Origin of the sequence: Pseudacidovorax intermedius, assembly GCF_003350475.1 — a bacterium.
GTDB classification, from domain to species: domain Bacteria; phylum Pseudomonadota; class Gammaproteobacteria; order Burkholderiales; family Burkholderiaceae_C; genus Xenophilus; species Xenophilus intermedius.
The window spans coordinates 111,455-166,176 of sequence record NZ_QQAV01000005.1; the positions used below are offsets into that span (position 1 = coordinate 111,455).

Sequence of the window (54,722 nt, forward strand, 5' to 3'; positions counted from 1 at the left end):
CCCACGCACACCACCAGCGAGACGACGATGGCCCAGGTACGGTACAGCGGCAGGAACATGAAGCCCAGGTCGATGCCGCCCAGCAGCTGCTCCGGGATGGCATAGGGCAGCCCCGACACGCCATAGGCCTGCCGGAACGCGCCCTCGATGCACAGCGCCAGCCCGAAGGTCAGCAGCAGGCCGTAGAGGTGATCCATCTTGTAGGTGCGCGCGATGATGGTCTTCTCCAGCACCACGGCGAGCACGGCCATGATGAGCGGCGCCAGCACCAGCGCGCCCCAGTAGCCGATGCCCAGGTAGTTCAGCAGCATCCAGGCGATGAAGGCGCCGGCCGTGTACTGCGCGCCGTGCGCGAAGTTGATGATGTTGAGCAACCCGAAGATGACGGCCAGCCCGATGGACAGCGTGGCGTAGAAGGCGCCGTTGATCAGCCCCAGCAGCAGCTGGCTCAGCAGCGCGGAAGACGGGATCCCGAAGATGTCGAACATGGTGTGATTTCCTGCTGCTGCGTCAGACGCCGAGCTGGCGCCGGATGCGCTCGGGCTGCGCCGCGGCTTCGGCGGCGCTCAGGTGGTCGACCACGACGCCGTGGTCCATGATGTAGAGGCGGTCCGCCACCGACGAGGCGAAGTGGAAGTTCTGCTCCACCAGCACGATGGTGAAGCCGCGCTGCTTGAGGGCACGGATGGCGGTGGCGATCTGCTTGACGATCACGGGCGCCAGACCCTCGGTGGGCTCGTCGAGCAGCAGCATGCGCGCGCCGGTGCGCAGGATGCGGCCGATGGCCAGCATCTGCTGTTCGCCGCCCGACAGATTGCCGCCGGTGCTGCCGGCGCGCTCCTTCAGGTTGGGGAAGAGCGCATGGATCTCGTCGACGCTCAGACCGCCAGGCGCGAGCACCGGCGGCAGCATCAGGTTCTCGGTCACCGTCAGGCTGCGGAACACGGCCCGTTCTTCCGGGCAGTAGGCCAGACCCAGGCGCGGGATGCGGTGGTCGGCCATCGCGATGGTCTCGGTGCCGTCGAACACGATGGAGCCGGTGCGCCGCTCGATCATGCCCATCAGGGCGCGCAGCGTGGTCGTCTTGCCGGCGCCGTTGCGCCCGAGGATGGTCACCAGTTCGCCCTGGCGCACTTCGAGGTTCACGCCCTGCAGGATGTGCGACTCGCCATACCAGGCGTGCAGGTTGCTGACCTGGAGCATCATGCGGCCTCCTGCACGGCTTCGACGCCCATGTAGGCGGTGATGACGCGCTCGTCGGTCGAGACGCGCTGGTAGTCGCCTTCGGCCAGGATGCTGCCGCGCGCCAGCACGGTGATCGTGTGACAGAGCTCCGAGACCACCGACAGGTTGTGCTCCACCATGAGCACGGTGCGATGGGCCGACACGCGCCGGATCAGGGCGGTGATGCGCGCGACGTCCTCCTGGCCCAGGCCGGCCATGGGTTCGTCGAGCAGCAGCATGCGCGGGTCCAGCGCCAGCGTCATGGCGATCTCCAGCGCGCGCTTGCGGCCATAGGGCAGTTGCGCGGCGCGGGTGCCGGCATCGGCCTCCAGCCCGACCTCGCCCAGCAGCCGCGCGGCCTCGCCGTCCAGATGGCCCATGGCGCGGGCCGGCCGCCAGAACTTCGGGCCCAGCCCGGTGCGCTGCAGCAGCGCGACGCGCACGTTCTGCAGGGCCGTGAGGCCCAGGAACACGGCCGAGATCTGGAAGGAGCGGACCATTCCCAGCCGCGCGACCGCCTCCTGCTGCAACCGGGTCACGTCGCGACCGAAATAGGCGATGCGGCCGGCATCGGGCTGCAGCACCTTGGTCAGCAGGTTGAAGCAGGTGGTCTTGCCGGCCCCGTTGGGACCGATCAGCGCGTGGATGGTGCCCTCGCGCACGGTCAGCGACACGTTGTCGACGGCCTTGAAGCCGCCGAAGCGCTTGGTGAGCCCCTCGCAGGCCAGGGCGATGCGTTCAGCCATGCGGGCTCCTCACATGCGGGCGAGCATGCCGCCGTCGATGGCCACCACCTGGCCGTTGATGAAGGCGCCGCTGCGGCCGGCAAAGGCCACGACCAGCGGTGCGATGTCCTCGGGCTCGGCCCAGCGGCCAGCCGGCACGGACTGCTCGATGAAGGACTGGAAGCCCTCGCGCGCCTGCAGCGCCGAGGTAAAGCGCGTCTTGACGAAGCCGGGGGCCAGCGCGTTGCAGGTGATGCCGCGGGGGCCGTATTCGACGGCGATGGCCCGCGTGAGGGCGGCCAGCGCGCCCTTGGCCGTGGCGTAGGCCGCGATGCCCGGCATGGTGGCCTGGCCCGCCACCGACGACATGTTGACCACCGTGCCGCGGCCGGCCGCCACCATGCCCGGCAGCACGGCGTGGCAGCAGTTGAAGGCGCCTTCCACATGCACCGCCTGGATCTGCTTCCACTCGTCGAGGGACATCTCGACCAGCGGCTTGCGGTTCTGGTTGCCGGCGTTGTTGACCAGGATGTCGGGGGCCCAGCCCGTCGTCTGCAGCTGCGCGACTTCGGCATGCACGGCATCGCTGTCGGTCACGCTGAAGACGGCACCGCGGGCCTCGATGCCGGTCGCCTGCAGCTGCGCGACGGCGGCAGCGCAGGCGTCGGCGGCCAGGTCGTTGACGACGACGCGGGCACCCGCGCCCCCCAGGCTGCGCGCAATGGCGAAGCCCAGGCCCGAGGCCGCGCCGGTCACCAGCGCGGTGCGGCCGGCAAGGCCGAAGGTCTCGGCCAGAAAGGCTGAATTCAAGCTTGTCTCCTTGTTCGATGGCGGCAGCCAGGTGCCGCACGTATGGCGTTGAGCCATGTGCTGAATCAATAAAAGTCTCGTTTCATGAGACTTGACACGATTTCTACTATACGAAAGAATTTTTCGGCCATCCAAGCTTTCGACCTCCGGGGAAACCCGGCCCATCCATCCAAGGAGACATCCGTCATGGCGCTAGAAACACCCGGCGAGGCCGGGGCCCATCTGCTCGGCCCGCTGGCCTCCCATTACCTCGATGTGGAGGCACTGCCGTGGAAGCCGACGCAGGTGCCCGGCATCGACATCAAGGTGCTCGTGCAGGACAAGGAGACGGGGCTGCTCACGGCCCTCTTCCGCTGGCAGCCGGGCACGGAGCTGCCCATGCACGAGCATGTGGAGATCGAGCAGAGCTACATCCTCGAAGGCTCCATCGTGGATGCCGAGGGCGAGGCGCGGGCCGGCGGCTATGTCTGGCGACCGCGCGGCAATCGCCACGTGGCTCGGTCGCCCCACGGCGCGCTGGTGCTCTCGTTCTTCCTCAAGCCCAACGTGTTCATCGACCAGTTCGCCGGCCAGAAGCTGGAATAGCGCGGACGACTGCCGCTTTGCATCCCATACCGACAACAGGAGACAACCCATGAAGAAGCATCCCACCCTCGCCTGCGCCGCCGCAGGCCTGCTGAGCCTGGCCGTGGCCGGCGCCGCCCATGCGCAGACGGTGTCCAACGACGTCGTCAAGATCGGCCTGCTGAACGACCAGTCGGGCCTGTTTGCCGACATGTCGGGCAAGATGTCCATCGAGGCTGTGAAGATGGCCATCGACGACTTCGGCGGCAAGGTGCTGGGCAAGCCGATCCAGATCGTGTCCGCGGACCACCAGAACAAGGTCGACATCGGCCTGGCCATCGCCCGCAAGTGGTACGAGCAGGAGGGCGTGGACATGATCCTGGACGTGCCCAACTCGGCCATCGCGCTGGGCGTGCAGGAGCTGACCAGGCAGATGAACCGCGTGGCCATCTTCACCAGCCCCGGCACCTCCGACCTCACCGGCAAGGCCTGCTCGCCCAACGGCGTGCACTGGACCTACGACACCTATGCCTATGCCTCCGGCGCGGCGTCGGGCGTGATGGCCGAGGGCGGCAAGAGCTGGTTCTTCATCACCTCCGACTATGCCTTCGGCCATGCCCTGGAGCGCGATGCCTCGGCCGTCGTCAAGGCGCAGGGCGGGCAGGTGCTCGGGGCCATCCGGCACCCCATCGGCAGCTCGGACTTCTCGTCCTATCTGGTGCAGGCCCAGGCCAGCAAGGCGCAGGTGATCGGCCTGGCCAACGGCAGCGCCGACACCATCAACACCATGAAGCAGGCACGCGAGTTCGGCATCGGCACCGGCAAGCAGCGCATCGCGGCGCTGTACATGGGCATCAACGACGTGCACAGCATGGGCCTGGCCATCGGCCAGGACATCAACCTGGTGGAGGCTTTCTACTGGGACCAGAGCCCCGAGAGCCGGCAGTGGTCCGAACGCTTCTACAAGGTCGCGGGCCGCATGCCTTCGGGCGTGCAGGCCAGCAACTATGCGGCCACGCTGCACTACCTCAAGGCCGTGCAGGCGGCCGGCACCGACGAGGCCGGCGCGGTCATGAAGAAGATGCACGAGATGAAGATCAACGACCTGATGACCAAGGACGGCACCATCCGCGAGGACGGCCGCGTGATGCGCGATCTGTACCTCTACAAGATCAAGAAGCCGTCCGAGTCCAAGCGCCCCTGGGACTACTACACGGTGGTGCGCACCATCCCCGCGCAGCAGGCCTTCAAGGCGCCGGACCCGGCCTGCCCGCTGGTCAAGAAGTGAGCCGAAACGCACTGCGGCCGGCCTGCGCGCGGGGCTGCCCGGAAGGGCCCGCGCGATAAACTGCCGCCGCACCTGGAGAGCCCCGTCCCCGATGTCCCACAGCGATCCTGACGAGTCCACCGACGCTGGCGGCGCCCGCGGCAACGGCACGCCCGATGGCAGCCTGGACAAGATGCTCAGCATCCTGAACCTCTTCACCGAGGACAACAGCGCCATCACCCAGGAGGACATCGTGGCGCACATCGGCTGCTCCCGCGCCACGGCCTATCGCTACCTGAAGTCGCTGTCCACCGCGGGCCTGATCAGCCCGGTGCACGGCGGCGCGTACGTGGTCGGCTCGCGCATCATCGAGCTCGATCGCCTGCTGCGCCTGCGCGACCCGATCCTGCTGGCCGCCCGGGACGTGATGGCCACGCTGGCCCGAGAGCAGAAGGTCAACGTCATGCTCTGCGCCTACTACGGCGACAAGGTGATGTGCGCCGACACCGAGTGGCCCGACACCAGCTACACCTCCAGCTACGAGCGCGGCAAGCCGATGCCGATGTTCCTGGGCGCGACGGCCAAGGCCATCCTGGCCCACCTCACGCCTTACCAGCAGCGCAACCTGATGCTGTGGCACCCGGCCGAGATCCGCGCCGCCGGCCTGGGCGACAACTGGGACGAGTTCCGCGCCAACATGCGCCGCGTGCGCAAGGAGGGCGTGGTCGTCTCGCACGGCGAGATCGACAAAGGTCTGATCGGCGTGGGTGCACCCATCTTCAGCGCCGAACAGAAGGTGCTGGGCAGCCTGGTGGCCATCGTGCCGGCCAAGGGCCGGGCGGCCAGCGCGACGGCACTCGAACGCCTGCGCGGTGCGGTGCAGCAGGCTGCGCAGGCCCTCACGGACAAGTTGCGCGCCGGGCAGCGCGATGCTCCGCCCGCGCGCGCCTCGCGGCCTCGGCGCATCGAGGGCTGACCGCGCGGCCCGCGGCGCGGGCCGGGCCGATCAACCCTTCTTGCCGGGTGCAGCGGCACTTTCGCGCTCGTGCTCGAAGATGCTGGCCGTGCGCCGGTAATGCTCCGCCAGCAATGCCCGCGCGTGTTCCAGCTCGCCCTGCATGACGGCGTCGAAGATGGCGCGGTGCTCGTCGTGCTCGTTGCGCCGCTTGTAGGCCACGCGGGCGGCGAGCTGGCGGAAGCGGTAAGCCTGGTCGTAGAGCTGCTCGCAGAAGCCCAGCAAAAGTGAGGAGCCGCAGCCCGCCAGCAGGGCGCGATGGAAGGCCCGGTGCTGGCGCTCCCACTCCGGGTTCTCGGCATACGCGTCGTCGGAGATCGACCGGGGCGTGCGCGACAGGCGATGGAAGGCCAGCACCAGCGGCTCCTCCCACTCCGGTCCGCGGCGGGCGAAGGCCTGGCCGATGGCCAGCGACTCCACCGCGACGCGGGTGTTCACGAGGTCTTCCAGCTGGGCCTGCGTGGCTTGGGCCACCGCGAAGCCACGCTGGTCGTTGTGCACCACCCATTCCTCGCTGGCCAGGCGGTTGAGTGCCTCCCGCAGCGGACTCGCGCCCACCTGGTAGCGCTCGCGCAGCTCGTGCATCAGCAGCTTGCGCCCGGGCTGCCAGTGGCCGGCCAGCAAATCGGCACGCAGGCGCTCATAGGTCTGGCGCGCCAGCGTGGGCGACGAGGCATCGGCGACGGCGGCCAGCCCTGGGACAATCCCTGGTTCCGTTTTTATCGACAAAACATCCTCTTGATAATTAATATCGTCAAACACCAGTCAGCAAGGGTTTGTCGAAATTATGTCCAGATATGCGCGCGTGACGCCACCAGGGCGCCCCACCCAATGGGCCGTGGAGCGCGGAGGCGAGTTGTGGGGCCTGGGTGACCAGGTGCCGGCCGGGGTGGACGACAGCGCCTGGCTCGACCTGACGGCCCACGGCCCGAGCGCCCGGCAGCTGGAGCAGGCCACACCGCTCGTGCCCGATGCTGTGCGCTGGGAGCTGCCCGTCGCCCGTCCCGGCAAGGTGATCTGCCTGGGCCTGAACTACGCCGCCCATGCCGCCGAGGGTGGCAATGCGGCGCCCGAGTACCCCAGCTTCTTCATGCGCGGCGCCAGCTCGCTGATCGCCCATGGCGCGCCGCTGGTGCGGCCCCGGGTGTCGGACAAGCTGGACTTCGAGGCCGAACTTGCGGTGGTGATCGGCCGCCGCGCGCGGCACTTGACCGAAGCGGATGCCCTGTCGGCCGTGGCGGGCTATGCCTGCTTCAACGACGGCACGCTGCGCGACTACCAGCGCCGCACGGCCCAATGGACCATCGGCAAGAACTTCGACGGCACCGGCGGCTTCGGCCCCTGGCTGGTGCCGGCGGCCGACCTGCCGCCCGGCGCTGCGGGCCTGAAGGTCGAGTCGCGCCTGAACGGCCGCGTGATGCAGAGCGACGACACCGGCCACATGATCGTCACGGTGGCCCGCGCGCTGGTGCTGCTGAGCGAGGTGCTCACGCTGGAGCCGGGCGATGTCATCGCCATGGGCACGCCGTCGGGTGTGGGCTATGCGCGCACGCCGCCGGTGTGGATGCAGCCGGGCGATCGCATCGAGATCGAGATCGAGGGCGTGGGCCTGCTGGCCAACCCCGTGGTGCAGGAGGAAGGCTGAGATGGACCCCGTCATCACCCGCCTGCCCGATGACTTCCGCTGGCCGGGCGGCCACCGGCTCGCGGTCATCTTCAACATTGCCTACGAGGCCTGGTCGGACGGCCAGGCGCCGGGCATCGGGCCGATGGGCAATGTGCTCAAGCCGGGCTTCTTCGACACCAATGCGCATTCCTGGGCCAGCTTCGGCCTGGTGCGCGGCATCCACCGCCTGCTGGGCATTGCGCAGAAGCACGGCGTGCGTACCAGCGTGATGGTCAACGGCGTCATCTGCGAGCGCGACCCGGCCACGGTGCGCAAGCTGGCCGAGCTGGGCCACGAGGTCATCAACCACTCGTGGGGCATGGACGTGATCCCGGTCTATTTCGACGAGGCCGGCGAGCGCGCCAACCTCGCCCGCAATCACGAGCTGCTCACGGCCACGGCCGGTGTGGCGCCCCTCGGCTGGATCAGCCCACGCGGCACCGGCAGCCCCATCAGCTCGCGCCTGCTGGCCGAGGCGGGCTACCTGCACCACGGCGACGTCAACGACGACGACCGGCCCTATGTGATGGACTTCGGCGGCAGGCGCATCGTGGGCATTCCGCTCACCATGGACGTGAACGACCTGCCCACCTGCATCCGCTACGGCCAGGGGCCGCGGCACATGCTGGAGACCTTCGAGGACACCTTCGCCGCCATGCGCGCCGAGCCGGTGCCGCTGATGCTGGACGTGACGGCCCACACGCACGTGATGGGCCGGCCCTCCGGCGCCTGGGTCTACGACGAGATCATGGCCCGCGTGAAGCAGGCCGGCGACGTGTGGATCTGCACCCGCGAGGAGATGGCGCGGCACGTGCTCGCTTCCGTCTGAGCCACCGGGCTGCCGGGCAGCCCACCGGTCCGAGCCGTCGCAGAAGCGGCCGGGCCATTTCCCAGGAGACAAAGACATGGCATCCAAGCTCTGGCGGCGCCTGCTGCCGGCCCTCGCCCTTGCGGCGCTGCCGCTGGCGGGCATGGCGCAAGACAAGTGGCCCGCGCGACCCGTGCGCTTCGTGGTCGCATTCGCGCCGGCCGGCCCGGCAGACATCATTGCCCGGCTGCTGGCGCATCGGCTGGCCCAGCCTCTCGGCCAGAGCGTGGTGGTCGAGAACAAGCCGGGTGCCGGCGGCAGCGTGGCTTCGGCCCTGGTCGCACGCGCCGAGCCGGACGGCTACACCCTGCTGATCAACACCAGCTCCTACGCCGTCAACCCGTCGATGCAGCGGCAGCTGGGCTTCGACCCCAAGGGCGACCTCACGCTCGCGGCATTGGTCGCGGCCAGCCCCAACCTGATCGTCACGGCGCCCAACCTCAAGGCCCGCACGCTGCAGGAGGTGGTGGCCGACGCCAAGGGCGGCAGCTACAACTACGGCACGGCCGGTGCCGGCACCACACCGCACCTCACCGCCGAGTACTTGTTCAAGGTGCTGGCCAAAGTGCCCGTGACGCATGTGCCCTACCAGGGTGCGGCGCCGGCGCTCAATGCCGCGATGAGCGGCCAGACGCAGCTGGCCAGCGTGGCGCTGCCGGCGGCGGTGGAGCTGGTCAAGTCCGGCCGCGTGCACGGGCTGGTGGTGACGGGCGCGCAGCGCTCGCCCGCCTTGCCCGATGTGCCGACCGTGGCGGAGTCGGGGTTTCCCGGCTTCGAGGACGTGACCTGGGTCGGCGTCTTCGCGCCGGCCAAGACGCCGCCGGCCGTGCTGCAGCGGATCAACGACGAGGTGGCGCGCCTGCAGAAGGACCCGGAGTTCCTGGCCCGCCTGGCTGCCACCGGCTTCGAGCCCATGGGCGGCAACCTGGAGGCCGTGCGCGGCTATTTGGATCGCGAGCTGGACAAGTGGTCGCGCGTGGTGCGCGAAACCGGCGCACTGCCGAACTGACGCTTCGACGCACGCGTCCGAGCTTCACAAGAGAGGAGACATCGCCATGATCCATCGCCGGCACTGCCTGGCCACGCTGGGTGCGCTCGCTGCGGCCCCGTTCACGCCTGCCTTCGCGCAGGGCGCCTATCCCAACCGGGCGATCAAGCTTCTGGTGCCTTTTTCGGCCGGCGGCAGCCCGGACCTGCTGGCCCGCGTCATCGGCACGCAGCTGGGCCAGCAACTGGGTCAGGGCGTCATCGTCGACAACCGCCTGGGGGCCAACGGCATCGTGGCGGCCGAAGCGGTGGCGCGTTCCGCGCCCGACGGCTACACGCTGCTGGTGACCACCGGTTCGCAGGCCATCAACCCGAGCATCTACAAGAGCCTGCCCTACGACACGCTGGCCGACTTCGCGCCGGTCACGCTCTTCACGATCGCGCCGGCGCTGACGCTGGTGGTGGCGCCCGACTCGCCGTACAAGAATTTCGGCCAGTTTCTGGAGGCGGCACGCAAGGCCGATGCCCAGATCACCTATGGCTCGCCCGGCACCGGCAACACCCTGCACCTGGCCGGCGAGCTGCTCAACGAGACCGCCGGCACCCGCATGCTGCATGTGCCCTACAAGGGCGCGGCACCGGCGCTCAATGCCGTGATGAGCAAGGAGGTGACGGCCTGCTTCCTCAGCACCGCCGCGGCCACGATGGCGGTGAAGGCCGGGCAGGTCCGGCCGCTGGCCGTCACCAGTGCCAAGCGCATCGCGGCCTTTCCGGACGTGCCCGCCATGGCCGAGAGCGGCGTCGCAGGCATGGACTACAACGGCGGCTGGGTCGGCCTGTTCGCGCCCGGCAAGACGCCCGAGGCCGTGGTACAGAAGCTGGCCGCCGAAGTGCAGCGCGCCATGCAGGTGCCGCAGGTCAAGGACAAGATGGTCGGCTGGGACAGCCCGCCGGCCACGCTGAGCACGCAGGAGTTCGCTGTCTTCTTCCGCCAGGAGATGGACAAGTTCGCCCGCATCGTCAAACAGGCCAACGTGCCGCTGCAGTAAGAAAAGGAGCCCGAGGAGGATGAGCGCCATGCCCAATCTGGAAACCCGCACCACCGTCGAGAACGGCCTGGTGTTCATGCGTGACGTGGCCGTGACCATGTCCGACGGCGTGACGCTGCGCGCCAACGTGTTCCGCCCCGAGGCGCCCGGCCGCTATCCCGTGGTGATGGCCATGGGCGCCTACGGCAAGGACGTGCACTTCGAAGACGCCTTCAACCCGCAGTGGCAGGTGCTCAAGCGCATCTACCCGGGCCTGGACACCGAGGGCAGCACCGGCCGCTACCTGCGCTGGGAAGTGGTGGACCCGGAACGCTGGGTGCCCGAAGGCTTCGTGGTCATCCAGGTCGACTCGCGCGGCACCGGCCGGTCTGAGGGCTACCTGGACCCTTTCGGCCCGGTGGAGACGCGCGACTTCTACGAATGGATCGAATGGGCCGGCACGCAGCCGTGGAGCAACGGCAAGGTGGGGCTCATCGGCGTGTCGTACCTGGCCATCAAGCAGTGGCAGGTCGCGGCTTTGCGGCCACCGCACCTGGCGGCCATCGTGCCGTGGGAGGGCTCCAGCGAGTTCTACCGCGACGGCGGCCACCACGGAGGCATTTTGAGCAACAGCTTCACCTTCGAATGGTGGCCGCGCCAGGTGCTGGCCAACCAGTACGGCAGTGGCAAGAGCACGCACCGCGACCGGCTCACGGGCGAACGCACCACCGGCCCCGCGCTGTCGGACGAACTGCTGGAAGGCAGCCGCGCCGACCATCCCAACGACCGCCTCTCGCACCCGCTGGACGACGCCTGGAACCGTGCCCGCGCGGCCAACCTGCCGGCCATCGAGGTGCCGCTGCTGTCCGCCGCCAACTGGGGCGGCCCGGGCATGCACCTGCGTGGCAACTTCGAAGGCTGGCTGCGTGCCGGGTCGCGGCAGAAGTGGCTCTTCGCGCACATCGGCACGCACTACGAAAGCTTCTACCTGCCGCACTACGTGGCCATCCAGCAGCGCTTCTTCAAGCACTTCCTGGCGGGCGAGGACAACGGCTGGGACCGCGAGCCGCCTGTGCAACTCGCCATCCGTCATGCCGATGGCACGGCCGAGATGCGAACGGAGCAGGAATGGCCGCTCGCGTGCACCGCCTGGACGCCCTTCCACCTGGACGCCGCCGACGGCTCGCTGGGCGACGTGCCGCCGCGCGGCGCCGGCCGGGCCAGTTTCGAAGCCATGGGCGAAGGCCTGAGCTTTTCGACCGCGCCCTTCGCGCAGGACACCGAGTTCACCGGCCCGGCCGTGCTGCGGCTGTGGGTCTCGTCCAGTACCACCGATGCCGACCTGTTCGTCGTACTGCGCGTCTTCGATCCGGACGGGCAGGAGATGAGCTACGTGGGCGCGCACGAGCGCGTGCCCATGGCCATGGGCTGGCTGCGTGCCTCGCACCGCAAGCTGGACCCGGCGCGCAGCCTGCCCTGGCGGCCCTGGCATGCCCATGACGAGGTGCAGAAGCTCGTGCCCGGCGAGGCCTATCCGGTGGAGGTGGAGATCTGGCCCACCTGCCTGGTCTTTCCCAAGGGCTGGCGTCTTGTGCTCACGGTACAGGGCCACGATTTCATCGTGACCCCGCCCGGTCGCATGCGCCATGACCATCCCGAGGACCGGCCTGTGGCGGAGTTCGGCGGCGTGACCACGGTCCTCACGGGTGGCGACCACGACAGCCGACTGCTGATGCCGCTGATTCCGGCGCGACGCTAGGGCCGCGAGGCTTTCAATCCCGTTGGCTGGCGCATTGGCCGTTCGGCTTGCGATAGCCGGGCCCGCCGCGCGAGCCGCAGCCCCCGCTGCCACCCCCGCCCCCAACCCCGCCTGCACCGCCCCTGTAGGTCGCGTGGCGGCTGCCGGACGAGTGACCCCCACGTCGGCCTCGCGCGTTGGCGTTGGCGCCCACACCCCCGAAGAGGGTGGCAATCAAAACTGCTCCCAGCAATCGGCGCTTCATGGCTTGCGTGTCCCTTCCTTGCCGGTGTGGGGATTGACGTTGCCTTTGGTGCTCCAGTTGTCCAGCTTGGTCTGGTTCGGATTGGTGGCATGGCTGGGCGCGACGTGGGTTCCGTCGTGCCGGGTGTAGCCGCTCACCGAATGGCTGCCCGAATGAAGGCCGCCGCCGCTGCTGTGCCCTCCGCCTCCGCCCTTGGCAGCCGCGGCGACACACAGCGACAAGGCTGCGGCCAGGATCATTGCTTTCCTCATGTGCCTGTCTCCTCTCGCGCCGGGTTCGGCGCAACGGGATGCTGCACTTAAGCATTTGGCAATACAAGTCAACATTCGGCCGTTTGGTCTAAGGGGTTTGCCGAGGCCGGGGTGAGGGACGGCGCGGCATGGCGCTTTGAACCCGCCGCGACCCGGGTGGAATCTCCAAGTGGAAAACATTTCCTCTTTGGATAGAGTGCACGCATGCATGCGTTCACGCCCTCCCCTTTTCTCTATGCCTGCCGTCTGGCGCTGTCGCTGGCGGCCGTCGCGACGCTGTCCCTCGGCACGGCCATGGCTCAGCCGGCAGCGGCCGCCGACCCCGACCGCACCGTTCTGCCAGAGCAGCGCGCGCGCCTCGCCTTCGTCTCGCCCACACAGCTCACGCCGCTGGGTGAGCGCCGTGCGGTCTTCACCGCGGTGCATGCGCTCAGCGGCCAGGAGCTGTGGATCACCGACGGCACGGCCGGCGGCACGCGCCTGCTCAAGGACATCCTTCCGGGCTTCCGCGGTGCCTATCCCTCCAGCCTGACGCCATACCGGGGCCGCATCTATTTCGCCGCGACCGACGGTGAGCACGGCGTGCAGCTTTGGCGCACCGATGGCACCGAGCGCGGCACGGTGGCGGTCACCCGACTGCCCGGCGCGCCCGGCAGCGATGGCGCCTTGCCGGCCGAGCTGACGGTCTTCAAGGACGCGCTCTATTTCGTCGCCAAGGAGCCGGACGGCGGCTTCCAGCTCTGGAAGACGCAGGGCACGGCCCAGAACACGGTGCGCGTCGCCGCCATCGCGCCGGGGTCACGGGCCCTGGTGCGGCAGCTCACCGTGGTGGGCGACCGGCTCTTCTTCACCGCCACCACGGCCGAGCATGGCCATGAACTCTGGGTGAGCGATGGCAGTGCCAAGGGCACCCGGCTTGTGAAGGATGTCAGAGCCGGGCCCGAGGACGGCGGCATCGCGCGCCTGACGGCCGTGGGGCGGCAGCTGTACTTCACCGCCAACGACGGCCAGCACGGCACCGAGTTGTGGACGAGCGATGGCACGGCGGAGGGCACGCGCCTGGTGAAGGACGTGCGGGCCGGCGACGCCGCGTCGCAACCGCGGCACCTGACGGCGATGAAGGGCGTGTTGTACTTCGCGGCCGACGACGGCCGCCATGGCATCGAGCTGTGGCGCAGCGACGGCACGACCGAAGGCACGCGCCTGGTCAAGGACATCCAGCACGGGCCGCGCGGCAGCCTGTCGAGCCCCATGGCCGTGATGAACGGGCGGCTCTACTTCGCGGCCACCGATGGGGAGTCCGGGGCCGAGCTGTGGAGCTCGGACGGCACGGAGGCTGGCACGCGGCGCGTGGCCGACATTGCCGCGGGCGCATCGAGCGCGACACCCTCGCGCTTCGAGGTGGCGGCGGGCCGGCTGTGGTTTTCGGCCGGCGATGCCATGCATGGCGTGGAGCCCTGGTCCACCGACGGCACGGCCGCCGGCACGCGCCGCATGGCCGACGTGGTGCCCGGCGCGGCGCATTCGATGCCGGTCGGCTTCACTGCAGTCGGCGATGCCGTCCTGTTCACCGCCGACGATGGCCACGGCAACGAGCGCCTGTGGCGCATCGACCGCGCCGGCCGGCTCAGCCTGCTGGGCGATCCGCTTCAGCAGCGGCTGCGCTGAGCACGCGGCTAACTGCCGCTGGACGCATAGCGGCGCAGGCCCAGGCGCCACACGCCGAACGCGAGCCCCAGAAAGACAAAGCCCGCCAGGGGCGAGACGGCGCCCACCCAGGCGGGCGCGCCCAGCGGATCGGCGCGGCCCAGGACCCACAGCGCCGGGTAGTAGGCCACGCAGGCCAGCGGCACGCCGAAGGTGAGCAGGCGCCTGAACCACCGCGCGTACAGCGCCATGGGGTACTGCCCCGCCTCCACGCCGCCGTAGGTGAACACGTTGGCGATCTCCAGGCTTTCCACCGTCCAGAAGGCGAGCGCGCCCTGCAGCACCAGGATGCCCAGGAACAGCGCCACGCCGCCCGCGACCGCGAACACGGCCACCGCGATGGCGGCCGGCGTCCAGTCGATGCCCGCCTGCACGCTGCCGAAGGCCAGCACCAGCCCGGCCTGCAGCAGACGGCCCAGTCGGCTCAGCCGCAGGTCGTGCCCCATCAGCTGCAATGCCACCGGCCGTGGCCGCAGCAACAGCCGGTCGAAGGCGCCGGTGCGCAGCAGCTCGGTGCCCAGCACGTCGAAACCGCGGCCCAGCATGTCGGCCAGCGCGAACATGGCGTGCACCAGTCCGTAGAACAGCGCCACCTCGCCGAGACGCCAGCCCTGAAGGCTGCCGAAGCGGTCGAACAGCGCCCAGATGGCGACGACCTCGATGCCCGTGGCCAGGAACTGGCCGGTGGTCAGCATCAGCGCCGATGCGGGATAGCGGGCCTGGCCCGCGATCGAAGCCGCGGCGAAGCGCAGGAACAGGCGGGCGTTGCCCATGGAACGGCTGCGTGCCATGGCCTCAGCCCCCCTGCACTTCCAGGCGCGCGAAGGCGGCCAGCAGTGCCCACCGACCGGCGGCCGCCAATGTCGCGATCCAGAAGACCTGCAGCAGCAGACCGCCAACCGCGTCCGCGCCCGTCCACTGCCCGAAGTAGATCCGCGCCGGGATGTCCAGCAGCCCCGCCAGCGGCTGCAGCAGCAGCCAGCGCTGCCAGCCGTCCGGCAGCAGCGCCAGCGGCACCAGGTTGCCCGACAGGAGGATCACCACGGGCAGCGCCAGCATGTTGATGCCGCGGGCATCGAGCGCCGCCACCGCGGCCACGTTCAGCAGCATGACCAGCGCGGCCGACAGCAGCAGCGCCAGCAACATCGACACGCCGAAGGCCACGCCGGCCGCCAGGCTGGCGGGCGGGCGCCACGACCAGTCGCCCCAGCCTGCCAGGGGCAGCAGCAGCGCCGCGAAGGCGGCCATCAGCGCCAGGCGTGGCAGCACCCGCGCCGCGATCCAGCCCGCGCTGCGGACGAACCACAGCCAGTAGGCGTCCACCGGCCGCAGGCGGTCGTAGGCGACGGCACCGGTGTGCACCGCCTGCGCCACCTCGGGATCGCCCGCCCAGGGCAGCAAGGCCAGCAGCCCCTGCGCGAGCCAGGTGTAGGTGACGGCCTGGGCGAGCGGCATGGGCGCCGCGCCGGCCGCGTAGAAGGCCGCGAGCACCATCACCTTGATGCCACCCCACCAGCACTGGGTGGCAAAGCCGGCGAAGGCCGCGGTGCGGTACTGCAGCATCTGCAGGAAGCGCGAGACGAAGGCCGCGCGGTAGGGCCGCAGCCAGCGTCCTCGCGCCGGCCGGGCTGCGAGTCCATTCGGCACCGATCGGCGGCCGCTCATGCCTCGGCCGCGCCGTGCAGGGCGTAGAAGCGGGCGATGACCTCTTCGATGGAGGGCGACTCGATGCGGATGTCTTCCACCGCATGGGCCGCTGCGATGCGGGCGATCAGGTCGGCCGCGGGCGTCTGCTGCGGGTCGAAGCGCAACACCAGCGTGCGTCCCTCCCGCGCCGCGACGGGCGTACCTGCGAGTTCAGTTCCGTCCGGCGGCGTGCCGGCGAAGTCCACCACCAGGCGGCGCTCGGCCAGCACCTGCCGCCGCAACGCCTCCACCGGGCTGTCGGCCAGCACCCGGCCATGGCCGACGATGATGACCCGCTGGGCCAGCGCCTCGATGTCGTGCATGTCGTGCGTGGTGAGCAGCACCGTGGTGCCGCGCTCGCGATTGGCCCTGCGCACGAAGTCGCGCACCGCGAGCTTGGAAGGCGCGTCGAGGCCGATGGTGGGCTCGTCCAGGAACAGGATGTCGGGCCGGTGCAGCAGCGCCGCGGCGATTTCGGCACGCATGCGCTGGCCGAGCGAGAGCTGGCGCACCGGCTGGCCGAGCACCCCCTCCAGGTTGAGCAGCGCGACGAGTTCGTCGCGCGTGCGGCGGTAGTCGGCCGCGTCCACCCGGTAGATGTCGCGCAGCAGGTCGAAGCCGTCTTCCACCGGCAGGTCCCACCACAGCTGGGTGCGCTGTCCGAACACCACGCCGATGCGGCCCACATGCGCTTCGCGCTCGGCAAAGGGATCGCGGCCGTCGATGGTGATGCGTCCGCCATCGGGCCGCAGGATGCCGGCGAGCAACTTGACCGTGGTGGACTTCCCGGCGCCATTGGGCCCGATGAGCCCCAGCAATTCGCCGCGCTGCAGCGAGAAGGAAACGCCCGCGAGCGCCTCCACGGTGCGGTAGCGCCGCCGCCAGAGGCCGCGCAGCGCCCCGCGCAGCCCCGGATCGCGCTCGGCGATGCGGTACACCTTGGTGAGGCGGTCGACGTGGATGTGGGCAGTCATGGGGGCGTGTCCGCACGGCGCAGGCGTCTGCGATGCAGAGGCCACGGCTGTGGGGGGCGCGATGCTATCCGATGGCCTGGGTGACGGCATGCGACGGTGGTTGAGGCTTTGGCTTTGGTGCGCTGGCTGGGGCGGGCGGACGATGTGGCGACGTGCCGGGGCGAAGGGCCGGCCTCGGTCTGAGAGCGGCTGCGGTTGGTCTGGGCCAGCCGCTCGCTTGAGCGTTTTGAACTTACGCTTTGCAGCGGACGCCGGCGTTCGGGCTATCCTCTCTGCCGGCGGGTTTCGGCCAATGGCAGACGTTTGGAATAGATCCGTGAACATGCACTTGTCAGCAAGAAATTCATCAGTCGATGCGGAATCTGCCGCATTGATAGTTTGCGCACGATGATGGTCGCCAAGAGACAATTGATTTTTGCGTTCGTGATTGCCACGTTTGGTGTTTCGCTCCTTGTCTACGGCGTGAAGGGGGTCCTCCTCGAGCGCTCGCAAAGTAGTTGGCCGCGAACTGACGGCATCGTGCGCTCAGTGAAGATCGTTTCGTCGGATGGAAAAGCCGGCCGCTTATGGTGTCCCGAATGGAGCTATGAGTACGTTGTGGATGACAGGCGCTACGTCAGTCGTCGTGTGGCGTTTGGCACATACGGGTGCAAACACCAACGCAGCCAAGCAGAATTGCAGGCGAGCACTCGTCCCATTGGGAGTTGGGTCTCCGTTATCTACGAACCAGGCAATCCACATAATGCTGCGCTCGAGGTTACACAGGACGGTGGCGCGTTCCACTGGCTTCTTGTTGCGTCGGGTCTCTTGCTTGGCATCACCACGCTCCATCCAGCATCGTGGCGTGGGAAGGAAAAGTGACGCACCTTAATGCCGCAAGCGCCGCAAATTCTTCTGGCGGACCGGAAGTCTGCTACGGACGAAGTAGGCGCTATCGCTGAGGTGCGCAACGAACTGGCCGTTGGCCGGTTGATCGGTCGCATACGCCAAAACGACCATCCCGCGCCCGGCCTCGATCTCAACAAGGCCGTCATCAGCTCCCCGGATGGTGCAACGGTCAGAGACGACCGGGCGGCCTGCGCACTGGTGCGTCCCTCCGTCCGGCGGCAGCACCGTATCCGACCACACGACGGTCACCAGCGCGCCACGGCCGACGCGCCGAACGGCGATAGCGCCACGATGCACGCAAGCACACACCCGCGCGTCGAATGAACCGTGCGCTAGGACAATTTGCCCAGTTCCCGCCCAACGCACCGGCGTATCCAATCTGCCCCATGGAATGGGTTCCCGTCGGCTTCATCACTCTGAAGGCGCTCGTCTTCTGCGCAACGATGTTCTTTGCCATCAAGTGGCATTACGAACAGGGTCAGGGCTTGAGCAAACGCGCGCTACTGCTCACGGCGGGCAAGGTCGCTGCCGTCTTCATCCTGGTGCTCACGGCCGTGCTGCTCCTGACGTTCGGGGTCGCAGCGGGGCTCGGCATGGACCTGCGCCTTCCTTGAATCAAGCACAGGCGCGGACGTGATCCCGCGCAGCCCCCGCCAGGGCACCCGCGGAACTGGCTTTGCCAGGCCGCTGGGTGCGCCCCCTCGAAGGGGGGAGGCGGAGCGCGAAGCGCGCAGCCTGGGGGTGGGTCAATACACCACGATCTTCCCCGTAGGCCGCGGGCTGTAGCAGTCGTTGTAGAAGTACTCGCCCTTCTGCGTGAAGGTGTAGTTGGCCGACTGCCCGGGTGCCAGGCGGAAGTTGAACGCCCCTTCGAAGAACTGCGTGGCGCAGTGCGTGTTGGGGTTGTCCGCCGGGTTGGTGAAGGTCACCGTGGTGTTGGCCGGCACACGCATCCAGGTGGGCGTCATCGCGTTCACCGCGGTCGACTCGGTGGTGCCCGGCGCGTTGGTGGCGGTCTGCACGCGGCCCAGGAACACGGTGTTGGGCGTGGGCAGCGCGGTGCCCTCCACCGGCGAGCCGGAGACGGGCCGGCGCACCTCGGGTGGCGTCGGCGTTGGCGCCGGGGCGACCGTGCCGCCGACCTTGAAGGCCCACAGGTAGTCGCCGCGCGGCGCGGAGTTGCCGTACGGAATGCTGGTGCCGCCGGCATACACCGCGATGTACTGCTCGCCGTCGATCTCGTAGGCGATGGGGCTGGCGCTGATGCCCGAGCCGGTCTGGAAGCGCCACAGCTCGCTGCCGTCCTGAGCGTCCAGGGCCAGCAGGTTGCCGTCGGGCTGACCGATGAACAGCAGGTTCGAGGCCGTGCTCAGGATGCCGTTGCCATGCGCCAGCGAGTACGGCATGGGCTTCTTCCACTTGACGAGGTTGGTGGTCGGGTCGACGGCCACCACCGCGCCGGTCTGGTACTCGCCCGGAGGGCGCAGGCCGTTGCTGGACTCCGTGAGCGAGTGGGCTGCAGCCACGTAGCCCATGCCGGTGTAGACCAGCCCGGTGCGGGGGCTGAAGGACTGGTGGTTCCAGTTGGCACCGCCGCCATGGCCCGGGATGGTGAGCACCGGCACGTCCCAGTGCGGGTCGAACAGGCAGCCGGTCACGTAGTTGGGCACGGCCCGGTTGGGGTCGCCCGGCACGGCAGTGCCCAGGGCCTGGTTGACCACGCAGGTCTCGGTCCAGGCGCCCTGGCGCGGGAAGGGCTGCGTGGGCGAGGTCGCCTGCCGCGCGTCCTGCTTGACCGGGATCTCGTCGATGCCCAGCGGCGCACTGCCATCGCGGCGGTCGAGGATGTAGTACATGCCCGTCTTGCTGCCGTAGATGACGACCTTGCGGTCGGCGCCGTTGATCTTCACATCGGCCAGCACGGGCGACATGACGTTGTCCATGTCCCAGATGTCGTGGTGCACGGACTGGAAGTGCCACTTGTAGGCGCCCGTGTCCATGTCCAGCGCCACGATGGAGTTGGCGAACAGGTTCTGCCCCGGCCGCGTCGAGCCGTTCTGCGACGAGCCGCCGCGCACGTTGCCGAAGGTCCAATACACGGTCTTGAGGGCCGGGTCCACGGCGGGGTGGATCCAGGGCGTGGCGCCGGTGCGGTCGCTGTCGGGTGCACCGCCCCAGGTGTCGTAGCCCATCTCGCCGGCGCGGGGCACGCCCCAGAAGGCATTGAGCACCTTGCCGGTGGCCGCGTCGGCCGTGAAGGCGGCGCCGCGGTTGCCGTCGTTGGTGCCGATGAACAGGCGCTTGTCGTGGTAGACCAGCGCCACCTTCTGCACCGCGCCCAGGAAGGCCGCATCGGACGACGAGGTGGGGTACTGCTTGACGTAGACGACCTTGCCCGTGTCCTTGTCCAGGGCCACCAGCCGGTTGCCGCCGCCGATGGTGAAGACCAGGCCCAGGTCCTTGGCCACCGCGGCGCCGCGGCGGGTGATGGCGCCGTAGGGCGTCGTCCACTTCCATTTGGTGGCGCCGGTCTTGCCGTCGACTGCGATCAGGTTGCCCTGCGCCGATTCGATGTACAGCACGCCGTCCACGGCCACCGTGGTGCTCTGGCTGTTGCCGCTCACGACGCCGCCTTCGACGCGGTTGACCCAGGCGCCGCCGAGTTGGCCGACGCGGCTCTTGTCGATGGCGCCCAGGCTTGTGTAGTTCTGGTTGCCGAGGTTGCCGCCCACCTTCGGGAAGTCCTTGTCGCCGGCGGTGCAGCAGTCGGACAAGGCGGCGGCCGGGGCTGGCGCGGGCTGTGGGGCGGGCGTTGGCGATGGGGACGGCGCCGGGGTGGGCGCGGGCACGATGGGCAGCACGCCGCCGTTGTTCGAGTCGCCGCCGCAGCCGGCCAGCAGAAGGGGGGAACCGATGACGCCGGCGGAAAGCAGCACCGTCGCCAGGTGGGTGAGTCTCATGACGTTGTCTCCGAAGAATGCGTGAGGCAGAACGAGGCGCGGCCGGCAGATGCCGGCCGCGTGTGGCCCGGTCAGGGCGTGGTGCAGAAGGGCGTCAGGCCCATGGCCGACTTCACGCCCTGCACGATCAGCTTCTGGAAGAACTCCGAGCCCACGCCGGAGTAGTTCTCGGCGAAGGAGTCGCCGTTGTGGCCCAGCGAGGTGACCCAGGCGCGGCCACCGTCGTAGTACTGGCACCAGGCCACCGGATGGAAGCCTTCATGGCCCGGATGCGGCGCGGCCGTGAGCGGCTTGAGGGTGGAGGTGTCCACGGTCGCGAGGAACTTCACGTTCGTCGGAAAGGGCTCGAGGTTGTACCACTCGTCCTGGAAGGAGAAGCGCTTGGGCAGGTCCTTGGTGGAGGGGTCATCGGCCACGATCAGCACGTCGCCCGCGCGGTTGGGGCCGTGGTTGTAGAAGTTGGCATTGCCCAGCAGGCCTTCGTAGTAGGGCCAGGTGTACTCGGCGCCGAAGGCGTTGTGCAGGCCCACGAAGCCGCCGCCGCGGCGCATGTAGTTGCGCAGCGCCGTACGGGCCGCGTCCTTGCTGGTGGTGACGGCGTCATTCCACAGCGTGTCGCGGTTGGGGCTGGCGAAGATCACTGCCTTGTAGTTGTTGATGCGGCCCGAGAGCACCGACACATCCTCGGTCCAGTCGGCGGTGATGCCCTCGGCCTTGAGCATGCGGATGAGGCCGATCTGCATGAGGTTGTCCGGATTGAGCGTCGGGTTGAGTCCGGCGGCCATCGGGGTGCCGAGATTGGCATGGCGTGGCCCGGCGGTGCGCGAGTAGATCAGCACGCGGTCGGGCGTCGAGGCGAAGGCACCCCAGTCGTGATAGCACTTGGGATTGGTGCCACGGCACACGTTGTAGTACGTGTCGAAGCTGTCGTCTTCAGGATCGGCAGGTGCCGGATCGTCGGGTGGGGTGGTCGTCGGCGGTGTGGTGGCCGGTGGGTTGTTGCCGCTGGCGGGCGGGTTGTTGGCCGAGGCGGCGGCCAGCAGCGCTGCGGCTGCTGCGTTGTCATTGCCGCCACTGCCGCCGCCGCAAGCGGCCAGCGCCAGGCCGAGGCACGCGGCCGTTGCGGCGCGCAAGAGTTGGGCATGGAAAAGGGTCAAGGTTGTCTCCTGGGTTTGCTGAGAAGGGCAGCCGGGGCGCGCAGGGGCACGCCCGGCCATGGCGCATCGGCGCCGGGCGGTGAAAGGGGTTGGGAAAAAGCGCGACGACGGACGGCCCGCACTTCAGGCGGGTCGGTCGGGGAATCGTGGGGGTGGGTCGCCGCGCGCACCCGGCGCGCGGCGTGCATGCATGGCGTTGGTCTCAAGGTCCGTCGTACGAAGGCGCAGGCACCTTCGACGCGGCCGTCTGGCTGCGTTCACGCGTGTCTCCTGTTTTCTTGATGCTTCCCGTGTGGGCGCATCGTAATCAAACAGGAAAAGTTTTCCAAGAAAAAATGTTGTTCCGATTCTGGCTTCGGCCGCTGCTCGGAACTGGCTGCGAATGGATGGGGCGCCCGCGCACAGGCACAGGCACGCGCATGCCGTGGCGCAATGAAGGCATCAAGGGCGGACGGAATCGATCGGCGCCGCAGGGGTGCGCGCGCACGCGGCTCACAAGGAGCAGTTGCGCGACGGCGGGGCTGCGAAGCAGCGCCAAAGAGCCGGCAGGATGATCCGCGTGCGGCCTGCCTGCCGAGTGCCGGTGGCTCAGGCCCGGCGGCGGAACAGCGGCGAGGCGCCGCTGGCGCGTGAGACGTCCTGTGCGGTCTCCAGCAGCGCAGGGCCCAGCTCTTCCATGCGCTGCGGCGTCAGGCGCACGGCCGGCCCGGCGATGGTGATGACGCCGATGGCCTTGGTGTCAGGCCCGGCCACGGCCGCAGCCATGGCGGTCATGCCGGGTGCGAACACCTCGTTGATCATGCTGAAGCCCCGTTGGCGTGCGGCCTTCACATAGGTCATCACGGCCTTGATCGAAGTGGGCGCCTTGGGGCCGAAGTCCTTGGGGCTGCCCAGCCCGCGCCGCGCCACGATGGCCAGCGCCTCGTCGTCGCTCAGCGTCGAGAGCCACGCATGGCCGGCCGCGCTGCACGATAGCTCCACCGACAGGCCCATGTCCGGGTCATAGCGCAGGCCGCGCGTGGCGCCCTGGGCCTTGGCGACGAAGGTCAGTTCCTCGCCATCGACCACCGCCAGCCGCACCAGCTCGCCCGAGGTCTGGGCCAGCTGCTCGAGCAGCGGCTGCGCCACATCCACGACGCCGGAGCGGCTGAGGAAGGCCAGGCCCAGGGCAGCGAGCTTGATGGTGATCTGGTAGTGGCCGTCACGCTCGTCCTGCCGCACATGGCCGCAGCGCACGAGGTCCGAGAGGATGCGATGGGTGGCCGACAGCGGCAGCTGCAGCTCGCTGGCAAGCACCGACAGCGCGCAACCCTGAGGATGGTCGGCAAGGTATTCGAGCACCTTGAAGCTGCGTTCCATCACACCACTCATGTTTCGGCTCCCGGCCGACAGAGGTCGGCGATTTCTTGGACGGGCGCCACTGTACCAAAGCACCGAATAGATTTTCAGTGTGGAAATTCTTTCCACATGTGCTTATGATCGCGCCGCCTGGCGGGTCCGAGTGGCCGGCCACCGTCCAACCCTCATGGAGACAACCTTGAAGAAATTCGTCCGAGCCTTCGTCGCCGCGGGCCTCGCCGCCGCGTTCGCCCTGCCCGCCGTTGCCCAGCAGGAGCGCACCATCCGCTTCGGCCACCTCAACAACCCCGACCATCCGGTGAGCTTCGGCGTCAAGCGTTTTGCCGAGCTGCTCTCGGCCAAGAGCGGCGGCAAGATGAAGGTGCAGGAGTACCCGTCCAACCAGTTGGGCAACGAGATGCAGCAGCAGGCCGCGCTGCAGGGCGGCGTGCAGCAGATGTCGGCGCCGGCCACCACCTCGCTCGCGGGCATCGTCAAGGAGTTCGGACTGGTCGACTTCCCCTTCTCGGTGGCCACCTTCGAGCAGGCCGATGCCCTGCTCGACGGCCCGCTGGGCCAGGCGCTGATCGCCAAGCTGCCCGAGAAGGGCCTGGTGGCACTGGGCTACTGGGACCTGGGCTTCCGCAACGTGACCAACAGCCGCCAGGCCATCACCAAGCCGGAAGACCTGGAGGGCCTGAAGATCCGCGTGATCCCGAACCCCGTGTTCCTCGACACCTTCAAGGCCTTCAAGGCCAACCCCGTGCCGATGCCTTTCGCGGAGCTCTACGGCGCCCTCGAGTCCAAGGCCGTGGACGGCCAGGAAAACCCCTTCTCGGTGATCCTGTCCAACAAGTTCTACGAGGTGCAGAAGTACGTCAGCGCCACCAACCATGTGTACGCCGCCAACATCGTGCTGGTGAGCAAGAAGTTCTGGGACCAGCTCACGCCCCAGGAGCAGAAGTGGATGCGTGAGGCCGCCGACGAGTCGCGCGCCTACCAGCGCCAGGTCAGCCGCGCCGCCGCACAGAAGGCACTGGGCGAGCTGCAGGCCAAGGGCGCGCAGTTCAACGAGCTGTCGACCGACCAGCAGGCTCGCATGCGTCAGATCGCCCAGCCGGTGATCGACAAGTTCGCCGCGCAGTACGACCCCGCCATGGTCAAGCTCTACAAGGACGAGCTGGCCCGCATCCGCAAGCAGTGATTTCCGCAACCCGCATGAGCGCTTCCATGAACATCCTCGTCCTGCACGGACCCAACCTCAACCTGTTCGGCCGCCGCGAGCCGCACATCTACGGCACCACCACGCTGGCCGAGATCAACGCGCGCATCGCCGCGTTGGCGGAAGAGCTGGGCGTGCAGGTCCACACACTGCAGTCCAACCACGAAGGCGCGTTGATCGACTTCCTGCACGAGCACATCGACAGCGCCGACGGCGCGCTGGTCAACCCTGCCGGCCTGACGCAGCACGGCGTGCCGCTGCACGATGCGATCAAGGCCATGCCCTTCCCCGTACTCGAAGTGCACATGTCCAACATCGCCGCCCGCGAGAGCTGGCGCGCGCATTCCATCATCTCGCCCGCGGTGCGCGGGACGATCCAGGGCCTGGGACCGCAGTCCTACCTCGCTGCGCTGCGCGGGCTGGTCGAGATCGTGCGCGAGGCCCGGCGCTGACGCCTGGCCTCCAACAGGGGCGCGCCCGCTGCGGCGTGCCCCGGGAGATCCTCATCATGAATCGCTGGATCGACCGCGTCTGCCGCGCGGTGGAGAACCTGGTTGCGCTCATGCTGGCCGTGATGGTCGTGCTCGTGTTCGGCAACGTCGTGCTGCGCTATGGCTTCAACTCGGGCATCCTGCTGTCCGAGGAAGTCTCGCGCTGGCTCTTCATCTGGATGACCTTCCTCGGTGCGCTGGTGGCGCTGCACGAGCGCGCCCATCTGGGCGTGGACATGGTCGTCGGCCGCCTTCCGCCCTCGGGCAAGAAGCTGTGCCTGCTGCTGAGCCAGCTGCTGATGCTCTACATGCTCTGGCTGCTTCTGCAGGGCAGCATCGTGCAGACGCGCATCAACTGGGACGTGGAGGCACCGGTGACGGGCCTGTCCATGGCCATCGTCTACAGCGTGGGCATCGTATTCGCCATCGGCGGCGGGCTGCTGCTGCTGATCGACCTGGGGCGCCTGCTCACCGGCCGTCTGCGCGAGGACGAACTCGTCGCCGTGCAGGAGTCGGAAGAGGCCGCGGCCCTGGCGCAGGTGCTGGGCAACGCCCAGGCCTCGCCGACACAACCGAACCCACATTCCCAGAAGGGCCAGCCATGACGCTGACCGTGTTCATCGGATCGCTGCTGCTGGCCATGGCCATCGGCATGCCGATCTCCTTCGCGCTGCTGGCCAGCGGCGTCGCCCTGATGTGGCAGCTGGACCTGTTCGACGCGCAGATCCTGACGCAGAACCTGATCGGCGGTGCCGACAGCTTTCCGCTGCTGGCCGTGCCCTTCTTCATGCTCGCCGGCGAGATCATGAACGTGGGCGGGCTGTCCAAGCGCATCGTCAACCTGGCGCTCTCGCTGGTGGGCCATGTGCGCGGCGGCCTGGGCTACGTGACCATCATGGCGGGCTGCCTGCTGTCGGCCCTTTCGGGCTCGGCCGTGGCCGATGCGGCAGCGCTCACGGCGCTGCTGCTGCCCATGATGACCGCTGCCGGTCATGACAAGGCCCGCGCGGGTGGTCTGATCGCGGCCACCGGCATCATCGGGCCGGTGATCCCGCCCAGCATCGGGCTGGTGATCTTCGGCGTAGCGGCCAACGTGTCGATCTCCAAGCTCTTCCTTGCGGCCATCGCCCCCGGGCTGATGATCGGTGGCGCGCTGTGGATCACCTGGGCCTGGGTGGTGCGGCGCGAGAAGGTCGAACCGCCGCCGCGGAAGAGCCGCCGCGAGATCCTGGCGGCCGCGCGCGAGGCCGGCTGGGCGCTGCTGCTGCCGGTGATCATCCTGGTGGGCCTGCGCATGGGCGTGTTCACGCCCACCGAAGCGGCGGTCGTGGCCGCGGTGTATGCCTTTGCCGTGGCGACCTTCGTCTACCGCGAGCTGAACTTCTGGCAACTGCGGGACGTGTTCGTGGCGGCGGCCAAGACCAGCGCGGTGGTGATGTTCCTGATCGCGGCGGCGATGGTCAGTGCCTGGCTCATCACCGTGGCCGACCTGCCCTCGAAGGTGGTGGGTCTGCTGGAGCCTTTCATGGGCAACAAGGTGCTGCTGATGATCGGCATCATGGTGCTGGTGATGGTGGTCGGCACCGCGCTGGACATGACGCCGACCATCCTGATCCTCACGCCGGTGCTGATGCCGGTGGTGATCAAGGCGGGCATCGACCCGGTCTACTTCGGCGTGATGTTCATCATCAACAACTCGATCGGCCTCATCACGCCGCCGGTGGGCGTGGTGCTGAACGTGGTGGCCGGCGTGGGCCGCATGAAGATGGACGAGGTCACCCGCGGGGTGCTGCCCTTCATGGCGGCGGAGTTCGCCATCATGTTCGTGATGGTGCTGTTCCCGTCGCTGGTGACGGTGCCGGCACGCTGGTTCGGCGGCTAGCGTCGGTCGGTCGGTCGGTCGACCGGCCGGTCCGCTCAGTCCAGGATCGCGCGGCGCACGTCTTCCTGCAGGCTGCGCAGGTGCGCGCGCATGGCCTCGCGCGCGCGGTCCGCATCGCGGCTGCGCAGTGCCTCCAGGATGCGGCCGTGCTCGTCGTGGTTCTCGCGCTGGCGGTGCAGCGGGCTGTGCAGGCGGAAGAGCCGTGCATTCACTCGCAGTTCCTCCACCAGGCGCGGAAACACCACGTTGCCGCTGGCCCCGGCCAGGAAGAGGTGCAGCTTGTCGTCGAAATGCCAGTGGGCCGTCTCGTCGTGCTCGCCTTCATTCAAAGCGCGCACTTCGGCTTCGAGCGCGTCGAGTTCCTCGTTGGAGATGCGCGGTACGGCCAGCGCGATGGCTTCGCCCTCGATCACCTCGCGCGCGCGCATGCAGTCGAAATACTCCTTGGTGCCCAGCGCGCGCACGGCGTACGAGCGCGCGTCGCGCCGCACCAGCAGGCCTTCGCCGGCCAGGCGTACCAGCGCCTCGCGCATGGGCGTGCGGGAGATGCCCAGCTCTTCGGCCAGGCGGCCTTCCTGCAGCGGGCTGCCGCCCGAGATCTTGCGGTCGAGGATGAGTGTGCGCAGCCGGTCGTAGGCCTGCTCGGCCAGGCTGGTCGAACGCACCTCGAGCGGCGCGATCGTGATGGTGGCCGGCTGGGCGGGGCTGGGCAGGGTGGGCATGCGGAACGGCGTGGCGCGAAGGGCAAAAGCTTAGCAGGCCGACACGTTCGCGAGCGGGGCGCCGCAGGCTGCGCCTGCGATGGACGCGCGCGTCGCAACGGTGGGGCGGGCACTCAGAGCCATTTTTCCAGCGGATTGCCGTCGCGGGGCGCGCGCGGCCGCAGGCAAGGCAGGAAGAGCCCCGAGCCCGGCGCCGCATCGAATCGCCCGTCGTGCCACACGAGCCGGCCGCGGGAGACCGTGGTCGCGGGCCAGGCACGCAGCTTCATGCCTTCGTAGGGCGTGTAGTCGGCCGCATGGTGGAGCATGTCGTTGCGGATCGTGATCTCTTCGCCCGGCGCGAACTGGTCCCAGATCACGAGGTCGGCGTCGCCACCGACCGCGATGGTGCCCTTGCGCGGGTACAGGCCATACAGGCGCGCTGGGTTGGTGGCGGTCAGTTCCACGAAGCGGTGGATGTCGATGCGCCCGGCCATCACGCCTTCGCTCATCAGCAGCGGCAGGCGCGTCTCCACGCCCGGGATGCCGTTGGGAATGCGGTCGAAGGAGGCATCGTCGCCGGCCACGCGCTTGCCGTCGGGCCCGTTCATGTTGAAGGGCGCGTGGTCGGACGAGACGATGGTGAAGAGCCCGCTGGAAAGGCCGTTCCAGATGAACTGCTGATTGGCCTTGTCGCGCGGCGGCGGGCTGCAGATGCAGCGGGCGCCGTGCATCGGGTCGTTCTCGTCGATGCCCAGGTCCTCGGCACTGAGGAAGAGGTACTGCGGGCAGGTCTCGGCGTGGATCGGCAGGCCGCGGCCCCGGGCCCAGTGAATCTGCTCCACCGCCTCGCGGCCCGAGACATGCACGATCAGGATGGGCGTGTCGATCAGCTCGGCCAGTGCGATGGCGCGGTGCGTGGCCTCGCGCTCCACGGCCATGGGCCGCGAGGCCGCGTGGTAGCGCGGCGCGGTGAGGCCGGCGTCCAGCAGCTGCTCGGTGAGCCAGGCGATGCAGTCGCTGTTCTCCGCATGGATCATTGTCATCGCACCATGGCGGCGGGCCGTGGCCAGGACCTCGATGATCTGGCGGTCGCCCAGCTTCAGGTCGTCGTAGGTCATGTAGATCTTGAAGGAGGTGTAGCCCTTCTCGATCAGTTGGGGCAGCTCGCGCTGCGTCACGTCCTTGGTGGCGTCGGCCACGATGAGGTGGAAGGCGTAGTCGACGCAGGCCTTGCCTTCGGCGCGGCGGTGGTAGTCGTCCACCGCCGCCTGGATGCTGTGGCCGCGCTGCTGCAGCGCGAAGGGCAGCACGGTGGTGGTGCCGCCGCAGGCGGCGGAGCGCGTGCCGGTCTCGAAATCGTCGGCGAACTTCGAGCCGTCGCTGGTGGGCTGATCGAAATGGCAGTGGCCGTCCACGCCACCCGGCGTGACCAGGCGGCCGGCGGCGTCCAGTTCGCGCGTGGCGCTGCCTTCGAGGTCCTGCGCGATAGCGCTGATGCGGCCGCCCTTGACGCCGATGTCGGCGCGATAGCGGTCGCCGACGGTGGCGATGTCCGCGTTGCGGACGATGAGGTCGTAGTGGGCCATGGTGACGTGATGCAGGTCGGGGCTTCAGCGCTGCTCGAGCACGGCGTCGCCGGGCACCGGACCATGCGACTTGGCTTCGGCACCGTGCCCGTAGGCGCGGCCGAAGTGGCGCTCGATGCGGCGCTGGATCAGGTCCCAGGCCGTGGTCATGAGCAGGTAGTAGATGGCCGCGACGAGGAACAGCTCCAGCACCATGAACTTCTCCTGGATCAGCACCTGCGTGCGGCGCAGCAGCTCCTCCATCGAGATCACCGAGGTGACCGAGGTGGTCTTGAGCAGGCCGTTGATGCTGTTGCCCAGTGTGGGAATGATCAGTCGCATGGCCTGTGGCAGCACCACGTAGCGCATGGTCTGCGCGCCGGTGAAGCCCATCGCCCGCGCGGCATTGGTCTGTCCGGCCGGGATGGACTGGATGCCGCCGCGCACGATCTCGGCCAGGTAGGCCGCTTCGTTGAGGATCAGGCCCAGCAGTGCCGACTCGATCACCGACAGCTTCAGGCCCATCTGCGGCAGGCCGGTGTAGATGATGATGAGCTGCACCAAGAGCGGCGTGCCGCGGAACACCCAGATGTAGAAGTGCGCAGGCGCCGAGAGCCAGCGGTGGCGCGACAGCCGCGCCAGCGCCAGGGCGCAGCCCACGAGCAGGCCGCCGGCGATGGCGGCCAGCGTCAGCCACAGGGTCGTGACCGCACCCTGGAGGATGTAGGGGTTGAACAAGTAGTCGGCGAATCCCGACCAGCTCCAGCCTTGGCCCATGTGGCGTCCTTCGTGTCGCTTCGATGGCACCTCTGCAAGAGGCGCCTGTCAGGCCCGTCCCGGCGCGGGACGGGCGCCCTGCCCTGTCAGGCTGCCGGTCCCTTGACGACCACGGGGCCGTCGATGGGCTTCACGCCGTATTGGTCGAACAGCTTCTGGAAGCTGCCGTCGGCCTTCATGTCGTTGAGCACCTTGGCCACGGCATTGGCCAGCTCCTTGTTCTTGGTGGCCAGCGCCACCGGCGTGGGGAACAGGCCCGACAGCACGCGGTCGAAGTCGCCGCGCTTCTGGTACTCGGCCCCCGTGGAGTCGATGGACAGGGCCACCTCCACCTGGCCTGCGCGCAGCGACTGGAAGGCCATGGCGAAGTTCTCGAAGGTGCGGATGGTCATGCCCTTGAGGCCCTTGTCGGTGAGCTGCTTGTCCAGCTCGCGCGCCTTGCGCTCCTCGAAGCCGCCGATCTCCACGCCGATGGTCTTGCCCGACAGGTCCTCGGGCTTGGCGATCTTCAGCGGGTTGCCCTTGGCGGTGCTGATGCTGATGGCCTGGTCCTCGTACTGCAGCATCTGCATCAGCTTGGCGCGCTCCTCGGTGTAGAAGATGCCGGTGTTGATCAGGTCCCAGCGGCCGGCCTGCAGGCCCGGGATCATGGCCGAGAACTCGATGCGCACGTACTCGGGCGTCAGGCACAGGCGCTTGGCGATGGCCTCGCCCAGCTCCACGCGCATGCCCTTGAGCGCGCCTGTCTGGTCCACGAACTGCATCGGCGGCAGCGTCGGGTTGACCGACATGGTCAGCGTGCCCTTCTTCACCAGTGCCGAATCGGGCACGGGCGACTTGCAGGTCTGGGCGGAGGCGAGGCCGGTGGCCAGCAGGGCCGCGGCGGCGACGAAAGCGAAGCGCAATTTCATGGGAAGTCCTCGGGGGCAGGTCGAAGTGAAGGGAATGGGGTGAGGCGCGGCGATGCTCAGGCCGCGATGGAGTCGAGCAGGCCGAGGCGGTCGAGCTCGGCACGCAGCTCGGCCTGGTCCTGGGGCGGCAGCGGCAGTCGCGGCGCACGGGGCTGGCCCACGGGCAGGCCCATCATGGCCAGGCCGTCCTTGGAAGCGGCGACATAGCGGTGGCCGCCGACCCAGCGCACGATGGGCAGGATCTTCTTGTAGAGCGCGAGGGCCGATTCCATGTCGCGCTCGTCGGCCACCAGCTCGAACAGGCGGGCCGAATCCTTCGGGATGAGGTTGGAGCACACGGCCACCCAGCCCTGCGCGCCCAGCCAGAAGGACTCGTAGCCCAGGATGCCGGCGAACACCGTCATGCGGTCGCCGCACAGCTCGATGATGTCCCGCACCCGCGTCACTTCGAGCGTGGACTCCTTGATGTACTGGCAGGCGTCGATGCGCGACAGGCGCGCCACCAGCGCGGGCTTGAGGTCCACATTGGCCGTGGCCGGGTTGTTGTAGACCATGATGGGGATGTCGATGGCCTCGCCCACCTTGCGGTAGTGCGCGAACAGCTCGTCGTCGGTGGGCGTGCTGTAGAAGGGCGGAATGATCATGACGCCGTCCGCGCCCATGGTCTGGGCCTCGCGCGACAGGCGCACGCATTCGTCGGTCCACTCCGCGCCGGTGCCGATCAGCACGGGCACGCGTTTTGCTGCCGTGGACACGCAGGTCTCGATCACCAGATTGCGTTCCTCGGCATCCAGAGACAGGAATTCGCCGGTGCTGCCCAGCGGGATCAGGCCGTGGATCCCCTGCTCGATCTGCCAGTTCACCAGCTTCTTCAGAGCCGGCACGTCCACATGTTTGCCGTCGGCGGTGAGAGGGGTGATGAGCACCGTATAGGTGCCACGGAACGCTGTCATGCCCGGTCCTTGCTCGAAAAAGGGTCGCGATACGGTTGGTATACGTGCAGTATACGTATACGATATGTGAAATCAACACGATTTCGCAGCCGTCCTTCTTGCGCCGATGACCGACCTCCGCCTTCGCCATCCCTCCGTCGCCACGGCCGGCCGCACCATCCGCATCCATTACGACGGACATCCGGTGGCCGCCATCGAAGGGGAAACGGTGGCGGCCGCGCTCACCGCGGCAGGCCATGTGGCGCTACGCCATACCCGCAGCGGCGAGCGTCGCGGCCTCTATTGCGGCATGGGCGCCTGCCAGGACTGCCTGGTCACCATCGACGGCCGGGCCAGCCAGCGGGCCTGCCTGGCCAAGGTCGAGGACGGCCAGGACATCCGTTCACAGATGCCGGCCGGCACGCCGGACGATCCCCTTCAGCCCTTGACGCCGGCCGCCGGCGCGGCACCCGACGAGCGCACGGTCGACGTGCTGGTGATCGGCGCCGGTCCCGCCGGCCTGGCCGCCGCGCGCACGGCCGCGCGCACCGGACTCTCGGTGCTGGTGCTGGACGAGCGACCGCAGGCCGGCGGCCAGTACTTCAAGCCGCTTGCGCCTTCGCACCGCAGCGATACCCCGCTGGACCGGCAGTTCGCCCAGGGCGAAACCTTGCGCCGGCAAGCCGAGGCGGCCGGCGTCCGCTTCGAACAGGGCGCCCAGGTCTGGGCGGCGTTCTCGCCCCAGGAGGTTGGTGCGCTCATCGACGGGCGGGCGACGGTGCTTCGCTGCCGTCAGCTGGTGATCGCCCCGGGCGCCTACGAGCGGCCCGTGCCCTTTCCGGGTTGGACGCTGCCTGGCGTGATGACGACCGGCGCCGCGCAGACCCTGGCGCGGGCCTATCGCGTCGCGCCGGGAGAGCGGGTGCTCATCGCCGGCAACGGTCCGCTCAACCTGCAACTGGCGGTGGAGTTGCTGCAAGGCGGCGCCAAGGTGCTGGCCGTGGTGGAGTCCGCCCCGGCGCCTTCCGCCGCGCAGATCAAGCCCGCCCTGGCGGCGATGCGTGCGGCGCCCGACCTTGTGTGGCAGGGCGCCCGCTACCTCAGGCTCCTGCGTCGCGCCGGCGTGCCCGTGCTTTGGGGCCGCCATGTGGTCGCGGCCGAGGGCGAGGAGCGGGTGCGCCGCGTGGTGCTCGCCGAGCACGCCATGCCGTCGCAGACCACCGCCTTCGACGTAGACACCCTGTGCCTCGGCTACGGCTTCATCCCCTCCACCGAACTGGCGCGCATGCTGGGCTGCGCGCACCACTCGGCCGGCCGGCATCTGGGCCACCTGGCCACCACGACGGCCGAGGACGGCGCCACGTCCGTGCCCGGCGTGTACGTGGTGGGCGACGGTGCCGACCTGGGCGGCGCCCGGGTGGCGCTGGCCCGCGGCACGCTGGCTGGTGCCGCCGTGGCGCGCGCCCTGGGCCGCACCGTGGCCGCCGACCCGCGCACGGTCACCGACCTGCACCGCGCCGAGGCCTTCCAGCGCGCCCTGTGGTCGCTCTACCAGGCCCCTCCCCTCTCTCTGGCCGCGGCGCCCGACGACACGGTGCTATGCCGCTGCGAAGAGATCCGCTTCGGCGACGTGCGTGCGCAGATCCGCGCCGGCCGCGATTCGCTGGCCGCCATCAAGCGCAACACGCGGCTCGGCATGGGCCGCTGCCAGGGCCGCTACTGCGCCGTCACCGCTGCCAGGCTGGTGACCGAGATGACCGGCCGTGCCGTGGCGCCCGAGCAGTACCTGGCCCCACGTCCACCCGCCAAGCCGGTGCCTGCGGGGGCACTGGGTTTCGAGAAGCCCGAATGGGGCGGCCACAAGCCGGCCATCACGCCCAACCTGGCGCGGCCCGTCGAGAGCGCGCCGCTGCCCGACATGCAGGCCGACGTGGTCGTCATCGGCGCGGGCGTGCTCGGCGCCTCGCTGGCCTACTACCTTTCGCAGGCGGGCCAGGATGTGCTGGTGCTCGACAGGGACGAGCTCAACCTCCAGGCCTCGGGCGCCAACGCCGGCAGCCTGCATGTGCAGCTGCTCAGCTTCGACTTCGGCGCCAAGGCGCAGGCCGGTGGTGGGCCCGCCGCCGCCACGCTGCCGCTGGGGCCACTGTCCGTGCGCCTGTGGCAGGAGTTCGAGCAGGACTGCGGCGAAGACCTGGAGATCAAGATCACCGGCGGTCTGATGGTGGCCGACAGCGAGGCCGGCATGCGCTTCATCGAGGCCAAGGCCGCGCTCGAACGCCAGCACGGCATCGAGGCCCATGTGATCGACGGCGCCGAACTGCGGCGCCTGTCACCGGCCCTGTCCCAGGGCCTGCTGGGCGCCGAGCTGTGTCCGATGGAAGGCAAGATCAACCCGCTGCGCGCCACCTATGCGCTGGCCGCCCGGGCCCAGGCGCAGGGCGCGCGCTTCGTGCGCGGCTGCAACGTGCAGTCCATCGAGCGGCTGCCGGGCGACGGCGCCGGCTTCGTGCTTGCCACCTCGCGCGGCACCGTGCGGACGCGCCGGCTGGTCAACGCCAGCGGGGCCTGGTCCAGCGCGGTGGGCGAGATGCTGGGCGTGCGCATCCCAGTGCAGGGCGCGCCGCTGCAGATGATCGTGACCGAGCCCGCGCCGCCGCTGGTGGATCACCTGATCGCCCACGCCGACCGGCACCTCAGCCTCAAGCAGGCGGCCAGTGGCGGCCTGCTCATCGGGGGCGGCTGGACGGCCGCCTTCGATCCGGCCATGCGCCTCAACCGCGCGGTGCGCGACAGCCTCGAAGGCAGCCTGTGGGTTGCGCGCCATGTGCTGCCGGCCGTGGCGGGCCTGCACATGGTGCGCTGCTGGGCGGGCATGAACGTCAACATCGACGGCGCGCCGATCCTGGGCGAGGTGCCCGGCGTGCCGGGCTTCTACAACGCCGTGACCTCCAACGGCTACACGCTGGCGCCCATCGCCGGCAAGCTGGTGACCGAGCTGCTCGTGCATGGCGATGCCGGCATGGACCTCACGCCCTTTCGCATCGACCGCTTCCTGTGACCTTCTCTCGAATGACCGAACCGACCCTGACGCCCGAGGCCGCCCGCACGCTGATGCGCGGCTTCATCGACGACCACTTCGACCAGCAGGTGGACATGCTCGCAGCGCTGGTGCGCTGCCCTTCCGACAACCCGCCCGGCGACTGCGCGCCGCATGCCGAACTGGCCGCCCAGCTGTACGAGGCGCAGGGCTTCACCGTCGAGCGCCACCCGGTGCCGGCCGAAGAGGCCGCCCGCCACGGCATGCGCAGCGTGGTCAACCTGATCGTGCGCGAGCGCTTCGGCGACGGCCCGGTGGTGGCGCTCAATGCGCATGGCGACGTCGTGCCGCCCGGTGCCGGATGGACCACCGACCCCTACGGCGGCGAGGTGCGCGATGGCTGGCTCTATGGCCGCGGCGCGGCCGTGTCCAAGTCCGACTTCACCACCTACGGCCAGGCCCTGCGCGCACTGCGCGCCGCCCATGCGGCCGGCCTGCCGCTGGCCGGCAGCGTGGAACTGCACCTGACCTACGACGAGGAGACCGGCGGCATGACCGGCCCCGGCTGGCTGCTGTCGCAGGGCCTCAGCCGGCCCGACTATGTGCTGTCGGCCGCCTTCAGCCACCATGTGGTAGTGGCGCACAACGGCTGCCTGCATCTGGAAGTGACGCTGCACGGCCTCTCGGCCCATGCGGCGCGTCCCGACACCGGGCACGATGCCATCGAGGCCGCCGCCCATCTGCTGCCAGCGCTCTACCGCTACCGCGACAGCCTTGCACGGCGGCCCTCGAGCACGCCGGGCATCACGCATCCCACGCTGGTCGTGGGACTGATCGAAGGCGGCATCAACACCAACGTGGTGGCAGATCGGCTGACGCTGCGCATCGACCGTCGCATCGTGCCCGAGGAGGTGCCCGAGCAGGTCGAGGCTGAGCTGCGCGAGGTGATCGAAGGTGCCTGCTCGGCGCTGCCCGGCATCCGCGCCGAGGTGCGGCAGATCCTGCTGGCGCGGCCTTTCGCGCCCGCGCCCGGCAGCGAAGCCTTCGTCGAACTGGTCTGCCGCGAGGCCAGCGCGGTGATGGGCCAGCCGGTCACGCCCATCGGCGTGCCGCTCTACACCGATGCGCGCCTTTATGCCGAGGCCGGCATCCCCACTGTCATGTTCGGCGCCGGGCCCAAGAGCCTGATCGAGGCCAACGGCCACCGGGCCGACGAGCGCGTGCCGCTGCACGAGCTGCGGCTGGCCACGGTGGCGGTGGCCAATGTGCTGCTGGAGCTGCTGACGCCTCGCTGAGTGCGGGCGCGGGCGCCCGCGCATGCTGCGCCGGCCCGCGTCCTACTCGCGTCCGGCGCGCGAGCGAATGCCTAACGCGCCGAGGCGCCGCCGTCCACCGGGATGATCGCGCCCGTCATGTAGCTGGAGGCTGGCGAAGCCAGCAACAGGGCCAGGCCCTGGATCTCGCGCGGATCGGCCACGCGGCCCAGCGGGATGTAGGTGCGCATGCGCTCGACCGATTCGGGCAGGCGCAGCCGGCCGCCATTGATGCCGGTCGCAAAGGGGCCCGGCGCGATGGCGTTGACCAGCACGTTGAAGGGCGCCAGTTCCATGGCCGCCTGCCGCACGAGGTTGTTGACCGCCGCCTTGGAAGCCACATAGGCATAGCCCGACAGTGCCTCCGAGCGCAGCCCGGCGATGGACGAGGTGACCACGATGCGGCCCTGCCCGCGCGGCTTCATGTGACGGGCGGCAGCCCGCACGGTCACCAGCACGCTGTCGAGGTTGATGCGCAGCACACGGTCCCAGTTGGCCATGTCCAGGTTCTCCAGGCGGCCGGTGTCGACCATGAAGCCGCGGCCCGCGCTGATGCCCGCGTTCGCGAACACGCAGTCCAGGGCGCCATGCCGCGCGGCGACATCGTCGATCAGCGCATCGACCGCGCCGGGCGCGGTGACGTCGAGCACCGCCGACTCGGCCAGCGGATGCGCGGCCTGCAGGCGCCGGTGCTCGGTGGCGAGCGCGTCGGCGTCCACGTCCGTCATCACCGTGCGTGCGCCGGCCTGCAGCATGGCCTCGGCGATGGCCAGGCCCAGGCCGCTGGCGGCACCGGTCACCACGACCGTGCGGCCGCTCAGGTCGAAGAACGCGGGCAGGCTCATTGGGCGGCCTCCTTCTTCTTCTGCACGGGCAGCAGGTGTTCCCAGTGCTCGGCGGCCTCGATCATGTAGTGCACGGTCAGCACCACGCGCTGGAAGAGCCAGCGCCCGTCGAGCCGGATGTATTCGTCGTCGAAGCGCCCGACCACGTACAGGCTCTTGCCCTGGCTGACGGGGCGGCCGTCCATGTAGCTGCGGCCGGTACCGCGGTCGCCCCGCAGCTCGATTTCGTGCTGGTGGATGAACTGCCGCGCATGTTGCACCGGAAAGTCCTGGAAGAAGCGGCGGATCGCGTCGCGGCCCCCCACCTCCGGCCGGCCGTTGTAGACCACTGTGGCGTCCGGTGCGAAGAGTTCGTACAGGCGCGGGCCCTCGTCCTCGTTGACCAGTTCGTGGTAGCGGTTGCGCAGGGCGCGGATGGCGTCCAGGTCGTCCTGCCGGTCGAGCCGGGCCTGGAGCTGCGCGACCTGGGCAGCCAGGCGCGCCAGTTCGGTGTCGGGGGTGGTCGTCATCAAGGGTTCCTTCAGGGTTGAGTGGTCGGCCCGCCCTCCGCCGTGGGCGGATGCTGGGCATGGAAGTCGTCGAGGATGCGGTGCATGCGTCGCTCGACGGAAGCACCGGTTTGGGCATGGGGAATCACATAGAAGCGCTGCTGCCGGATGGCGTCGAGCGTGAGCGCCGCCACCTCCGCGGCGCCGATGGGCGAGGCGGCCATGCCGACCCGCACCCGCTCCTCGTAGGCCGCAGCCGGGGGCACGGTGCGGTCGAGGCCGGCGGGTCGGTTGCGGCCCGACTGGTGGATGCCGGTTGGCAGCAGCGAGGGGCACAGCACCGACACGCCGATGGGCGCGCCGGCCTGCTGCAGGTCGTGCGCGAGGCATTCGCTGAACGCCACCACCGCATGCTTGGTGGCCGAATAGACACCCGAGCCCGCCAGCGTGGCGAGCCCGGCGGCCGAGGCCGTGTTGACCACATGCGCGGGCGTGCCGCGGGCCAGCATGCGCGGCACGAAGCAGCGCACGCCATGGGCGACGCCCATCACGTTGACATGCCACAGCCACTGCCAGTCGTCCGCCGTCGCCAGCCAGGCCGGGCCGAGCACGGCCACGCCGGCGTTGTTGAACAGGCAGTCCACGCCGCCGTATTCGGCGTCGCAGGCCTGCGCGAAGGCCTCGACGTCCTGCTCGCGGCCCACGTCGCCCATCTGGCTGATGACGGGCACGCCGAGCGCGCCGGCCAGTGCCGCGGTCTCGGCAAGCGCCGTGGCCTCGATGTCGGTCAGCGCCAGGGCCATGCCCTCGCGCGCACAGGCCAGTGCCAGTTCGCGGCCGATGCCGCTGCCGGCACCGGTGACCGCCGCGACGCGAAGGCGGCTCATTCGGGCGTGATCCCGGCGTCGCGCAGCACACCTTCCCAGCGCGCGGCCTCGGCGGCTACGTAAGCCTGGAACTGGGTGTGAGGCATGTCGATGGTGAAGCTCTCCACCGATTCGAGCGTGCGCCGCACCTCGGGCGTCTTCAAGGTCTCGTCCACCGCGTCGGAGAGGCGCTGCACGATGGCGGCCGGCGTCTTGGCGGGCGCGAACAGTCCGCCCCAGCTCTGGGACTCGATGCCCGGAAAGCCGGCCTCGGCCATCGTCGGCACGTCGGGCAGGCTGGGCATGCGCGGGCTGCGCGTCACCGCCAGCGGCCGCAGCTTGCCGCTGCGGATCTGCGGGCCCGAGGTCTGGACGAAGTCGAACATCGCGTCCAGGTTGCCGGCCACCAGGTCCACCAGGGCGGTGGAGCTGGACTTGTAGGGCACGTGCGTGAAGCGTGCGCCGGTGCGGTTCTGCAGCAGCTCCAGGCAGAGGTGGCCCGAGGTGCCCTTGCCGCCCGAGCCGAAGTTGAGCTTGCCCGGGTTGGCCTTCCCGTAGGCCACCAGCTCGGCCACCGACTGGATCTTGAGCGTGGGGTTGACCACCAGCACCGTCGCATTGCCCGACAGCCCGTGGATGGCGACGAAGTCCTTCACCGGGTCATAGCGGATGGTCTTGTAGATGGCGCTGTTGGTGCCCTGGGTGCCTTGCGTGCCGATGAGCAGGGTGTAGCCGTCGGGCGCGGCGCGGGCCACCACCTCGGCGCCCAGCGAGCCGCTCACGCCCGCGCGGTTGTCGATGACGATGGGCTGGCCCAGCCGGCTGGCGAGCACGCGTGCGATGACGCGCGCCTGCTGGTCCACCACGCTGCCGGCGCTGAAGGGCACGACGAGCGTGATGGGCCCCTGCGGATAGGCCTGGGCGCGGGCCAGCGGCGCCACGCCGAGGGCACCGAGGGCGAGCGAGAAATGGCGACGGTTCAGGGTGGTCATGCCTTGTCTCCTTGAGCGGTGTTGGTGGCCCCTGCGGCTTGCGTGCCGAGCACGCCCGACCATTGCGAGAAGCCGGCCAGCGGGTCCTTGTCTTCGATGTCCACCTCGAAGTTCTCGAGCACGCGGCACACCAGCATGTAGTAGCCGATGGTCATGACGATCTCCATCAGCTGCTGGTGCGGCAGCTGGGCCGACAGCGCATCGAAGCAGTCGGCGGGCGCCTTCACCTGCCGGACCACCGCGTCGGTGAAGCGCAGCACCTGCTGCGCCAACGGCTCGAAGGCCTCGGCGAGCGCCTCGCCGTCCGTGGCCGAGAGCACGGCCTCGATCTGCGCGGCCGGCACACCGGCCTGCGCAGCCACGCGGCGGTGCTGGAACACCTCGTACGCCGAGCCGCACAGGGCGCCCACGCGCAGGATCACCAACTCGCGCAGCGGCGCCGGCAGCGAGGAGCGGCGCAGGATCGCGCTGCCCAGACCGAGGAAGCCCTCGCCCGTCGGGCCGCCGTGCGCCACCATGCGGTAGATGTTGAGCGGCGGCCGGTCGCTCAGCAGGCGCTGAAAGCTCTCAGGCGCGTGGCTCAGGTCGAAATAGGGAATGCGTGCCATGGTTCGTTCAGTCCAGTCGGATGCCGGCGGCGTGGAGCACCGCGCGCCAGCGTTGGGTTTCTTCGATGACGAAGGCGGCGGCGGCTTCGGAGCTGCCACCCACGGGCTCGACGGTGAGCTCGCGCATGCGGTCGACCACGGCGGCGGTGGCCAGGGCCTGGTTCATCTCGGCATTGAGCCGCTGCACGATGGGCGCCGGCGTGCCCGCAGGCGCCCACAGGCCACCCCAGGCCGCCATGACGCAGTCGCGCAGGCCCAGTTCCTCGAAGGTCGGCACGTCGGGCAGCAGCGGCAGGCGCCTGGCGGCCGTCACGGCCAGCGGGCGCAGCTTGCCCGCACGGATGTGGGTGATGGTGCCGGCCACGTTGTCGAACAGGATCGGCACCTGCCCGCCGATCACGTCCGTGACCGCGGGCGCGCTGCCCTTGTAGGGCACATGGGTGAACTGCACGCGGGCCGAGCGCTGCAGCAGCACCAGCGACAGGTGGCCACTGGTGGCATTGCCCGGCGTGGCCACGGCCAGGCTGCCTGGCGATGCCCGCACCTGCGACAGCAGGGACGGCACATCCGCCGGGCGGAAGGCGGGATGGGTGCACATCACGTTGTAGACCTTGCCCTCCAGCGCGATGGGCACGAAGTCCTTGATGGGGTCGTAGTCCAGCCGGGGGTACAGGCTGACGTTCATCGCCTGGGTGGCGTTGGTGCCATAGAACAGCGTGTAGCCATCGGCCGCACTGCGGGCCGCCGCGGCGGCGGCGATGTTGCCCGAGGCACCGGGGCGGTTGTCGATCACGATCGGCTTGCCCAGCTGACGTGACATCTGGTCGGCAAGCCGGCGCGCCGACTGGTCCGCCGAGCCGCCGGCCGGAAAGCCGACGATGAGCCGGATCGGCCGCTCGGGATAGGCCATAGCCTCGCCCGCGGCCATGGCCGTGCGGGCGCCGATGCCGGCCAGTGCCGCGCCCAGGACGAACTCCCGGCGCCGGAGCGATGAAGGCTGCATGGCCGCTCCTACTTGCGCGAGATGCCGCCGATCAGCCCGCCGTCGACCACCAGCGCATGCGCATTGACGTACGACGACTCGTGCGACATGAGGAAGAGCGCGGCATGGGCCACTTCCCAGCCCGTGCCCTGCCGGCCGAAGGGCAGCGGCATGGCCAGGCGGTCGGTGCGGCGGCGCGTGGCGGCGCGGCCGATGGGCGTGTCCATGAGGCCGGGCAGCAGGCTGTTGCAGCGCACGCCCTTGGCCTGCCCCGCCATCGCGATGGACCGCGCCAGCGAGACCTGCGCCGCCTTGGTGGTCTCGTAGGCCGGATTGAAGCTGGAGTTGCGCAGGGCCGCGATGGACGAAAGAAGAATGATCGAGCCGCCCGGGGCCATGTGCCGCAGCGCCTGCTGGCCGAAGAGCATGCAGGAACGCACGTTGACCGCATGCTCCGCGTCCCAGGCCTCGGCCGACTGCGCGTCGAGCGCGAGGCCACTGGCCACGCCCACCACCATCACCAGCCCGTCCAGGCCCTGCATGCGCGCGGCGGCACGCTCCACCACGCCGGGAATGGCCTGCGCATCGGCCACGTCGGCCACCTCTTCATGCACGGTGCCGCCGGCCTCGCGCACCAGGGCGCAGGTCTGCGCGAGCGCGGCGGGATTGATGTCCACGCAGGTGAGCACGGCGCCCTCATGGGCGAACAGCTGCGAGATGGCGCGGCCGTTGCCCACGGGCGGCTGCGGGTCGTCGATGTCGCGCTGGCCTGCGCCCACCACCAGGATGCGGCGCCCCGCCAGCCGGCCGGACGATGGACGCAACCGGCCCAGCGCCTCGTCGTAGAGCTGGGCGTCGGGCTGGATGGTGGGGGCGGATGAGGACATGGGGGATGGCTCCTTGTGTTGTCTGCAACGCTTCGGGAAAACTGCATCGTGCCGAGCTGGAAACGTTTCCGACCTAGCGCTAACCCTCGGCTGCTGTCACCTAAGATGCAGCCATGGTGTGGACTGGAAACGTATCCGGATGAAGGCAGACAAGGGACGCGTGGACCTGCGCGACGTGGCGCGGCTGGCCGGGGTATCGCTGGGCAGTGCCTCGCGCGCGATGAACGGCGCGGGCGCCTCGGCGGCGACGCGCGAGAAGGTCGAGCGCGCGGCGGCCGCCCTTGGCTGGCGGCCCAACCATGCGGCGCAGGCCCTGCGCTCGCGGCTCAGCCGCACGGTGGGATGCCTGTTGCCGGACATCGGCAACCCGCTCTATGCGCAGGTCTTCCGGGCATTGGAAGACGAGTTCCTCGCGCTCGGCTACCTGCCGCTGCTGGCCAACGGGGCCAACGACCTGGAGCGCGAGCTGCGCACCCTGTCGATGTTCATGCAGCGCGGCATGGACGGCGTGATCCTGGCGCCCGGCAACGAGCGCAGCCCCGAACTCGTCGAAGCGCTGCGCACGCTGCCCATGCCGGCCGTGGTCTTCGACCGCGAACTGCCCGGCGCGCACGACAGTGTCGTCATCGACCATGCGGCCGGCGTGCGGGTGGCCGTGGAGCGACTCATGGCGCTGGGCCACCGCGCTATCGCGCTGGTGCTCTGGCAGGGCGAGACGCGGCCGGTGCGCCGGCGCATCCAGGGCTACAAGGCCGCCTATGCGGCTGCGGGCCTGCCGGTGCCCGAGCTGATCGTGCAGGCGCAGAGCGTGACGGCCTCGGCCTTCGAGGAGATCGCGGAGCTGCTGGCGCGCCCGGCGCGGCCGACGGCGCTGATCGTCCAGGGTACGCACATGCTCAACAGCGCCTTGCGCGCCGTGGCCTCGCGCGGTCTGCGCATGCCGCAGGATGTCTCCATCGTCGCCATCGGCGACACGGCCTTCGCCCGCGACCATGAGCCGGCCGTGTCGGTGCTGACCATCGACATGGCGGATGCGGCGCGGCGGCTGGCCCGGCTGCTGGTGGACCGCATCGCCGAGCCGGGCCTGCCGGCACGGCGCGAGCGGGTGGAGCTGCGCTATGAAGAGCGGGCCTCCGTCGTCCCGCTTCATGTCGAGGCCAGGCCGACCGCGCGACGCCGCTGAATCGCGGCCAGCTGCGCAAGGGCCTCAGTGCGAGGCGCCCTCGTACTCCATCTGCAGCTGACGCACCAGCGCTGCCACGCTCTGCACCTCGCGCACGGCCGACACCGTGTGCCCGCCGCTCCAGATGTCGGTCCAGCGCTGGCTGGCCGCGCCCTCCGATCCGCCGCCCCAGCGGCGGCGCGCCTCTTCGACCGACACGCTTTCGTCCAGCGCGTTCACGTCGATGCCCAGCCGCTCGGCCGACTGGCGCAGGAAGCTGGCCGGCAGTCCGGTGAAGGCCCGCGTCAGCAGCACGTCGTCGATGTCCGCGTCGCACAGCATCTGGCGGTAGCCATCGCTCGCCAGGCTCTCCTGTGTGGCGATGAAGCGCGTGCCCATGATCCCGAGGTTGCAGCCCAGCGTCATGGCGGCGCGCAGGGCCACGCCGTCGGCCATGCCGCCGGCCAGCACGATGGGGCCGTCGAACACGCGGCGCACAGCGCGCACGAAGGCGAAGGGATTCGCCCAGCCCGTGTGGCCGCCGGCACCCGCGGTCAGCAGCACCAGGCCGTCCACGCCCGACTGGATGGCGCGCTGCGCATGGTGCAGCGAAGCGACGTCGGCGAAGACCCGGCAGCCGCCGTCGTGCAGCACCGGCACCACCGACGAGGGCGAGCCCACGCTGGTGATGACCAGCCGCGCGCCATGGCGGGCGATGAGGTCCACCTCGGCCCGCACCTTGGCCGGGTCGCGCCGCATGATCAGGTTGGGGCAGTACGGTGCCACCGTGTCGCCGCCGGCGCGTGCCTCCTCGTCCAGGCGCGACATCCAGGCGTCCAGCTCGTCGAGAGAGCGGCAGTTGGCGGTGGGAAAGGCGCCGATCACGCCGCTGCGGCAGGCGGCAGAGACCAGCTCGATGCCCGACACGCGCAGCATGGGTGCGGCGATCACGGGCACGGCCAGGCGGCCGAGGAAGTCCAGGGAGGAGGTCATGGCAGAAGTGCTGGAAGGGCGCGCATCGCGTCCCGGCACTGAGCCAGGAACTCGTCGACGATGGCGTCCAGGGGTTGGATGCGGTGGGCGAAGGCGATGGCGGGGCCCAGGGACAGCATGCCCTGCTGCCAGTCGCCGCCCTCGTAGCAGGCGTCGCGCGCGAGGCGTCCGGCGATCAGCGGGCCGAAGGCCGCGTGGTCGGTGACGCCCGTGCGTTCGATGGCTTCGATCTGGCGCGCCGTCTCGTTGCGCAGCACGCGCCAGGTGTTGCCCAGCGACTGCAGCAGCCGCACGGTGCTGTGCTCGTCGCAACCCACCAGGTGCGCCTTGTACGCCGGATGGGCCGAGATCTCTTCGCAGACCAGGAATCGGCTGCCCATGAGCACGCCATCTGCGCCCAGGGCCAGTGCGGCAGCCAGTTGGCGACCGTGGCCGATGCCGCCGCCCAGCACCAGCGGCACGGTGATGCGCTCGCGCGCCAGTGCGCCCATGAGCATGGTCGGCAGCTCGTTCATGCCGGGGTGACCGCCCTCCTCCATGCCCACCAGCGCAACCGCGTCGGCGCCGCCCGCCTGCGCGGCCAGGCCATGGCGCAGGCTGGAGGCCTTGTGGATCACCACGCCGCCCGCGGCATGGATGGTCTCGATCAGCGTCTGCGGGCCGTAGCCCGCCGTCTCGAAATGGCGCACGCCATGAGCGAGCGCCATGTCGAGCCAGCGCGGGACGTCGGCGTTGGCCTCGGGCCGGGCCGAAAGCGTGAGGTTGACGCCGAAGGCGTTGCCCTCGGCCAGCTCGCTGCAGCGCTGCAGCTGGGTGCGCCATTCGGCCTCGCCCGGAAAGGAGCGCGGCGTCAGGAAGCCCATGCAGCCGGCCCGGGCCAGCGCACTCACGTACGCGGCATCGGACAGCCACATGAGCCCGCCGCCCAGCACCGGATGGCGGATGCCGAAGCGCTGCGTGAGCCGGGTCTGCAGCAGGGCGGGCGTCACGGTGCGGCGCCGGCGCTGTCCAGGCGCGGAGCGCCGTCCAGGGTCCGCGGATCGACCCCGCGCAGATTCACGGGAAAAGCCACCGCTGCCAGCGGCTCGCTGCCGAGGAAGCGGCCGCGCTCGACGAACTGGGCGGTGGCGGCCAGCTCCGTCGGCGCCACCACCGGCGCGACCGGCAGGTCGGCCCGTGCCATGCGCTCGAAGGCCGCGTCGGCATCGAGCGTCGCGACCTGTGCGGCCAGCCGCGCATTGATGCCTTCGGCCTCGGCCTTGCGCGCCGCGAAGCTTCGGTAGCGGGCATCAGCAAAGGGCCCCATGTCCAGCACCTCGCACAGGCGCGCCCAGAAGTGGTCTTCCAGGGCGGCGACCGACAGGTGCCGGCCATCGCGGCAGCGGAAGATGCCGTAGGCCGGCTTGACCAACGCTACGCTGCGCTGGTCCTCCAGCTGGGTCGTGCCGCCATCGCGGAAGCTTCCCAGCCGCGGCGTCATCCAGTGCAGGGCGCAATCGGCCAGGGCCACGTCCAGGTGCTGGCCCAGTCCGCTGTGCTGGCGCTGCAACAGGGCCGCCAGCGTGGCCGACAGCGCATACATCGCACCGCACAGGTCCGCGGCCGGCAGCCCGAAGCCGGGTGCGGGCGGTCCGCCCGGCTCGCCCGACAGCGCCATCACGCCCGCGGCCGCCAGGTAGTTGATGTCGTGGCCGGGCAACTGGGCCCAGGGCCCGTCCTGCCCGTAGCCGCTCAGCGACACATAGACCAGGCGCGGGTGCGCGGCCTGCAGGCTGGCATGGTCCAGGCCCAGGCGGGCCATCACGCCCGGCCGGTAGGACTCGACCAGCACATCGGCGCCGGCCAGCAGGGCATGGGCCCGGGCGCGGCCGGCTTCGTCCTTCAGGTCCAGCAGCACGCTCTTCTTGCCGCGGTTGACGGCCTCGAAGCCGCCGGGGCCGAGGCGCCGGGCGTTGTCGCCATGCGGCGGACGCTCGACCTTGATCACCTCGGCGCCCATCTCCGCCAGCATCTGCGTGAAGAAGGGGCCGGGCAGCAGCTCGCTGAAGTCGAGCACGGTGATGCCGGCGAGCGGCGGTGCGGGCTCGCCCCTCATGCGTCTTCCAGCATCACGATGACGGCATCCAGCGGCAGGGCGCCTTCACCCTCGCTGCCCACCCATACCGGGTTCAGGTCCATTTCCTCCAGGCTTGTTGAATGGGCCATGACGAAGTCCGACACCGCGAGCAGCAGCCGCTCCAGCGCGGCCACGTCGGCGGGCGGCTTGCCCCGTGCGCCCTGCAGCAGCGGGTAGCAGCGCATTTCGCGCACCATGGCACGGGCGTCGGCGGGCCGCAGCGGCAGCAGGCGGCGCGTGACGTCGCGCAGCAGCTCCACATAGATGCCGCCCAGGCCGAAGGTCATGACATGGCCGAAGACCGGGTCGCGCGTGACGCCCACCATCAGCTCGAAGCCGCCACGCGGGGCCATCTTCTCGATCAGCAGGCCATCGATGGCCGCCTGGGGCTTGTGGTGGCGCACCGAGGCCATGATGTCGTCCCAGGCCAGCTCGACCTGGGCGCCGTCTGCGATGCCCACCTTCACGCCGCCGATGTCGGACTTGTGCACCACGTCCGGGCTGGCGATCTTGGCGACCACCGGATAGCCCATGCCGTCGGCGATGCGGCGCGCTTCTTCGCGCGTTGCCGCCACGGCCGCAGGCAGCAGCGCGATGCCGGACTGCGCCAGCAGCTGCTTGGCTTCGAGCTCCGACAGGTTGCGCACGGTACCGCCAGCCGGCGAAGGCGAGCGCGCGGGCGTGGTGGCGCGTGCCTCGCCGAGCCCGCCCGCACGCTGCCAGCGGCCCCACTCCGTCCAGCGCTGCACGGCCTTGAGGGCCTTGCCCACCGAGCGCGGCGGCGCGAAGCCGCCTTCGACCAGCAGCTTGTAGCCCTCGCCCAGGCGGTCGCTCATCCAGATCGGGATGATGGGCGTGGGGCTCTGCTGCTGCGCGGCGCGGATGGTGTGGGCCAGGCTCACCGTGGTGGCGCCGTACTCCAGCGCGATGGGCGCGAGCACGCAGCCCAGGTTGGGGTCGGTGGTCACGGCGCCCAGCGTCTGCTCGATCAGGTCGGCATCGCTCAGGATGGCGGCCGTGGTGTCCACCGGGTTGTCGATGGCGGCGTAGTCGGGCAGGCGGCTGAGCAGCAGCTCGCGGGTGTGCGGGGCGAATTGGGCCAGCTTGAGGCCCGAGGTGCCCACGGCATCGGCCGTGAGCGCGGCCGTGCCGCCCGAGGAGCAATAGATGCCGATGGCCTCCTGCGCCGGCGGCATGGCGCGGGCGAACAGCCAGGCGGTGTCGACCAGCTCGTCGATGTCGTCCACCTCGATCACGCCGTACTGGCGGAACACGGCACTGTTGACCTCGGCCGAGCCGGTGAGCGACGCCGTGTGCGACTGGGCGGCGCGCTGGCCGTACTCGGACTTGCCCACCTTCAATGCGATGACGGGCTTGCCGTTGTCGGCGGCGCACTGCAGGGCGGCCAGCAGGCGGGGGCCGTCCTTGATGCCCTCCAGCAGCGTGACGATGACCTTGATGTCCGGCGCCGTCGCCATGTAGTGGATGAAGTCGGCCACCTGCAGGTCGACTTCGTTGCCCGTCGACGCCCACAGGCCGATGCCCACGCCGCGCTCCATGGCCTGCATGACGTTGCGGCCCAGGCCGCCGCCCTGCGTGGCCAGGCCGATGGGGCCGGGCACCAGGTCGTGCGGGAAGGAGGGCGAAAAGGTCATGCCCAGTCGCGCGTTGATGTTGCACAGGCCCGGGCAATTGGGCCCGTAGATGCGCATGCCGGCGGCATCGGCGATTTCCTTCAGGCGCTGCTGGGCCCGTTCGCCCTCCGCGCCGGCCTCGCCGAAGCCGGAGGTCAGGATGACCAGGAAGGGCACGCCGCGGGCCGCGCATTCCTCCGCGACCGCGAGCACGCCGGCCGCGGGTACCGCGATGATGGCCACGTCGGGCGTCTGCGGCAGCGCGGCGATGCTGGGCCAGCAGCGCCGGCCGCGCAGCTCGGTCTTGGTGGGATTGACCAGGTACAGCTCGCCGCGGATGGTCGAGTGGTCGATCAGGTTGGTCAGCGTGCGGCCGCCGATGCTGTGGGGCCGGTCGGAGGCGCCGACCAGCGCGATGCAGGCAGGGTCGATCAGGCGCGCCAGGTCGGCGCGGTGGGGGGAAATCGTCATGCGTGCTCCTGCGGCTCAGGCGATGGCCGAGATGCCCAGGATCTCGCGGCCGACGATCAGCGTCTGCACTTCGGTCGTGCCCTCGGGGATGGTGCCGCCACGCGTGTCGCGGAAGATGCGCTCGATGGGATAGTCGGTGGCATAGCCCAGGCCGCCGTGCACCTGCAGCGCCATGCTCGCCACTTCGTGTGCGGCCTCGGTGGCATAGAGCTTGGCGATGGAGGCGGCCGTGCGGGCCTCGCCTTCGGAGTCCAGCGCGGCGGCGGCGCGCAGGCCGAGCGCGCGGGCGGCCTCGACGCGGATCGTCATGTCCACGATCAGCTTCTGCACCAGCTGGAAGCTGCCGATGGGCTTGCCGAACTGGGTGCGCGTGCGCGCATGCTCGATGGACAGGTCCAGCGCGGACTGCGCCGCGCCCACGGCGCCCATGGCGATGTTGACGCGGGCGCTGTCCAGGCCGATCAGCATCTTCTTGAGGGCCTTGCCCTCCTCGCCCAGCAGGTTTTCGCGCGGGATGCGGACGTTGTCGAAGTTCAGCTCGGCGGTGCCGGTGCTGCGCAGCACCATGGTGTCCACGCGCCGCACCTCGAAGGGCGACACGTCGCGCTCGACCAGGAAGGTGGACAGCTGTCCCTGACAGTCCGGGCTGAAGGTGCGCGCCACCACGATGCCGAAGTCGCCGAAGGCGCCGTTGGTGATCCACAGCTTGCGGCCGTTGAGGACGTAATGGTCGCCCTGCAGGTCGGCACGGGTCTGCACCTGCGCGATGTTGGAGCCGGTGCCCGGCTCGCTGATGGCGCTGAAGCAGCGGCGCTGGTTGGCCAGCAGTGGCCGCAGGAAGCGCTCCTTCTGCGCGGGCGTGGCTTCCTGGGCCAGCTTGTTGATGGCCGCGTTGGTGATGTTGAGGATGGTGCGCAGCGACAGCCAGGCATAGCCCGCCTCTTCCATCAGCAGGGCCCAGGTGAGCTGGTCCATGCCCATGCCGCCTTCTTCCTCCGGCAGGCGCCCGCCCAGGTAGCCGAACTCGGCCAGCTTGCCCAGCACCTCGAAGGGGAAGGTGCGGTCCTGGTCGTGGCGCGACACGATGGGCGCGATCTCGGTCTTCATGAAGCGGCGGATGCTGTCGCGCAGCACCGTCTGCTCGGAGGAAAGGGTGAACATGGTCTTGTCTCCTGGGTGGTCGGATGGATGGCCGGCCTGGGGGCCGTGCCGGGGTGGCGCTAAGCCCGGGCCTTGGTTCGTTTGGAAGGTGCGGGCGCTGGGGATTCGGCGGACGCCGCGGCTTCGGCCACGGCCGCGTGTTTGCGGAAGACGAGGGCCTGCACTTCCTGCAGGGCCTCGATGCACAGGGTGCGCTGGGCGCGCATGCGGTCGGTGAGGCCGGCCACCGACAGGGCCACGGCCTCGCCGCCGATCTGGCCGGCGACTGCGACCGCTGTGAGGCCCTCGCTGCCTTCGTTCTCGATCCAGATCCAGCCCTGCTCCTTGGCCTTCGCCACCTGGGCCTCCAGCGCGGTCAGGTCGGTCAGCGTGCCGGAGGCCAGGCTGCGCAGCGGCTTGAGGCGCAACTGCCGCGCCGCCTCCTCGGGCGTGCCGATGGACAGGATGGCCTTGCCCAGCGCGGAGACATGCAGCGCCAGCTTGTCGCCCACGTGCTGCATGTAGCGCAGCGGATGGCGGCCTTCGCTGAGGGCGATCACCTTGACGATGCCGTTTTCCAGCCGGCCGCACAGGCCGGTTTCGCCGGTGCGGTCGCGCAGCAGCTCGCAGGCTTCGGCGCCCACGGCATAGAGCGGGTCGCTGGCCGAGATCTCCTTGGCCACCGCCAGCAGGCGGGCCGTGGGATAGAAGCGCCGGCTGCGCGCCGTGCGCAGCAGGTAGCCCAGCTCGTGAAGGGTGTGCAGCAGGTCGGAGCAGCTGCTTTCGGGCAGGTCCATGAGCCGGGCCAGGTCGGAGTTGGACAGCTCCCGCTTCTCGCGGGCGAAGACCTCCAGCAGCGTCATGGTGCGGGCAGCGGCGGGGACAAGGGTGGGCATCGCCTCTCCGATATTTCGTAGAAAAGCACGATGGTACAGACCGTGCCGCCTGCGGCATGAGTGCGATCTGCTCGCTTCGCTGCGTGATTTCATTGATTTCGATTTGCTTTTCTACGACGTGTTGAAGTAGTCTACGGCATACCGAATATCAAGAGCAACCGGAGACATCCATGAATCGCGCTTTCCACGCCCTCGCCCTGACCTTTGCGGCGCTCGTCGCCCACGGCCCCGCCAGCGCCGCACCCGACGACGCCTGGCCCACCAAACCGCTGACCTTCGTGGTGCCCTTCCCGCCTGGCGGCATCACCGACAACACCGCCCGCGTGCTGGCGCAGAAGGTGGGCGACAAGCTGGGGCAGCAGGTGGTGGTGGACAACCGGCCGGGCGCCGGCGGCTCCATCGGTGCCGAGTACGCCGCGCGGCAGCCGGCCGACGGCTACACCTTCCTGTATGGCACGCAGGGCACCCACGGCGCCAATCTGGCGCTCTACAAGAACGTGCGCTACGACCCGATCAAGGACTTCGTCGCCGTCCATGGCATCTCGGAGTCGCCGCTGGTCCTGGTCATCAACCCCACGCGCAGCTTCAAGACCGTGCCCGAGCTGGTCGCCTATGCGAAGCAGAACCCGGGCAAGCTGAACTTCGGCTCCGCCGGCGCCGGCACCGGCACCCATCTCACGGCCGAGCTGTTCCAGGCCGCGACGGGGACCAAGTTGACCCATGTGCCCTACAAGGGCAGCAGCCCGGCCCTGACCGACCTGATCGCCGGCAACCTGGACATGGCCTTCGACTACGCGGCCGTTGTGATGCCTTTCGTTCAGGCCGGCAAGCTCAAGGCCCTGGCCGTCACCAGCAGGACCCGCCTCGCGAGCATCCCGCAGCTGCCCACGCTGGGCGAGCTGGGCATCACAGGTGCCGACTCCACCGCCTGGGGCGCGGTCTTCGTGCCCGCCAAGACGCCGGCCCCGGTCGTGCAGCGGCTGGCCGACGCGGTGGCCGCCGCCATCGTCGACCCCGAGTTCGTCGCCATCAGCGAGAAGAACGGCAGCCTGCCGATGCGCGGCATGCGCGGCGAGAAGCTCGATGCCTTCGTCAAGTCGGAGATGACCCGCTGGCGCGAGGTGGTGCAGAACTCGGGCGCCAAGGTCGATTGACCGGCCTTGCCTCCCCTTTCCTCTTTCATCCCAAGGACTCCCATGACCCTCGACCTGCGGGGCTACCAGCCCCGCCATCCCACGCTCTATCAGCTGGCTGCCGACGGCGAATCGCTGGACTTCGTCTTCGCCCAGTGCCCGGCCTGCGGCCACCTGGCCTTTCCCGCCGATGCGCCGGGTTGCAGCCATTGCGGCGATCCGATGAAGGAGGCCGCGCGCATCACGCGGCCGGGCGCCGGCACGCTGCTGGAGTTCGTGACCCTGCATGTGCCCCTGCTGCCCGGCATGCAAGTGCCGCGCATCGCCGCCGACATCCGCCTGGGCGAGGACGGCCCCATCGAGGAAGGCGTGATGGTCACCACCGACGAGTCGCAGTTGCGCGTGGGCATGCCGCTGCGCGCGGTGGCCCATCCCCTGCCGGAGGGCGAGGTGTTCGACTGCCGCTTCGTGCCGGCCACGGAGGCCCAGCGATGAGCACGTGGATCGACGACAACGACGGCGTGTACGTGACCGGCATCGGCATGCATGCCTACCAATTCCCCAGCGAGACGCCCTATACGCACCTGGGCCTGACGGCCGTGCGCCAGGCGCTGGCCGATGCGGGACTGGCCTGGCCACAGGTGAATAGCGCCTACATCGGCACCACCTCCATCGGCATGGCGGCGGGGCGGGTGATGCTGCGTCACCTGGGCTCGACCGGGCTGGCCGTCACCCAGGTCGAGAACGCGTCGGCCTCGGGCTCCTTCGCCTTCCGGCAGGCCTGCCTCGAAGTGGCGCGCGGCGTCAGCGACGTGGTGCTGGCCGTGGGCGTGGACAAACATGGCGACGGTCGCCGCGCGGCCGACAAGGACGGGCTGGCGCACCTGAGCGACACCGCCAACGTTCCGGCGGTCAAGTTCGCCATGATGGCCCGCACCTACCTGCGCGAGCGCAACGCCGACGTGGCCTCGATGGCGCAGGTGGCGGTCAAGAACCATGGCAATGCCTCGCGCAACCCGTACGCGCAGTACCGCAAGCCGCGCACGCTGGAGCAGGTGCTGGCCTCGCCGCGCGTGGCGGGCGACCTGACGGTGCAGCAGTGCTGCCCGCGCGGCGAAGGCGCGGCGGCAGCCCTCGTGGTGTCGGGCCGCGCCCTGCGTCGGCTGGGTCTCGATCCCAAACGCTGCGTGCGTGTGCGCGCCTCGTCCACCTGCAGCGAGACGCCCGAGACCGCTTACGGCCAGGCCGCCGTCGACCTGGTGCGCAGCAGTGCACAGTCGGCGCTCGAGCAGGCGGGCATCTCCGCCCAGACGCTGGACATGCTCGAACTGCACGACGCCTTCTCGGTGGAAGAGCTTCTCTACAGCGAGGCCGTCGGCGTGTGCCCGCCCGGCGAGGGCGCGAGCTTCCTGATGCGTGGCGACTCGCGCATCGGCGGCCGTTGTGCCATCAATGCCTCGGGCGGCCTGATCGGCATGGGCCATCCGCTGGGGCCGACCGGCATCGGCCAGATCGCCGAGCTGACCCGGCAGCTGCGCGGTGAGGCCGGCGAGCGCCAGCACAGCCATGCGCGCTGGGCCATGGCCCACATGATCGGGCTGGGCTCGGTGGCCATCGCCCATGTTCTTTCCGCACCCGACGCCTGAAGGAGGTCCATCCGCATGACCACCCCCACCTCGCCCGCCGACCACGTCGAACTCGGCACCCTCACCTATGCGGTGCAAGGCCATGTCGCCGTGATCACCCTCAACCGCCCCGAGCGCATGAACACGATCGGCAGCACGATGAAGCCTGACCTGGCGCAGGCCTTCCTGCAGCTGGCGCGGGCCGACGAGCGCGTGCGCGCCGTGGTGCTGACCGGCGCCGGCGACCGCGCCTTCTGCGCGGGCGCCGACATCAAGGAGCGCGCCGACCACCAGATCGGCGCCAACGACTTCTTCGTCGCGCAGAAGGCCACGCACGACCTGCTGCGCGACATCGAGGAATTCGAGAAGCCCGTCATCGCCGCCATCAACGGCGTCGCACTGGGCGGCGGGCTGGAGATCGCGCTGTGCTGCGACCTCCGGATCGCGGCCGATCATGCGAAGTTCGGACTGCCCGAGGCCCGCATCGGCGCCCTGCCGGCGGCCGGCGGCACCCAGCGCCTGCCGCGGCTGATCGGCGAGGCGCGCGCCAAATACCTGATGTTCACGGCCGCCCAGATCGACGCCGCCGAGGCGCTGCAGATGGGCATCGTCAACCAGGTGTGCCCCGGCGCCGAGCTGATGACCGAGGCGATGAAGCTGGCCGGCACCGTGGCCGCGATGCCGCCGCTGTCCATCCGCCTCATCAAGCGTGCGGTCAACCGCGGCATGCAGACCGACCTGGACAGCGGCCTCGAATACGAACGCTACGCCGCCGCCATGCTGATCGACAGCGAAGACCGCAAGGAAGGCATGCGTGCCTTCGTCGAGAAGCGGGCGCCTGTCTTCAAGGGCCGCTGAAGGGCGGCTTCTCCATTCCATCCATTCACGAGGAACAACCATGAAACTCAATCTGGAGCGCCGCGTCGCGCTCGTCACCGGTGGCGGCCAGGGCGTGGGCCGTCAGATCTGCATCGAGCTGGCGCGCGAGGGCGCGCGGGTGGTGGTCAACGACCTGTTCGCGCCGCGCGCCGAAGCGGTGGCGGCCGAGATCCGCGCGCAGGGCGGCGAGGCGATGGCCGCACCGGCCGACATCACGCAGGCCGAGCAGGTGCGGGCCATGGTGGACCAGTCCGCCCGCCACTTCGATGCGCCGGTGGAGATCCTGGTGAACAACGCCGGCATCATTCCCGAGCGGCGCGAGAAGGGTGGGCGCACGCCGGCCTTCGTCGACATGCCGGTGGAGGACTGGGCCAAGATCATCAACCTCAACGTGTACGGCACGCTGCACTGCTGCCACGCGGTGCTGCCCGGCATGGTGGCGCGCAAGGGCGGGCGCATCGTCAACATCATTTCCGAGGCCGGCCGCATCGGCGAGGCCAACATGGCCGTCTACTCCGGCGCCAAGGCGGCCATCGCGGGCTTTGCCAAGGCCCTGGCCAAGGAGCATGGCCGCCATGCGGTGACCGTCAACTCCATCGCGCTGGGCGCCGTCTCGCACGAGGGCATCAAGGACGGCCCGCTGCATGTGGACGCCACACCGCAGAACAACGAGCTGCTGGCCAAGATGCTCGGCATCTATCCCATCTCCAAGGGCGTGGGCCGGCTGTCGCGGCCGGACGATGTGTCGGGGCTGGTGGCCTTCCTGGCCTCGGACCGGGCGCTGTTCATCACAGGGCAGACCATCGGCGCCTCGGGCGGCTTCGCGATGGTCTGACGGGCAGGGCGGAGGCGGGCGGGTGCCCGCCTCCTGCTGCGCGCCGAGCCTTTATGATCCGCCCCGCGTGCAAGACGCCTCCGGGCCCGCGGGAAGGGTTGAACCCACTTGCCTCTCTTGCGGCATCCAACGCGATGCCGCTTCCTCACCACCTTGCGTGCAGCCGGTCTTGCGGGCCATCGGCGTTCGATGCACAGAGGTGTCCATGCAATCCC

54 protein-coding genes (2 of these 54 running past the window's edge) are annotated in these 54,722 nt (G+C 69.7%); 24 read left to right on the forward strand and 30 right to left on the reverse strand.

Going from position 1 to position 54,722, the window contains the following annotated elements; translation table 11 throughout:
* The 4 genes in view from DFR41_RS14425 to DFR41_RS14440 are tightly spaced (at most 22 nt apart) and all read right to left on the reverse strand, a layout consistent with a single transcriptional unit that may run on beyond the window.
* Positions 1-488, reverse strand: partial view of an ABC transporter permease gene (locus DFR41_RS14425; RefSeq protein WP_114803201.1) — the 5' portion only. 1,405 nt of this gene lie to the left of the window's left edge; only the first 488 of its 1,893 coding nucleotides appear in the window; the start codon lies at positions 486-488; its stop codon lies off the left edge, out of view.
* 22 nt (positions 489-510) lie between these two features.
* Complete coding sequence (locus tag DFR41_RS14430; RefSeq protein WP_114803368.1) at positions 511-1,203, reverse strand: ABC transporter ATP-binding protein; 693 nt, start codon at positions 1,201-1,203, stop codon at positions 511-513.
* Entirely contained in the window at positions 1,203-1,970 is a 768-nt protein-coding gene (locus DFR41_RS14435; protein WP_114803202.1) for an ABC transporter ATP-binding protein, read from the reverse strand. The genes DFR41_RS14430 and DFR41_RS14435 overlap by 1 nt, the downstream gene beginning before the upstream one ends.
* Before the next feature lie 9 nt (positions 1,971-1,979).
* Entirely contained in the window at positions 1,980-2,759 is a 780-nt protein-coding gene (locus tag DFR41_RS14440; RefSeq protein WP_114803203.1) for an SDR family NAD(P)-dependent oxidoreductase, read from the reverse strand.
* Between the two features lie 186 nt (positions 2,760-2,945).
* Here DFR41_RS14440 and DFR41_RS14445 point away from each other — a divergent pair, with 186 nt between their 5' ends.
* The 3 genes from DFR41_RS14445 to DFR41_RS14455 all read left to right on the forward strand — a co-directional run bounded on the left by DFR41_RS14445 (position 2,946) and on the right by DFR41_RS14455 (position 5,566).
* Positions 2,946-3,344 carry a cupin domain-containing protein gene (locus DFR41_RS14445; protein ID WP_017759469.1) on the forward strand — a complete coding sequence of 133 codons (399 nt, stop codon included), beginning with the start codon at positions 2,946-2,948 and terminating at the stop codon, positions 3,342-3,344.
* 49 nt (positions 3,345-3,393) lie between these two features.
* Complete coding sequence (locus tag DFR41_RS14450) at positions 3,394-4,611, forward strand: ABC transporter substrate-binding protein (RefSeq protein WP_114803204.1); 1,218 nt, start codon at positions 3,394-3,396, stop codon at positions 4,609-4,611.
* Between the two features lie 91 nt (positions 4,612-4,702).
* The gene (locus tag DFR41_RS14455; protein ID WP_244917755.1) at positions 4,703-5,566 is read left to right on the forward strand and encodes an IclR family transcriptional regulator; all 864 of its coding nucleotides are present in this window, start codon (positions 4,703-4,705) and stop codon (positions 5,564-5,566) included.
* Positions 5,567-5,596: 30 nt separating this feature from the next.
* Here DFR41_RS14455 and DFR41_RS14460 read toward each other — a convergent pair whose 3' ends face one another.
* Positions 5,597-6,334 carry an FCD domain-containing protein gene (locus tag DFR41_RS14460; RefSeq protein ID WP_114803205.1) on the reverse strand — a complete coding sequence of 246 codons (738 nt, stop codon included), beginning with the start codon at positions 6,332-6,334 and terminating at the stop codon, positions 5,597-5,599.
* 58 nt (positions 6,335-6,392) lie between these two features.
* Between DFR41_RS14460 and DFR41_RS14465 the strand changes: the two genes are divergently transcribed.
* The 5 genes from DFR41_RS14465 to DFR41_RS14485 all read left to right on the forward strand — a co-directional run bounded on the left by DFR41_RS14465 (position 6,393) and on the right by DFR41_RS14485 (position 11,913).
* Complete coding sequence (locus tag DFR41_RS14465) at positions 6,393-7,250, forward strand: fumarylacetoacetate hydrolase family protein (protein WP_114803206.1); 858 nt, start codon at positions 6,393-6,395, stop codon at positions 7,248-7,250.
* Position 7,251: 1 nt separating this feature from the next.
* The gene (locus DFR41_RS14470) at positions 7,252-8,100 is read left to right on the forward strand and encodes a polysaccharide deacetylase family protein (protein WP_170159376.1); all 849 of its coding nucleotides are present in this window, start codon (positions 7,252-7,254) and stop codon (positions 8,098-8,100) included.
* 76 nt (positions 8,101-8,176) lie between these two features.
* Positions 8,177-9,148, forward strand: coding sequence for a tripartite tricarboxylate transporter substrate binding protein (locus DFR41_RS14475; RefSeq protein ID WP_114803208.1), 972 nt, complete (start codon positions 8,177-8,179; stop codon positions 9,146-9,148).
* A gap of 46 nt (positions 9,149-9,194) precedes the next feature.
* A complete protein-coding gene (locus DFR41_RS14480; RefSeq protein ID WP_114803209.1) occupies positions 9,195-10,175 on the forward strand; it encodes a tripartite tricarboxylate transporter substrate binding protein in 981 nt (326 codons plus the stop codon).
* Positions 10,176-10,203: 28 nt separating this feature from the next.
* Positions 10,204-11,913 carry a CocE/NonD family hydrolase gene (locus DFR41_RS14485; protein ID WP_244917756.1) on the forward strand — a complete coding sequence of 570 codons (1,710 nt, stop codon included), beginning with the start codon at positions 10,204-10,206 and terminating at the stop codon, positions 11,911-11,913.
* 240 nt (positions 11,914-12,153) lie between these two features.
* Here the strand turns inward: DFR41_RS14485 and DFR41_RS14490 are convergent, their stop codons facing one another.
* Complete coding sequence (locus DFR41_RS14490) at positions 12,154-12,396, reverse strand: hypothetical protein (protein WP_244917757.1); 243 nt, start codon at positions 12,394-12,396, stop codon at positions 12,154-12,156.
* 216 nt (positions 12,397-12,612) lie between these two features.
* Between DFR41_RS14490 and DFR41_RS14495 the strand changes: the two genes are divergently transcribed.
* Entirely contained in the window at positions 12,613-14,076 is a 1,464-nt protein-coding gene (locus tag DFR41_RS14495; protein ID WP_114803211.1) for an ELWxxDGT repeat protein, read from the forward strand.
* An 8-nt stretch (positions 14,077-14,084) separates the two neighbouring features.
* Here DFR41_RS14495 and DFR41_RS14500 read toward each other — a convergent pair whose 3' ends face one another.
* Genes DFR41_RS14500 through DFR41_RS14510 form a run of 3 tightly spaced genes read right to left on the reverse strand, consistent with a single transcriptional unit; the run spans position 14,085 to position 16,775 of the window.
* Positions 14,085-14,888 carry an ABC transporter permease gene (locus DFR41_RS14500; protein ID WP_114803371.1) on the reverse strand — a complete coding sequence of 268 codons (804 nt, stop codon included), beginning with the start codon at positions 14,886-14,888 and terminating at the stop codon, positions 14,085-14,087.
* 22 nt (positions 14,889-14,910) lie between these two features.
* Positions 14,911-15,780 (reverse strand): ABC transporter permease, encoded by an 870-nt coding sequence (locus DFR41_RS14505; protein ID WP_114803212.1) that lies wholly within the window; start codon positions 15,778-15,780, stop codon positions 14,911-14,913.
* Complete coding sequence (locus DFR41_RS14510; RefSeq protein WP_114803213.1) at positions 15,777-16,775, reverse strand: ABC transporter ATP-binding protein; 999 nt, start codon at positions 16,773-16,775, stop codon at positions 15,777-15,779. Before DFR41_RS14510 ends, DFR41_RS14505 begins: the two co-directional genes overlap by 4 nt.
* Before the next feature lie 387 nt (positions 16,776-17,162).
* Here DFR41_RS14510 and DFR41_RS14515 point away from each other — a divergent pair, with 387 nt between their 5' ends.
* Both DFR41_RS14515 and DFR41_RS14520 read left to right on the forward strand, forming a co-directional pair.
* The gene (locus DFR41_RS14515; RefSeq protein ID WP_114803214.1) at positions 17,163-17,636 is read left to right on the forward strand and encodes a DUF3592 domain-containing protein; all 474 of its coding nucleotides are present in this window, start codon (positions 17,163-17,165) and stop codon (positions 17,634-17,636) included.
* Positions 17,637-18,049: 413 nt separating this feature from the next.
* The gene (locus DFR41_RS14520) at positions 18,050-18,277 is read left to right on the forward strand and encodes a hypothetical protein (RefSeq protein WP_114803215.1); all 228 of its coding nucleotides are present in this window, start codon (positions 18,050-18,052) and stop codon (positions 18,275-18,277) included.
* 132 nt (positions 18,278-18,409) lie between these two features.
* Here DFR41_RS14520 and DFR41_RS14525 read toward each other — a convergent pair whose 3' ends face one another.
* The 3 genes from DFR41_RS14525 to DFR41_RS14535 form a co-directional block, all read right to left on the reverse strand.
* Entirely contained in the window at positions 18,410-20,623 is a 2,214-nt protein-coding gene (locus DFR41_RS14525) for an outer membrane protein assembly factor BamB family protein (protein WP_017761244.1), read from the reverse strand.
* Positions 20,624-20,694: 71 nt separating this feature from the next.
* Entirely contained in the window at positions 20,695-21,780 is a 1,086-nt protein-coding gene (locus DFR41_RS14530; RefSeq protein ID WP_244917758.1) for a ThuA domain-containing protein, read from the reverse strand.
* A gap of 588 nt (positions 21,781-22,368) precedes the next feature.
* Positions 22,369-23,151 carry an IclR family transcriptional regulator gene (locus DFR41_RS14535; RefSeq protein ID WP_114803216.1) on the reverse strand — a complete coding sequence of 261 codons (783 nt, stop codon included), beginning with the start codon at positions 23,149-23,151 and terminating at the stop codon, positions 22,369-22,371.
* A gap of 154 nt (positions 23,152-23,305) precedes the next feature.
* On the opposite strand from DFR41_RS14535, the gene DFR41_RS14540 reads away from it, so the two are divergent.
* The 4 genes from DFR41_RS14540 to DFR41_RS14555 are packed head-to-tail and all read left to right on the forward strand — an operon-like array spanning position 23,306 to position 26,713.
* The gene (locus DFR41_RS14540; protein WP_043113919.1) at positions 23,306-24,322 is read left to right on the forward strand and encodes a TRAP transporter substrate-binding protein; all 1,017 of its coding nucleotides are present in this window, start codon (positions 23,306-23,308) and stop codon (positions 24,320-24,322) included.
* A gap of 26 nt (positions 24,323-24,348) precedes the next feature.
* Positions 24,349-24,792: a type II 3-dehydroquinate dehydratase gene (locus tag DFR41_RS14545; RefSeq protein ID WP_114803217.1), complete on the forward strand. Its 444-nt coding sequence runs from the start codon at positions 24,349-24,351 to the stop codon at positions 24,790-24,792.
* A 56-nt stretch (positions 24,793-24,848) separates the two neighbouring features.
* Positions 24,849-25,436 (forward strand): TRAP transporter small permease, encoded by a 588-nt coding sequence (locus DFR41_RS14550; protein ID WP_114803373.1) that lies wholly within the window; start codon positions 24,849-24,851, stop codon positions 25,434-25,436.
* Positions 25,433-26,713, forward strand: a complete 1,281-nt coding sequence (locus tag DFR41_RS14555) for a TRAP transporter large permease (protein ID WP_114803218.1) — start codon at positions 25,433-25,435, stop codon at positions 26,711-26,713. The genes DFR41_RS14550 and DFR41_RS14555 overlap by 4 nt, the downstream gene beginning before the upstream one ends.
* Before the next feature lie 35 nt (positions 26,714-26,748).
* Here the strand turns inward: DFR41_RS14555 and DFR41_RS14560 are convergent, their stop codons facing one another.
* From DFR41_RS14560 to DFR41_RS14580, 5 genes are all read right to left on the reverse strand, one after another.
* On the reverse strand, positions 26,749-27,435 hold the full coding sequence (locus DFR41_RS14560; protein ID WP_114803219.1) for a GntR family transcriptional regulator: 687 nt from the start codon (positions 27,433-27,435) through the stop codon (positions 26,749-26,751).
* 113 nt (positions 27,436-27,548) lie between these two features.
* Complete coding sequence (hydA, locus tag DFR41_RS14565) at positions 27,549-29,003, reverse strand: dihydropyrimidinase (protein WP_114803220.1); 1,455 nt, start codon at positions 29,001-29,003, stop codon at positions 27,549-27,551.
* 24 nt (positions 29,004-29,027) lie between these two features.
* A complete protein-coding gene (locus tag DFR41_RS14570) occupies positions 29,028-29,759 on the reverse strand; it encodes an amino acid ABC transporter permease (protein WP_017756835.1) in 732 nt (243 codons plus the stop codon).
* An 86-nt stretch (positions 29,760-29,845) separates the two neighbouring features.
* Positions 29,846-30,670, reverse strand: coding sequence for an ABC transporter substrate-binding protein (locus tag DFR41_RS14575; protein WP_114803221.1), 825 nt, complete (start codon positions 30,668-30,670; stop codon positions 29,846-29,848).
* Positions 30,671-30,726: 56 nt separating this feature from the next.
* Positions 30,727-31,623, reverse strand: coding sequence for a dihydrodipicolinate synthase family protein (locus tag DFR41_RS14580; protein WP_017756833.1), 897 nt, complete (start codon positions 31,621-31,623; stop codon positions 30,727-30,729).
* 106 nt (positions 31,624-31,729) lie between these two features.
* Here DFR41_RS14580 and DFR41_RS14585 point away from each other — a divergent pair, with 106 nt between their 5' ends.
* Positions 31,730-34,663, forward strand: a complete 2,934-nt coding sequence (locus tag DFR41_RS14585; protein ID WP_114803222.1) for an FAD-dependent oxidoreductase — start codon at positions 31,730-31,732, stop codon at positions 34,661-34,663.
* Positions 34,664-34,674: 11 nt separating this feature from the next.
* Positions 34,675-35,937 carry a M20/M25/M40 family metallo-hydrolase gene (locus DFR41_RS14590; protein ID WP_114803223.1) on the forward strand — a complete coding sequence of 421 codons (1,263 nt, stop codon included), beginning with the start codon at positions 34,675-34,677 and terminating at the stop codon, positions 35,935-35,937.
* Positions 35,938-36,008: 71 nt separating this feature from the next.
* Here the strand turns inward: DFR41_RS14590 and DFR41_RS14595 are convergent, their stop codons facing one another.
* Genes DFR41_RS14595 through DFR41_RS14625 form a run of 7 tightly spaced genes read right to left on the reverse strand, consistent with a single transcriptional unit; the run spans position 36,009 to position 41,623 of the window.
* Positions 36,009-36,800, reverse strand: coding sequence for an SDR family NAD(P)-dependent oxidoreductase (locus DFR41_RS14595; protein WP_114803224.1), 792 nt, complete (start codon positions 36,798-36,800; stop codon positions 36,009-36,011).
* Entirely contained in the window at positions 36,797-37,309 is a 513-nt protein-coding gene (locus tag DFR41_RS14600; protein ID WP_114803225.1) for a nuclear transport factor 2 family protein, read from the reverse strand. The genes DFR41_RS14595 and DFR41_RS14600 overlap by 4 nt, the downstream gene beginning before the upstream one ends.
* 11 nt (positions 37,310-37,320) lie before the next feature.
* The gene (locus tag DFR41_RS14605; RefSeq protein ID WP_114803226.1) at positions 37,321-38,175 is read right to left on the reverse strand and encodes an SDR family NAD(P)-dependent oxidoreductase; all 855 of its coding nucleotides are present in this window, start codon (positions 38,173-38,175) and stop codon (positions 37,321-37,323) included.
* Positions 38,172-39,146 carry a Bug family tripartite tricarboxylate transporter substrate binding protein gene (locus DFR41_RS14610; protein WP_114803227.1) on the reverse strand — a complete coding sequence of 325 codons (975 nt, stop codon included), beginning with the start codon at positions 39,144-39,146 and terminating at the stop codon, positions 38,172-38,174. Before DFR41_RS14610 ends, DFR41_RS14605 begins: the two co-directional genes overlap by 4 nt.
* Positions 39,143-39,754: a carboxymuconolactone decarboxylase family protein gene (locus DFR41_RS14615; RefSeq protein ID WP_114803228.1), complete on the reverse strand. Its 612-nt coding sequence runs from the start codon at positions 39,752-39,754 to the stop codon at positions 39,143-39,145. The genes DFR41_RS14610 and DFR41_RS14615 overlap by 4 nt, the downstream gene beginning before the upstream one ends.
* A gap of 7 nt (positions 39,755-39,761) precedes the next feature.
* Complete coding sequence (locus DFR41_RS14620; protein ID WP_114803229.1) at positions 39,762-40,757, reverse strand: Bug family tripartite tricarboxylate transporter substrate binding protein; 996 nt, start codon at positions 40,755-40,757, stop codon at positions 39,762-39,764.
* A gap of 8 nt (positions 40,758-40,765) precedes the next feature.
* Positions 40,766-41,623 (reverse strand): SDR family NAD(P)-dependent oxidoreductase, encoded by an 858-nt coding sequence (locus DFR41_RS14625; RefSeq protein WP_017758497.1) that lies wholly within the window; start codon positions 41,621-41,623, stop codon positions 40,766-40,768.
* 139 nt (positions 41,624-41,762) lie between these two features.
* Here DFR41_RS14625 and DFR41_RS14630 point away from each other — a divergent pair, with 139 nt between their 5' ends.
* Positions 41,763-42,806, forward strand: a complete 1,044-nt coding sequence (locus tag DFR41_RS14630; RefSeq protein WP_114803230.1) for a substrate-binding domain-containing protein — start codon at positions 41,763-41,765, stop codon at positions 42,804-42,806.
* Positions 42,807-42,830: 24 nt separating this feature from the next.
* On the opposite strand, the gene DFR41_RS14635 is transcribed toward DFR41_RS14630, so the two are convergent.
* The 6 genes from DFR41_RS14635 to DFR41_RS14660 are packed head-to-tail and all read right to left on the reverse strand — an operon-like array spanning position 42,831 to position 50,035.
* Positions 42,831-43,778: an NAD(P)H-dependent flavin oxidoreductase gene (locus tag DFR41_RS14635; protein WP_114803231.1), complete on the reverse strand. Its 948-nt coding sequence runs from the start codon at positions 43,776-43,778 to the stop codon at positions 42,831-42,833.
* A complete protein-coding gene (locus DFR41_RS14640) occupies positions 43,775-44,767 on the reverse strand; it encodes an NAD(P)H-dependent flavin oxidoreductase (protein ID WP_114803232.1) in 993 nt (330 codons plus the stop codon). The genes DFR41_RS14635 and DFR41_RS14640 overlap by 4 nt, the downstream gene beginning before the upstream one ends.
* Entirely contained in the window at positions 44,764-45,873 is a 1,110-nt protein-coding gene (locus tag DFR41_RS14645) for a CaiB/BaiF CoA transferase family protein (RefSeq protein ID WP_114803233.1), read from the reverse strand. Before DFR41_RS14645 ends, DFR41_RS14640 begins: the two co-directional genes overlap by 4 nt.
* Positions 45,870-47,999 carry an acetate--CoA ligase family protein gene (locus tag DFR41_RS14650; RefSeq protein WP_114803234.1) on the reverse strand — a complete coding sequence of 710 codons (2,130 nt, stop codon included), beginning with the start codon at positions 47,997-47,999 and terminating at the stop codon, positions 45,870-45,872. Before DFR41_RS14650 ends, DFR41_RS14645 begins: the two co-directional genes overlap by 4 nt.
* 15 nt (positions 48,000-48,014) lie before the next feature.
* Positions 48,015-49,160, reverse strand: a complete 1,146-nt coding sequence (locus tag DFR41_RS14655; RefSeq protein WP_114803235.1) for an acyl-CoA dehydrogenase family protein — start codon at positions 49,158-49,160, stop codon at positions 48,015-48,017.
* 59 nt (positions 49,161-49,219) lie between these two features.
* Positions 49,220-50,035 carry an IclR family transcriptional regulator gene (locus DFR41_RS14660; RefSeq protein ID WP_114803236.1) on the reverse strand — a complete coding sequence of 272 codons (816 nt, stop codon included), beginning with the start codon at positions 50,033-50,035 and terminating at the stop codon, positions 49,220-49,222.
* Between the two features lie 170 nt (positions 50,036-50,205).
* Here DFR41_RS14660 and DFR41_RS14665 point away from each other — a divergent pair, with 170 nt between their 5' ends.
* The 6 genes from DFR41_RS14665 to DFR41_RS14690 form a co-directional block, all read left to right on the forward strand.
* Entirely contained in the window at positions 50,206-51,189 is a 984-nt protein-coding gene (locus tag DFR41_RS14665) for a Bug family tripartite tricarboxylate transporter substrate binding protein (protein WP_114803237.1), read from the forward strand.
* A 42-nt stretch (positions 51,190-51,231) separates the two neighbouring features.
* A complete protein-coding gene (locus tag DFR41_RS14670; RefSeq protein WP_114803238.1) occupies positions 51,232-51,663 on the forward strand; it encodes a Zn-ribbon domain-containing OB-fold protein in 432 nt (143 codons plus the stop codon).
* A complete protein-coding gene (locus tag DFR41_RS14675; RefSeq protein ID WP_114803239.1) occupies positions 51,660-52,814 on the forward strand; it encodes a thiolase family protein in 1,155 nt (384 codons plus the stop codon). Before DFR41_RS14670 ends, DFR41_RS14675 begins: the two co-directional genes overlap by 4 nt.
* Before the next feature lie 15 nt (positions 52,815-52,829).
* Positions 52,830-53,651, forward strand: coding sequence for an enoyl-CoA hydratase/isomerase family protein (locus tag DFR41_RS14680; protein WP_017762388.1), 822 nt, complete (start codon positions 52,830-52,832; stop codon positions 53,649-53,651).
* 40 nt (positions 53,652-53,691) lie between these two features.
* Positions 53,692-54,507 carry an SDR family NAD(P)-dependent oxidoreductase gene (locus DFR41_RS14685; protein ID WP_114803240.1) on the forward strand — a complete coding sequence of 272 codons (816 nt, stop codon included), beginning with the start codon at positions 53,692-53,694 and terminating at the stop codon, positions 54,505-54,507.
* A gap of 205 nt (positions 54,508-54,712) precedes the next feature.
* On the forward strand, positions 54,713-54,722 hold the 5' end (the start) of the coding sequence (locus DFR41_RS14690) for an ankyrin repeat domain-containing protein (RefSeq protein WP_114803241.1). It continues 1,658 nt past the right edge of the window; the window shows 10 of its 1,668 coding nt (coding positions 1-10); the start codon lies at positions 54,713-54,715; the stop codon falls past the right edge of the window.

What these genes read in the sequence shown, in the direction of transcription:
- DFR41_RS14670 (WP_114803238.1), top strand. Translation starts at nt 51,232, where the DNA reads ATGACCCTCGACCTGCGGGGCTACCAGCCCCGCCATCCCACGCTCTAT.
- DFR41_RS14660 (WP_114803236.1), bottom strand. Translation starts at nt 50,035, where the DNA reads ATGCCCACCCTTGTCCCCGCCGCTGCCCGCACCATGACGCTGCTGGAG.
- DFR41_RS14490 (WP_244917757.1), bottom strand. Translation starts at nt 12,396, where the DNA reads ATGATCCTGGCCGCAGCCTTGTCGCTGTGTGTCGCCGCGGCTGCCAAG.
- DFR41_RS14455 (WP_244917755.1), top strand. Translation starts at nt 4,703, where the DNA reads ATGTCCCACAGCGATCCTGACGAGTCCACCGACGCTGGCGGCGCCCGC.
- DFR41_RS14595 (WP_114803224.1), bottom strand. Translation starts at nt 36,800, where the DNA reads ATGAGCCTGCCCGCGTTCTTCGACCTGAGCGGCCGCACGGTCGTGGTG.
- DFR41_RS14615 (WP_114803228.1), bottom strand. Translation starts at nt 39,754, where the DNA reads ATGGCACGCATTCCCTATTTCGACCTGAGCCACGCGCCTGAGAGCTTT.
- DFR41_RS14515 (WP_114803214.1), top strand. Translation starts at nt 17,163, where the DNA reads ATGATGGTCGCCAAGAGACAATTGATTTTTGCGTTCGTGATTGCCACG.
- DFR41_RS14580 (WP_017756833.1), bottom strand. Translation starts at nt 31,623, where the DNA reads ATGACAGCGTTCCGTGGCACCTATACGGTGCTCATCACCCCTCTCACC.
- DFR41_RS14620 (WP_114803229.1), bottom strand. Translation starts at nt 40,757, where the DNA reads ATGCAGCCTTCATCGCTCCGGCGCCGGGAGTTCGTCCTGGGCGCGGCA.
- DFR41_RS14435 (WP_114803202.1), bottom strand. Translation starts at nt 1,970, where the DNA reads ATGGCTGAACGCATCGCCCTGGCCTGCGAGGGGCTCACCAAGCGCTTC.
- DFR41_RS14570 (WP_017756835.1), bottom strand. Translation starts at nt 29,759, where the DNA reads ATGGGCCAAGGCTGGAGCTGGTCGGGATTCGCCGACTACTTGTTCAAC.
- DFR41_RS14540 (WP_043113919.1), top strand. Translation starts at nt 23,306, where the DNA reads ATGGAGACAACCTTGAAGAAATTCGTCCGAGCCTTCGTCGCCGCGGGC.
- DFR41_RS14650 (WP_114803234.1), bottom strand. Translation starts at nt 47,999, where the DNA reads ATGACGATTTCCCCCCACCGCGCCGACCTGGCGCGCCTGATCGACCCT.
- DFR41_RS14520 (WP_114803215.1), top strand. Translation starts at nt 18,050, where the DNA reads ATGGAATGGGTTCCCGTCGGCTTCATCACTCTGAAGGCGCTCGTCTTC.
- DFR41_RS14430 (WP_114803368.1), bottom strand. Translation starts at nt 1,203, where the DNA reads ATGCTCCAGGTCAGCAACCTGCACGCCTGGTATGGCGAGTCGCACATC.
- DFR41_RS14635 (WP_114803231.1), bottom strand. Translation starts at nt 43,778, where the DNA reads ATGACCTCCTCCCTGGACTTCCTCGGCCGCCTGGCCGTGCCCGTGATC.
- DFR41_RS14550 (WP_114803373.1), top strand. Translation starts at nt 24,849, where the DNA reads ATGAATCGCTGGATCGACCGCGTCTGCCGCGCGGTGGAGAACCTGGTT.
- DFR41_RS14450 (WP_114803204.1), top strand. Translation starts at nt 3,394, where the DNA reads ATGAAGAAGCATCCCACCCTCGCCTGCGCCGCCGCAGGCCTGCTGAGC.
- DFR41_RS14535 (WP_114803216.1), bottom strand. Translation starts at nt 23,151, where the DNA reads ATGAGTGGTGTGATGGAACGCAGCTTCAAGGTGCTCGAATACCTTGCC.
- DFR41_RS14600 (WP_114803225.1), bottom strand. Translation starts at nt 37,309, where the DNA reads ATGACGACCACCCCCGACACCGAACTGGCGCGCCTGGCTGCCCAGGTC.
- DFR41_RS14495 (WP_114803211.1), top strand. Translation starts at nt 12,613, where the DNA reads ATGCATGCGTTCACGCCCTCCCCTTTTCTCTATGCCTGCCGTCTGGCG.
- DFR41_RS14585 (WP_114803222.1), top strand. Translation starts at nt 31,730, where the DNA reads ATGACCGACCTCCGCCTTCGCCATCCCTCCGTCGCCACGGCCGGCCGC.
- DFR41_RS14625 (WP_017758497.1), bottom strand. Translation starts at nt 41,623, where the DNA reads ATGTCCTCATCCGCCCCCACCATCCAGCCCGACGCCCAGCTCTACGAC.
- DFR41_RS14525 (WP_017761244.1), bottom strand. Translation starts at nt 20,623, where the DNA reads ATGAGACTCACCCACCTGGCGACGGTGCTGCTTTCCGCCGGCGTCATC.
- DFR41_RS14645 (WP_114803233.1), bottom strand. Translation starts at nt 45,873, where the DNA reads ATGAGGGGCGAGCCCGCACCGCCGCTCGCCGGCATCACCGTGCTCGAC.
- DFR41_RS14470 (WP_170159376.1), top strand. Translation starts at nt 7,252, where the DNA reads ATGGACCCCGTCATCACCCGCCTGCCCGATGACTTCCGCTGGCCGGGC.
- DFR41_RS14675 (WP_114803239.1), top strand. Translation starts at nt 51,660, where the DNA reads ATGAGCACGTGGATCGACGACAACGACGGCGTGTACGTGACCGGCATC.
- DFR41_RS14465 (WP_114803206.1), top strand. Translation starts at nt 6,393, where the DNA reads ATGTCCAGATATGCGCGCGTGACGCCACCAGGGCGCCCCACCCAATGG.
- DFR41_RS14665 (WP_114803237.1), top strand. Translation starts at nt 50,206, where the DNA reads ATGAATCGCGCTTTCCACGCCCTCGCCCTGACCTTTGCGGCGCTCGTC.
- DFR41_RS14500 (WP_114803371.1), bottom strand. Translation starts at nt 14,888, where the DNA reads ATGGGCAACGCCCGCCTGTTCCTGCGCTTCGCCGCGGCTTCGATCGCG.
- DFR41_RS14590 (WP_114803223.1), top strand. Translation starts at nt 34,675, where the DNA reads ATGACCGAACCGACCCTGACGCCCGAGGCCGCCCGCACGCTGATGCGC.
- hydA (WP_114803220.1), bottom strand. Translation starts at nt 29,003, where the DNA reads ATGGCCCACTACGACCTCATCGTCCGCAACGCGGACATCGCCACCGTC.
- DFR41_RS14560 (WP_114803219.1), bottom strand. Translation starts at nt 27,435, where the DNA reads ATGCCCACCCTGCCCAGCCCCGCCCAGCCGGCCACCATCACGATCGCG.
- DFR41_RS14685 (WP_114803240.1), top strand. Translation starts at nt 53,692, where the DNA reads ATGAAACTCAATCTGGAGCGCCGCGTCGCGCTCGTCACCGGTGGCGGC.
- DFR41_RS14555 (WP_114803218.1), top strand. Translation starts at nt 25,433, where the DNA reads ATGACGCTGACCGTGTTCATCGGATCGCTGCTGCTGGCCATGGCCATC.
- DFR41_RS14610 (WP_114803227.1), bottom strand. Translation starts at nt 39,146, where the DNA reads ATGACCACCCTGAACCGTCGCCATTTCTCGCTCGCCCTCGGTGCCCTC.
- DFR41_RS14445 (WP_017759469.1), top strand. Translation starts at nt 2,946, where the DNA reads ATGGCGCTAGAAACACCCGGCGAGGCCGGGGCCCATCTGCTCGGCCCG.
- DFR41_RS14680 (WP_017762388.1), top strand. Translation starts at nt 52,830, where the DNA reads ATGACCACCCCCACCTCGCCCGCCGACCACGTCGAACTCGGCACCCTC.
- DFR41_RS14655 (WP_114803235.1), bottom strand. Translation starts at nt 49,160, where the DNA reads ATGTTCACCCTTTCCTCCGAGCAGACGGTGCTGCGCGACAGCATCCGC.
- DFR41_RS14630 (WP_114803230.1), top strand. Translation starts at nt 41,763, where the DNA reads ATGAAGGCAGACAAGGGACGCGTGGACCTGCGCGACGTGGCGCGGCTG.
- DFR41_RS14485 (WP_244917756.1), top strand. Translation starts at nt 10,204, where the DNA reads ATGCCCAATCTGGAAACCCGCACCACCGTCGAGAACGGCCTGGTGTTC.
- DFR41_RS14475 (WP_114803208.1), top strand. Translation starts at nt 8,177, where the DNA reads ATGGCATCCAAGCTCTGGCGGCGCCTGCTGCCGGCCCTCGCCCTTGCG.
- DFR41_RS14575 (WP_114803221.1), bottom strand. Translation starts at nt 30,670, where the DNA reads ATGAAATTGCGCTTCGCTTTCGTCGCCGCCGCGGCCCTGCTGGCCACC.
- DFR41_RS14505 (WP_114803212.1), bottom strand. Translation starts at nt 15,780, where the DNA reads ATGAGCGGCCGCCGATCGGTGCCGAATGGACTCGCAGCCCGGCCGGCG.
- DFR41_RS14545 (WP_114803217.1), top strand. Translation starts at nt 24,349, where the DNA reads ATGAACATCCTCGTCCTGCACGGACCCAACCTCAACCTGTTCGGCCGC.
- DFR41_RS14605 (WP_114803226.1), bottom strand. Translation starts at nt 38,175, where the DNA reads ATGAGCCGCCTTCGCGTCGCGGCGGTCACCGGTGCCGGCAGCGGCATC.
- DFR41_RS14510 (WP_114803213.1), bottom strand. Translation starts at nt 16,775, where the DNA reads ATGACTGCCCACATCCACGTCGACCGCCTCACCAAGGTGTACCGCATC.
- DFR41_RS14480 (WP_114803209.1), top strand. Translation starts at nt 9,195, where the DNA reads ATGATCCATCGCCGGCACTGCCTGGCCACGCTGGGTGCGCTCGCTGCG.